56 protein-coding genes and 1 tRNA gene (2 of these 57 only partly in view) are annotated in these 57,671 nt (G+C 36.9%); 23 read left to right on the forward strand and 34 right to left on the reverse strand.

Annotated features, from left to right (window positions below; translation table 11 throughout):
* The 6 genes from FJA49_RS17645 to FJA49_RS17670 all read right to left on the reverse strand — a co-directional run.
* On the reverse strand, positions 1–216 hold the beginning of the coding sequence (locus FJA49_RS17645) for a hypothetical protein (protein ID WP_140002756.1). The gene continues 228 nt to the left of window position 1, outside the view; the window shows 216 of its 444 coding nt (coding positions 1–216); the start codon lies at positions 214–216; its stop codon lies beyond the left edge, outside the window.
* Positions 217–275: 59 nt separating this feature from the next.
* Positions 276–638, reverse strand: a complete 363-nt coding sequence (locus FJA49_RS17650) for a hypothetical protein (RefSeq protein ID WP_140002759.1) — start codon at positions 636–638, stop codon at positions 276–278.
* 93 nt (positions 639–731) lie between these two features.
* A complete protein-coding gene (locus tag FJA49_RS17655; RefSeq protein ID WP_140002762.1) occupies positions 732–1,532 on the reverse strand; it encodes a hypothetical protein in 801 nt (266 codons plus the stop codon).
* 373 nt (positions 1,533–1,905) lie between these two features.
* On the reverse strand, positions 1,906–2,376 hold the full coding sequence (locus FJA49_RS17660) for a hypothetical protein (protein WP_140002765.1): 471 nt from the start codon (positions 2,374–2,376) through the stop codon (positions 1,906–1,908).
* Positions 2,377–2,686: 310 nt separating this feature from the next.
* Positions 2,687–2,929, reverse strand: a complete 243-nt coding sequence (locus FJA49_RS17665; RefSeq protein ID WP_140002768.1) for a molybdenum ABC transporter permease — start codon at positions 2,927–2,929, stop codon at positions 2,687–2,689.
* A gap of 127 nt (positions 2,930–3,056) precedes the next feature.
* Complete coding sequence (locus FJA49_RS17670; RefSeq protein ID WP_140002771.1) at positions 3,057–3,410, reverse strand: XRE family transcriptional regulator; 354 nt, start codon at positions 3,408–3,410, stop codon at positions 3,057–3,059.
* Positions 3,411–4,074: 664 nt separating this feature from the next.
* Between FJA49_RS17670 and FJA49_RS17675 the strand changes: the two genes are divergently transcribed.
* The 3 genes from FJA49_RS17675 (at position 4,075) to FJA49_RS17685 (ending at position 10,967) form a co-directional block, all read left to right on the forward strand.
* A complete protein-coding gene (locus FJA49_RS17675) occupies positions 4,075–7,098 on the forward strand; it encodes a SusC/RagA family TonB-linked outer membrane protein (protein ID WP_140002774.1) in 3,024 nt (1,007 codons plus the stop codon).
* An 88-nt stretch (positions 7,099–7,186) separates the two neighbouring features.
* Positions 7,187–8,476 carry a RagB/SusD family nutrient uptake outer membrane protein gene (locus FJA49_RS17680; protein ID WP_233590228.1) on the forward strand — a complete coding sequence of 430 codons (1,290 nt, stop codon included), beginning with the start codon at positions 7,187–7,189 and terminating at the stop codon, positions 8,474–8,476.
* Positions 8,477–8,552: 76 nt separating this feature from the next.
* A complete protein-coding gene (locus tag FJA49_RS17685) occupies positions 8,553–10,967 on the forward strand; it encodes an alpha/beta hydrolase family protein (RefSeq protein ID WP_158629501.1) in 2,415 nt (804 codons plus the stop codon).
* 19 nt (positions 10,968–10,986) lie between these two features.
* On the opposite strand, the gene FJA49_RS17690 is transcribed toward FJA49_RS17685, so the two are convergent.
* The 5 genes from FJA49_RS17690 to FJA49_RS17710 form a co-directional block, all read right to left on the reverse strand.
* Positions 10,987–11,268 carry a DUF6520 family protein gene (locus FJA49_RS17690; RefSeq protein WP_140002783.1) on the reverse strand — a complete coding sequence of 94 codons (282 nt, stop codon included), beginning with the start codon at positions 11,266–11,268 and terminating at the stop codon, positions 10,987–10,989.
* Between the two features lie 33 nt (positions 11,269–11,301).
* Complete coding sequence (locus FJA49_RS17695; protein ID WP_140002787.1) at positions 11,302–12,813, reverse strand: MauE/DoxX family redox-associated membrane protein; 1,512 nt, start codon at positions 12,811–12,813, stop codon at positions 11,302–11,304.
* Positions 12,814–13,216: 403 nt separating this feature from the next.
* Positions 13,217–13,483 carry a helix-turn-helix domain-containing protein gene (locus FJA49_RS17700; protein ID WP_140002789.1) on the reverse strand — a complete coding sequence of 89 codons (267 nt, stop codon included), beginning with the start codon at positions 13,481–13,483 and terminating at the stop codon, positions 13,217–13,219.
* 211 nt (positions 13,484–13,694) lie between these two features.
* Positions 13,695–14,930 (reverse strand): site-specific integrase, encoded by a 1,236-nt coding sequence (locus FJA49_RS17705; RefSeq protein WP_140002792.1) that lies wholly within the window; start codon positions 14,928–14,930, stop codon positions 13,695–13,697.
* A 298-nt stretch (positions 14,931–15,228) separates the two neighbouring features.
* Positions 15,229–15,303, reverse strand: a tRNA-Pro gene (locus tag FJA49_RS17710).
* A gap of 162 nt (positions 15,304–15,465) precedes the next feature.
* On the opposite strand from FJA49_RS17710, the gene trxB reads away from it, so the two are divergent.
* Entirely contained in the window at positions 15,466–16,413 is a 948-nt protein-coding gene (gene trxB / locus FJA49_RS17715; RefSeq protein WP_140002795.1) for a thioredoxin-disulfide reductase, read from the forward strand.
* A gap of 73 nt (positions 16,414–16,486) precedes the next feature.
* Here the strand turns inward: trxB and FJA49_RS17720 are convergent, their stop codons facing one another.
* From FJA49_RS17720 to FJA49_RS17745, 6 genes are all read right to left on the reverse strand, one after another.
* Positions 16,487–17,320 (reverse strand): GIN domain-containing protein, encoded by an 834-nt coding sequence (locus FJA49_RS17720; RefSeq protein WP_140002798.1) that lies wholly within the window; start codon positions 17,318–17,320, stop codon positions 16,487–16,489.
* A gap of 150 nt (positions 17,321–17,470) precedes the next feature.
* Entirely contained in the window at positions 17,471–18,208 is a 738-nt protein-coding gene (locus FJA49_RS17725; protein ID WP_140002801.1) for a head GIN domain-containing protein, read from the reverse strand.
* Between the two features lie 2 nt (positions 18,209–18,210).
* Positions 18,211–20,022 (reverse strand): PspC domain-containing protein, encoded by a 1,812-nt coding sequence (locus FJA49_RS17730; RefSeq protein ID WP_140002804.1) that lies wholly within the window; start codon positions 20,020–20,022, stop codon positions 18,211–18,213.
* 5 nt (positions 20,023–20,027) lie between these two features.
* Positions 20,028–20,357 carry a PadR family transcriptional regulator gene (locus tag FJA49_RS17735; RefSeq protein ID WP_056069700.1) on the reverse strand — a complete coding sequence of 110 codons (330 nt, stop codon included), beginning with the start codon at positions 20,355–20,357 and terminating at the stop codon, positions 20,028–20,030.
* 42 nt (positions 20,358–20,399) lie between these two features.
* Positions 20,400–21,176 (reverse strand): GIN domain-containing protein, encoded by a 777-nt coding sequence (locus FJA49_RS17740; protein ID WP_140002807.1) that lies wholly within the window; start codon positions 21,174–21,176, stop codon positions 20,400–20,402.
* A gap of 101 nt (positions 21,177–21,277) precedes the next feature.
* Positions 21,278–21,820, reverse strand: a complete 543-nt coding sequence (locus FJA49_RS17745; RefSeq protein ID WP_140002811.1) for a DUF4870 domain-containing protein — start codon at positions 21,818–21,820, stop codon at positions 21,278–21,280.
* A gap of 254 nt (positions 21,821–22,074) precedes the next feature.
* Here FJA49_RS17745 and FJA49_RS17750 point away from each other — a divergent pair, with 254 nt between their 5' ends.
* Positions 22,075–22,527: a DUF4442 domain-containing protein gene (locus tag FJA49_RS17750; RefSeq protein WP_140002814.1), complete on the forward strand. Its 453-nt coding sequence runs from the start codon at positions 22,075–22,077 to the stop codon at positions 22,525–22,527.
* A 93-nt stretch (positions 22,528–22,620) separates the two neighbouring features.
* A complete protein-coding gene (locus FJA49_RS17755; RefSeq protein ID WP_140002817.1) occupies positions 22,621–23,526 on the forward strand; it encodes a TIGR01777 family oxidoreductase in 906 nt (301 codons plus the stop codon).
* Between the two features lie 152 nt (positions 23,527–23,678).
* Here the strand turns inward: FJA49_RS17755 and FJA49_RS17760 are convergent, their stop codons facing one another.
* Entirely contained in the window at positions 23,679–24,353 is a 675-nt protein-coding gene (locus FJA49_RS17760; RefSeq protein ID WP_140002820.1) for a YceI family protein, read from the reverse strand.
* 176 nt (positions 24,354–24,529) lie between these two features.
* Here FJA49_RS17760 and FJA49_RS17765 point away from each other — a divergent pair, with 176 nt between their 5' ends.
* From FJA49_RS17765 to FJA49_RS17800, 8 genes are all read left to right on the forward strand, one after another.
* Positions 24,530–25,108, forward strand: coding sequence for a nucleotide exchange factor GrpE (locus FJA49_RS17765; RefSeq protein WP_140002823.1), 579 nt, complete (start codon positions 24,530–24,532; stop codon positions 25,106–25,108).
* A gap of 55 nt (positions 25,109–25,163) precedes the next feature.
* Positions 25,164–26,282 carry a molecular chaperone DnaJ gene (gene dnaJ, locus FJA49_RS17770; RefSeq protein WP_140002826.1) on the forward strand — a complete coding sequence of 373 codons (1,119 nt, stop codon included), beginning with the start codon at positions 25,164–25,166 and terminating at the stop codon, positions 26,280–26,282.
* 193 nt (positions 26,283–26,475) lie between these two features.
* Entirely contained in the window at positions 26,476–27,399 is a 924-nt protein-coding gene (locus FJA49_RS17775; RefSeq protein ID WP_140002828.1) for an ABC transporter ATP-binding protein, read from the forward strand.
* A gap of 62 nt (positions 27,400–27,461) precedes the next feature.
* Complete coding sequence (locus FJA49_RS17780; protein WP_140003034.1) at positions 27,462–28,766, forward strand: ABC transporter permease; 1,305 nt, start codon at positions 27,462–27,464, stop codon at positions 28,764–28,766.
* A gap of 21 nt (positions 28,767–28,787) precedes the next feature.
* On the forward strand, positions 28,788–29,951 hold the full coding sequence (locus FJA49_RS17785; protein WP_140002830.1) for a sigma-54-dependent transcriptional regulator: 1,164 nt from the start codon (positions 28,788–28,790) through the stop codon (positions 29,949–29,951).
* Positions 29,952–29,993: 42 nt separating this feature from the next.
* Positions 29,994–30,629: a DEAD/DEAH box helicase gene (locus FJA49_RS17790; protein WP_140002832.1), complete on the forward strand. Its 636-nt coding sequence runs from the start codon at positions 29,994–29,996 to the stop codon at positions 30,627–30,629.
* Between the two features lie 20 nt (positions 30,630–30,649).
* Positions 30,650–30,865: a putative signal transducing protein gene (locus FJA49_RS17795; RefSeq protein WP_140002834.1), complete on the forward strand. Its 216-nt coding sequence runs from the start codon at positions 30,650–30,652 to the stop codon at positions 30,863–30,865.
* Positions 30,866–30,876: 11 nt separating this feature from the next.
* Positions 30,877–31,401, forward strand: a complete 525-nt coding sequence (locus FJA49_RS17800; RefSeq protein WP_140002836.1) for a GNAT family N-acetyltransferase — start codon at positions 30,877–30,879, stop codon at positions 31,399–31,401.
* Here FJA49_RS17800 and FJA49_RS17805 read toward each other — a convergent pair whose 3' ends face one another.
* On the reverse strand, positions 31,402–32,514 hold the full coding sequence (locus FJA49_RS17805) for an AI-2E family transporter (protein WP_140002838.1): 1,113 nt from the start codon (positions 32,512–32,514) through the stop codon (positions 31,402–31,404).
* A gap of 156 nt (positions 32,515–32,670) precedes the next feature.
* On the opposite strand from FJA49_RS17805, the gene FJA49_RS17810 reads away from it, so the two are divergent.
* Positions 32,671–34,305 (forward strand): ABC-F family ATP-binding cassette domain-containing protein, encoded by a 1,635-nt coding sequence (locus FJA49_RS17810; RefSeq protein ID WP_140003036.1) that lies wholly within the window; start codon positions 32,671–32,673, stop codon positions 34,303–34,305.
* 51 nt (positions 34,306–34,356) lie between these two features.
* Positions 34,357–35,439 carry a PAS domain-containing sensor histidine kinase gene (locus tag FJA49_RS17815; protein ID WP_140002840.1) on the forward strand — a complete coding sequence of 361 codons (1,083 nt, stop codon included), beginning with the start codon at positions 34,357–34,359 and terminating at the stop codon, positions 35,437–35,439.
* A gap of 43 nt (positions 35,440–35,482) precedes the next feature.
* On the opposite strand, the gene FJA49_RS17820 is transcribed toward FJA49_RS17815, so the two are convergent.
* The 4 genes from FJA49_RS17820 to FJA49_RS17835 form a co-directional block, all read right to left on the reverse strand.
* Positions 35,483–35,842, reverse strand: a complete 360-nt coding sequence (locus FJA49_RS17820) for an FEKKY domain-containing protein (RefSeq protein ID WP_140002842.1) — start codon at positions 35,840–35,842, stop codon at positions 35,483–35,485.
* Between the two features lie 6 nt (positions 35,843–35,848).
* Positions 35,849–38,524: a VWA domain-containing protein gene (locus FJA49_RS17825; protein ID WP_233590229.1), complete on the reverse strand. Its 2,676-nt coding sequence runs from the start codon at positions 38,522–38,524 to the stop codon at positions 35,849–35,851.
* A 2-nt stretch (positions 38,525–38,526) separates the two neighbouring features.
* Entirely contained in the window at positions 38,527–39,027 is a 501-nt protein-coding gene (locus FJA49_RS17830; RefSeq protein ID WP_140003040.1) for an RNA polymerase sigma factor, read from the reverse strand.
* A gap of 188 nt (positions 39,028–39,215) precedes the next feature.
* The gene (locus FJA49_RS17835; RefSeq protein WP_140002844.1) at positions 39,216–40,061 is read right to left on the reverse strand and encodes a DUF6929 family protein; all 846 of its coding nucleotides are present in this window, start codon (positions 40,059–40,061) and stop codon (positions 39,216–39,218) included.
* A gap of 108 nt (positions 40,062–40,169) precedes the next feature.
* Here FJA49_RS17835 and FJA49_RS17840 point away from each other — a divergent pair, with 108 nt between their 5' ends.
* Positions 40,170–41,051, forward strand: a complete 882-nt coding sequence (locus FJA49_RS17840; RefSeq protein ID WP_140002846.1) for a PPK2 family polyphosphate kinase — start codon at positions 40,170–40,172, stop codon at positions 41,049–41,051.
* 40 nt (positions 41,052–41,091) lie between these two features.
* Here FJA49_RS17840 and FJA49_RS17845 read toward each other — a convergent pair whose 3' ends face one another.
* Positions 41,092–41,637: a hypothetical protein gene (locus FJA49_RS17845; protein ID WP_140002848.1), complete on the reverse strand. Its 546-nt coding sequence runs from the start codon at positions 41,635–41,637 to the stop codon at positions 41,092–41,094.
* 224 nt (positions 41,638–41,861) lie between these two features.
* On the opposite strand from FJA49_RS17845, the gene FJA49_RS17850 reads away from it, so the two are divergent.
* Together FJA49_RS17850 and FJA49_RS17855 are read left to right on the forward strand one after the other, a co-directional pair.
* Entirely contained in the window at positions 41,862–43,259 is a 1,398-nt protein-coding gene (locus FJA49_RS17850) for an MATE family efflux transporter (protein WP_140002850.1), read from the forward strand.
* 47 nt (positions 43,260–43,306) lie between these two features.
* On the forward strand, positions 43,307–43,534 hold the full coding sequence (locus tag FJA49_RS17855; protein WP_140002852.1) for a hypothetical protein: 228 nt from the start codon (positions 43,307–43,309) through the stop codon (positions 43,532–43,534).
* Positions 43,535–43,721: 187 nt separating this feature from the next.
* Here the strand turns inward: FJA49_RS17855 and meaB are convergent, their stop codons facing one another.
* The 3 genes from meaB to FJA49_RS17870 all read right to left on the reverse strand — a co-directional run bounded on the left by meaB (position 43,722) and on the right by FJA49_RS17870 (position 46,015).
* A complete protein-coding gene (gene meaB / locus FJA49_RS17860; protein ID WP_199758399.1) occupies positions 43,722–44,807 on the reverse strand; it encodes a methylmalonyl Co-A mutase-associated GTPase MeaB in 1,086 nt (361 codons plus the stop codon).
* A 97-nt stretch (positions 44,808–44,904) separates the two neighbouring features.
* A complete protein-coding gene (locus FJA49_RS17865) occupies positions 44,905–45,552 on the reverse strand; it encodes an NAD(P)-dependent oxidoreductase (RefSeq protein WP_140002854.1) in 648 nt (215 codons plus the stop codon).
* 55 nt (positions 45,553–45,607) lie between these two features.
* On the reverse strand, positions 45,608–46,015 hold the full coding sequence (locus FJA49_RS17870; RefSeq protein WP_140002856.1) for an Rrf2 family transcriptional regulator: 408 nt from the start codon (positions 46,013–46,015) through the stop codon (positions 45,608–45,610).
* Between the two features lie 257 nt (positions 46,016–46,272).
* On the opposite strand from FJA49_RS17870, the gene FJA49_RS17875 reads away from it, so the two are divergent.
* The 4 genes from FJA49_RS17875 (at position 46,273) to FJA49_RS17890 (ending at position 50,418) form a co-directional block, all read left to right on the forward strand.
* Positions 46,273–47,184 carry an AEC family transporter gene (locus FJA49_RS17875; protein ID WP_140002858.1) on the forward strand — a complete coding sequence of 304 codons (912 nt, stop codon included), beginning with the start codon at positions 46,273–46,275 and terminating at the stop codon, positions 47,182–47,184.
* Between the two features lie 6 nt (positions 47,185–47,190).
* Positions 47,191–48,411: an MFS transporter gene (locus FJA49_RS17880; RefSeq protein ID WP_140002860.1), complete on the forward strand. Its 1,221-nt coding sequence runs from the start codon at positions 47,191–47,193 to the stop codon at positions 48,409–48,411.
* A gap of 73 nt (positions 48,412–48,484) precedes the next feature.
* Complete coding sequence (locus FJA49_RS17885; RefSeq protein ID WP_140002863.1) at positions 48,485–48,916, forward strand: DoxX family protein; 432 nt, start codon at positions 48,485–48,487, stop codon at positions 48,914–48,916.
* 89 nt (positions 48,917–49,005) lie between these two features.
* Positions 49,006–50,418, forward strand: coding sequence for an FAD-binding oxidoreductase (locus FJA49_RS17890; protein ID WP_140002865.1), 1,413 nt, complete (start codon positions 49,006–49,008; stop codon positions 50,416–50,418).
* Between the two features lie 30 nt (positions 50,419–50,448).
* Here the strand turns inward: FJA49_RS17890 and FJA49_RS17895 are convergent, their stop codons facing one another.
* From FJA49_RS17895 to FJA49_RS17930, 7 genes are all read right to left on the reverse strand, one after another.
* Positions 50,449–51,708, reverse strand: a complete 1,260-nt coding sequence (locus FJA49_RS17895) for a cation:proton antiporter (protein WP_140002867.1) — start codon at positions 51,706–51,708, stop codon at positions 50,449–50,451.
* Positions 51,709–52,013: 305 nt separating this feature from the next.
* Positions 52,014–52,586, reverse strand: coding sequence for a hypothetical protein (locus FJA49_RS17905; protein ID WP_140002871.1), 573 nt, complete (start codon positions 52,584–52,586; stop codon positions 52,014–52,016).
* 76 nt (positions 52,587–52,662) lie between these two features.
* Positions 52,663–53,262, reverse strand: a complete 600-nt coding sequence (locus FJA49_RS17910) for an N-acetylmuramoyl-L-alanine amidase family protein (RefSeq protein ID WP_140002873.1) — start codon at positions 53,260–53,262, stop codon at positions 52,663–52,665.
* Between the two features lie 87 nt (positions 53,263–53,349).
* Positions 53,350–53,793, reverse strand: a complete 444-nt coding sequence (locus FJA49_RS17915) for a GNAT family N-acetyltransferase (protein WP_140002875.1) — start codon at positions 53,791–53,793, stop codon at positions 53,350–53,352.
* Positions 53,794–53,796: 3 nt separating this feature from the next.
* Complete coding sequence (locus FJA49_RS17920; RefSeq protein ID WP_140002877.1) at positions 53,797–54,246, reverse strand: GNAT family N-acetyltransferase; 450 nt, start codon at positions 54,244–54,246, stop codon at positions 53,797–53,799.
* Positions 54,247–54,262: 16 nt separating this feature from the next.
* Positions 54,263–54,754, reverse strand: coding sequence for a hypothetical protein (locus tag FJA49_RS17925; protein ID WP_140002879.1), 492 nt, complete (start codon positions 54,752–54,754; stop codon positions 54,263–54,265).
* Positions 54,755–54,781: 27 nt separating this feature from the next.
* Positions 54,782–57,671, reverse strand: the 3' portion of a protein-coding gene (locus tag FJA49_RS17930) for an ELWxxDGT repeat protein (RefSeq protein ID WP_140002881.1). Its footprint extends 167 nt past the window's final position; 2,890 of the gene's 3,057 nt are visible here — the last part of the coding sequence; its start codon lies off the right edge, out of view; its stop codon occupies positions 54,782–54,784.

Consider the following 57,671-nt stretch of genomic DNA (forward strand, 5'->3'; position numbering starts at 1 on the left):
GTACTCTCCAATATTTCCGCATCTTTGGAGTGAAATCTTGATCGGTAGGGATTCGTCTACGATTTCAGATAAAAATTCTTCAACTGATAATAGTTCATCGTCAGGTGTAATTATTGTACTTGCTCCAAGAAGAAAAGGTATGGTTAGGCCATTGCTAAAATAGCCTCTGCCATCAAAATGAGAAAGTACTTTTAACCATAAAGATTGATTGTCCATGTTTTAATATTATATGTTGCTTAACGTACACTAAATTTAACTCCTGCTGCTTTTAAGCGCTACAAATTATTTTCATTCATAATTGGAAAAGCCGTTTTTAGGACATCAAATATTTCCTTAGGCTCTGGAGATGCTGCCACTATAGCCCGTGATTCCGATAAACGTGCAATTACGTCAGGATTAACCTTTTTCTTAGTTGCTGTTGTGATAAGTTTGTTGTAAGCCTTATCAAGATAGGATTTGACCTTTTCAAGTTTCTTTTCAAATTCTTTTTGGTTAAATTTGAAATTGCCGACGTTGGCATGTTTAAAATTGTAGTGTTTTATCAGTAAATCTTCCCAAGTATCTGTATCAGCACCATGTTTGAAACGATCACAGTCCCAGCATCTGCGAATAAAGAATTCATAAGTTGTATTGTCCATGCTTTATCCTGTTGTCTTATATAATAAATTGTCAAAAATTAAATCATCAAATTAACAGAAAGTAGTTGATTTTTCAGCGGCGATTCCCATAATTTATTTTTGCAGGTCTTTCATTAAGAAATAATCTTTTCTAGTTTTCAGATCCTCAAATATTTCGGTAAGCTTATTCTCCACATACCTGTTAGTGTAATCATCAGAGAAATATTTTAGATCCGGATAGTTTTTAAGCAAGGAACTTTTGTAAGTGGCTTTAAGTCTTGTTTTATCTGCTGTCAGTCTTTCAATGTCAGCAATTGCGTCAAAACAGTATTCAGCCGTTACGTGAATCAATTTGTCTTTTGGATCACTTATAACAGAATTATATTTTTCGAGTGATTCGACAGCATCTAGTTCAAAGAAAAAATATTTGTAAAACTCCTCAAAGCCATGAATTAAATCTTGGACGTATATATCTTTTTCACTTGATATTAATGCCCGAAAAGGGGCTCTTTCCATTGGGTTAATATATTTTAAAATACCTGCACCGCGACAGATTCCAAGGAGTATAAAAAGATAATTATGAAAACGTATGTTGATTTCCTGAAAATATGGAATCATTTCTCCCCAAGTAACTTCCTCTCCGTTTTTTAGTTCGATTCCGTCATCGAAGCCATGGGCTTCAATATGTAAAATAAAAAAATGGTTCTCATCAACGGCCTTGCGCACCAACTCTTTTAAAAGCCAAAATAATTTTTTTCGGTCATTGATATCGTAAAATTCAGCACTGAGGTCCGGAAATTCAAATGTCTTATATTTTATTATTGTTGAATGTAAATTGAAACCGGTCTTCGTTTCATGATCTGGCAAAGATTCGATAATTACCAGTCCAAACTGTTTGATTTCTTCGCTTGTCATAATTAAATTTCTGTGATCAAAATTGTATTCTTAAATTACACTATATCGGCTAATATGAGTAAATAGAATTAAAAACTGCTTGTTTGACTTTCCAGCATAATATATCGTTGTCCCTAAAATTTTAATTCTTATTTTCTGTAAATTATTTCTTTGATGATCCGGCAGATTTTGATGCACCCGATGACTTCGAAGCACCATTAGATTGTGAAGATCGACTTGAGTTATTACTTCTGCCATCTCCAGATTTATTTCCTGTGGTTGAAGGCCATCCTCCAGCATTGCCCTGTCCTGATTTATTACTCATGATATTGTTTTTAAGTTTATTTGTAGACTTTATAATCGTTGCTATCGAATAAAAATCATTGTATAAAATCTAACGTATAGGTGTTATAGTCGAAATTAACTTTTCAAGATCTTTATGTTCCAAATAGGCGTGGAAATATTTGTTTATACCAGTGTAGTTGAAACCTTTAAAAATTTCAACTTTAAATTCTCGGGGATAATAATATACATCTTGGACTTTCGCCAATTTGTATAGTTCTTCGTTAACTTTTGGATTTATTTGGATCGTAATAATTTCAGAAAGCTCACTTTCATATTTTTCAAGTCTTATTTCAGCCTGATTTTCTAAAAGAATTTCTTCATTTAAAAAATACTCCGCATTTACATTAAAAGACCTTAAACTTTCTAAAATTGCATTATCTAATTGGTCAAATTCTGGAAATGCATATTCTCTATAATAGGCAAGAAAACCTGTAAAGGGATTCCATTCTTTTCCAGACAGTTGTATTACACGAAGGTATTTCCAGTTTTCTACAGGTAACAGTTGAATTATTTTCCTCATCATTAATATTATTGATATTTTATTTTAAATATCGTTCAAAATTTTATTTTCTCCAAGGTTGATTTCTTATACAAAATAACGTCAGCCCGATATATGCAAGCCTTGATTTGTATAGTTCGCGCCAAACTTACAAAACCATCTTTGCGTTATTTTATGGTTTTCCGTAATTGACTATTAAAAGGTGCAAAATAATTCTTTTAATGATGAAAAGACTACCGTATAAATACCTGTTTTTTGATTTCGAGAGGCCATAAAAAAAGATGCATTTGCATCTTAAATATTGTAAATTTCATAAAATAGTATTAGATACTTATAGGATCCACTTGGCAAATGCGAGTGCCAATACTCCAAGGATAATAAGCAGTCCTCCCATAAATGCGAGTATGCTCTCCCAAAATGGGGTCAGCAAAGCGTTACGGTAATTTTTAAAACCCTCTGCTCCCGAAGAATTCCGGCGATAGAATACTCTTCTGCCAATAAATAGCTTAAGGGCGATTCCGATGATTAGTGCTAATACGCCGAAAATAATCAATACAGCATTGTCTCTGTTCATAGCAGGTAGCTTTAAATAAATTAAACTATGTCCAATTTTCTTTGAATAAAACTTTAAAGTTAAATCCTTATACTACTTTATAAAAAAAACGGAGTATTTGACCTTCCTAACTATTTTGAAATTACTATTATATTTTAATATTGGATATAGTATTTTTTAAATTTTCATAGTATGCAATCTTCATTTTGCTGAGTTTTTTATCTAGCTTAATACATTCCTCAACAATTGCTAATATTTCATTTTTGCTTTTGAGTATAAACAAACTACAGAAATCAACCTCTAATTCTTGACTTACAGAATAAATGGTGTCCCAATTAGTTGCGTGTGCATATTTTTCCAGTCTAGCAATTTTGGTCTTATCAGAATCAATTGATAACCCTAGACTTTCTTGAGACATTTCTTTCTTCAGTCTTGCTAACTTTAAAACACAACCTATCTGAATATTTAAAAGTTTTAGTTCTTCTGCTCCATATTTAATCATATAGTAAAATTTCGGAAAAAAGCTTAAATTATTCGATACATATTTGTATTGAATAATTATTTTATTATATTTGACTATTAGAATACATCATTTGATGTAAATTTGCGATTCTTCAATAGAAAATATTTGAAGCATTCGCTTTGAACCCGCATCGGAAAACTGGTAATTTTAGCACGCGGGAAGATAAGTGCAAATGCTCACGCCTAAAAGGGCGTGGGCTCACTTATTCGTGTGCGGGTATACCAGTACCTCCGATGCAATAAGATGAGTACCCGCGCCTCTTTTTTTTGGCTCTCTCTCAACTTCTCAAAGCTACTTCACGATATAAAACATCGCAGCCCTATGTTTAACCATTATCGGTTTGCCTATGTTGTAGTTTCTTTTTTCATTTTTATAATGCCTGGCCCTGTACTGGTATCCTGCTGAGTTAGTCGGGGGAAGGGCCGGGTTATTTTATTATCAAGCTTCGCCATTTACAAAATCTGCAGTATGCAGATCCCAAAAGCATACAACAACATCTATTAACATATAAAATAACCAAAACCAAATTATGCCTATGACGAAATAATTAACAAGAAAAGCCTTCTGTACTAGTGCGTCAACATAGGATACAGAAGGCGAGATAAAACCAAACTTTAGTTCAATTTTAAACCTTTCTAAATTTATGAAAAATCTTTCATTTAACAAAGGCAGGCCTTCCTGTCTTTGTATTATTATTTTTGCAATGCTTCTTTCAAATCATATTTACGCTACTGAACTAACGTTCGGAAGCTACACGAAGCAGTTACAACATCAAATTACAGGCACAGTTACCGATGCCGCGGGACCACTTCCAAGCGTAACGGTCATTGTCAAAGGAACTACAACTTCAGTCATAACAGATGAAAAAGGCAATTTTTCAATTACGGCTAATTCTACAAACGTGCTCGTTTTTTCATTTATTGGCTATGCCACGCAAGAAATTACCGTTGGAAACCAAACTTCAATAAAAGTAATATTGTCCGAAGATAGCACTCAGCTTCAAGAAGTGACTATTAATGCGGGCTATTATTCAGTAAAGGAGAAAGAAAGTACCGGAAGCATTTCACAAGTTACTGCAAAGGATATCCAAAACCAGCCCGTAACTAATGTCCTTTCTGCTGTGCAGGGCCGTATGGCGGGTGTCAATATTACACAAAATACCGGGGTGCCCGGAGGAGGTTACAGTATTCAGATCAGAGGGACTAACAGTCTTCGATCAGAAGGAAACAATCCACTGTATATTATAGATGGAGTACCAGTTGCAGCGCAGGATGCCTCTATGCTTGCGGGGACTATCTTACCCGCCGGATCAGTCAATCCGCTTAATGCCATTAACCCCAACGATATCGAAAATATTGAAATATTAAAGGATGCTGATGCTACTTCCATTTACGGTTCACGTGGTGGTAATGGCGTGGTACTCATCACAACTAAAAAGGGAAAGGCAGGGGAAACATCATTCAGTATCAATTCAAGTTCGGGCTTCAGCAAGGTAGCTTCTGAAATGGCGATGATGGATACGCAGCAGTATTTACAAATGCGCCGCCAGGCATTTTCTAATGACGGAATAAATACGCTCCCTGATTATGCTTATGATGTAAACGGCACATGGGATCAGTCAAAATCTACCAATTGGCAAAAAGAACTCATCGGCAGAACAGCATTTAATACTATGTTACAGCTGTCCATTAGTGGTGGTAATGAAAACACCCGGTTTTTGGTTAGTGGGAGTCATAATGTGCAAAGCACAGTGTTCTCAAATGATTTTATCTACAAGACCAATAATCTTGCTACTAATATCAGTCACCATTCCGTTGACAGGAAATTTAAAATGAACTTATCAGGGTTATTTTCATCACTGAGCAACAATGTCATTAATGAAGACCTGACAAAGCAGGCTTTCTATCTCAGCCCTAATGCTCCCGTACTTTATTCAGCTGATGGTACATTAAACTGGGAAGGAAATACCTTTACTAATCCCGTAGCAGCTTTTGAAAGTACTTATAGCTCTGACACCAAAACATTCAATACCAATATCAATCTAAGTTATGAGTTACTTCCATCGTTTTCATTAAAAATGAATGGAGGCTTAAATTATCTCTCTTTTTCAGAAATGTCACTCAGGCCAAATACAATGTACAATCCGGCTTACGGGATAACGTCTGCGGGTTCCATGTCCTTTAAGGGAAGCCAGAACCGCTTTTCGTATTTATTTGAACCGCAATTGCAGTACACATTGACAACGGGAAGCCATGAATTCGATTTTTTAGCTGGGGCAACATACCAGCAGAATAATTCAACGGCACTAAATGCGGAAGGATATGGTTTCCAAAGTAATGCTTTATTGACCAATTTATCCGCAGCAACAACACAAGTCGTTTCTCAGGATAGCGAAACCCAATACAATTACGGCGCGGTATTCGGTAGGGTAAATTATAAGTTCCGCCAAAGGTACATACTGAATCTTACCGGAAGAAGGGATGGATCAAGCCGTTTCGGACCCAATAACAGGTTTGCAAATTTTGGAGCAATTGGCGGTGCATGGATATTTTCACGCGAAAATTTCATGAGCAGTAGTAGCTGGCTAAACCATGGTAAGTTAAGAGGCAGCTACGGGAATACAGGCAGCGATCAGATTGGAGATTACCAATATCTTGACACCTATTCCGTTACTGGCAATCTATATGGAAACTATACAGGTCTTGCACCCTCAAGGTTATACAACCCTAATTTCAGCTGGGAAAAAACAACAAAACTTGAAGCTGCTCTTGAATTTGGGATGTTTAACAATCGCCTGAATGTAACTGCAGCCTGGTATCGCAACAGGTCAGGCAACCAATTGGTGGGTATCCCGCTACCTGCTACAACGGGATTTGCAAATATACTAGCTAATCTTCCTGCTACCGTAGAAAATAGGGGCTGGGAATTGGAAGCGACAATTGTTCCCTTCCAATCAGGGGCTTTGCGATGGGAAGTCGGCTTTAATATCAGCATTCCTAAAAATGAACTTCTCTCCTTTCCAGGTCTTGAGGGCTCAACCTATGCTAACCGTTACGTCATAGGACACCCCGTGTCTATAGCCAAACTATATAATTTTGAGGGTATCGACCAACAGACAGGCTTGTATAAATTCACCGATTTCAACGGTGATGGAAAAGTTTCAGCTCCTGAAGATAACAAGGTAATTAAAAATATTGGAGTAAGTTATTTTGGAGGTATATCTAGTAACGTGACTTATGGCAATTGGAATTTTGCATTTCTGTTTCAATTTGTAAAACAAAACCAGTGGAATTATAACAGCATGATGCCAACACCAGGTACGATGAACAATCAACCCGTCGAAGTCCTGAATGTCTGGTCCCCTGAAAATACTTCAGGAACTTATATGGCTTATACTTCCGGTGCTGATTCTCAAAAGAACCTCTTGCACGGATATTTAATGAACAGCACAGCTGCTGTAAGTGATGCCTCTTTTATACGATTGAAAAATATCCAGCTCAGTTATCGCCTCCCTGTGAAGCATTTTATTAAAGATGCGCTGATATATGTTCAGGGTCAGAATTTGCTAACCTTCACAAATTATTTTGGTCTTGATCCGGAGTTTACGCAAACTGGCTTTCTGCCCCCTTTAAAAACAGTATCCATTGGTGTACAATTAAATTTTTAATAATACAGATATGAAATTATTACAAAAAATAGCTATAGTATACGTACTGTTTACTGTAGCATCATGTGACGAATTGATAGAAGCTAATTTGCCAAATAATCAAATTGGGGCTGTACAGGTATTTGAAGATCCACAAACAGCGTATGCTGCGCTTTCAGCATTATATGCCAACTTACGACAACAGTCACTTATCGCAGGAAATAACTACGGAATGGGAGCCCTCTTGGGATCATACAGTGACGAGCTTAATAGTTATTACACTGACCTTAATGGTTACAAGGATGTTAGCGGCAATCAGATACAACGTACCAATTCTGTGGTCGCAAGTGTATGGACAAATGCCTATCAGCAGATTTATTCTGCCAACGCCATAATTTTAGGTGCGGAAAAATCTTCTGCACTTATAGTGGTAGATAAACAGCAGATAATAGGAGAGGCATTGCTTATCCGATCCATGCTTTATTTTTACCTGCAAAGCATCTTTGATGAAATTCCATATACAACGGTTCTTGATTATAATTATAATCGTAGTCTGGGCAAAGTAAGTAAAGAGCAAATGCTGGCTTATCTTGAAACAGACTTAACAAATGCAGCAAATTTGCTAAGTGACAACTATCGTGATCCTGAGCGTATTTATCCCAACGGCAAAGTTGCACAAATTCTTCTGATACATATCTATCTTTTACAAGGTAAATATACAGAGGCACAGCAAATGGCTTCCTCAATAATTCAGTCGCCCATGTATCAGTTTCAACCTGACATTTCTGAAGTTTTTCATAATTCAGGTACGCACATATTATGGCAGTTAAAACCTCAGTACAGTGGTGATTCCACACAAGAAGCTTCTTTCTATTATTTTAACGACGCTCCTCCTTCAGCTTACGCCCTTTCCGAAGACCTTATCTCTGCCTTTGCGCCAGAAGATCTTCGCAAGTCACAATGGATAGAAGGAGTTAATGCCCAAGGCAACAATTGGTACAGATCCAGTAAATACAAAAATCTTTCAGGTACTAACACTAATGAATACTCAATTATTTTCAGGCTGGAAGAAGTATACCTTTTACTGGCTGAAGCTCTGGTGATGCAGGACAAATTGCCTGAAGCATTGCCATACCTTAATGCCACAAGGTTAAGGGCGGGTCTGTTACAGATACAGCCTGTAACCAAGGATGCTTTTATGGATGAAATCCTTTTGGAGAAAAGACGTGAGTTCTTTGCCGAGCAGGGCATACGTTTCACGGATTTAAAAAGAACCGGAAAGTTAGGCCTGTTAACTAATGTAAAGCCAAATTGGACCCCTTATAAAAGCGTGTGGCCTTATCCTCAAAATGAATTATTGCTTAATCCTAATCTGGCACCACAGCATGAAGGCTATTAGAATTTATCAGATCCAAAGCATATTGTGTTTAATCCTTTTGATTGTGCTCAGCAAAGCAAATGCCCAGCAAAAACATATGCCCCTTATAACCTTAGCAGAAAAATCCCAAAACCTTGAAGCTGTCAAAATGAGCAGTAACGGTAAGTACATTACTTCCCGTTTGGTTTATGACCTGAACAGGGATACACTTTTAATATTCAAAACTTCTGCAAAGGATAAACTGTTGGGGTTCAGGACAAAAATCGGTGAGCACTATTTCATTGGAGAAAACACATTATTGCTGCCTTTGGGTAATACCGCAGAACTATGGAATTTACAGACTAACAAGCAGATCATTTTTACGGATATTGTCCAGGCAAAAGCCTTGACAGGAAGCACCCAGTTTGTAATTCATTACGGCCATCAAAATAACAGCAAGCTTATACTGTATGATCAAAATGGTATGGCAAAGCAGACCCTTGAGAATGTAAAAAACTTTTTCCTGCTTCCTGAAGCGCGGATTGCAGCGGTCAAATATGATGATAAAAAGGCAGTGTCACAGCTTTTTATTGTGAGCCCAGCAGAGATAAAAAAAGTTTACTCTTCAAGTCTTCTCATCGAGGATATCGAAATGGGACATGGAAGTTCAGAGATATTTATTTCTGAAAGGAACACAACAGATAAGTATCAGAATTTAAAATACCTTGATTTTTACAACGGGGAGCTTCATGTCCTTAAAGATATTCTTCCTGTAAATTTTAATGCAGCCTATCTAGAAAATACTAAGGATGAAAAAGGTTATTTTATTCGTCTTTGGTCTGAGGGCAAAGCTGAAGACGGTATGGTAGATATATGGTATGGAAGTGACAGGGATCTTATTCAGAAGTATTACCCCCGTGGAATTGAGTCGGCATACCTTTGGCAACCCAAAGAAGGAAAAATACAAGACTTAGGTAGACAGGATTTACAAAATATTATTAGCTTAGGAAATGGCCGGTACTTTTTAGGGATTAACCCCAGCATTCTTAATGACTACACTGTTTTTAATCCTGATATAGAAATCAATGTTTTAGATGCTGAAGCAGCAGAATGGAAAACACTGGGCAGGTTTACACCTGAAATTTATGTCTCCGATAATGGGCAGTTCCTGCTCTCGCCAAAAAACAGTCAATGGTTTCTTTATGACTTAAAAGAAAACAATACCATTCCAATTGGAGACACAAAACTTACCAAACCCTTTTTTGCTCAGAATGACAGTACAATATTTTTTGAAGGAGAAGACGGATTATGGCAGTATAACATCACGAGCAGCAAACTGAAGAAAATAATTAATGCGCCCGGATATACTGCTAAAATTATTAACGGGAATGTGAACCTGATGTCTTATTCAGGCATATCTAAAAACACGGTTTCCCTGCAATATCCGCTGCTGGTGCAATTGTCAGATCCTGACAAAATGATAACGAAATTTATGAGTTGGCACAATGGTAAAGAGACGTTGATGGTAAAACCATCAGCGAATTTATACACAGAACCGGCTTATAACAATCAAATCAAGCAGTTATGTTATATAGAGCAGAATTATAATCTGTCACCGCGGCTTACTTATATTCAAAATGGAAAAAAAGAGCAAATCCTTTTTCAAACCAACAGGCATGATAAAAAAGTTTCTGCGTTCAGGCAGGAAACCATTACCTATGCCGATGGAAAGAGCAACCCCTGTCAAGGTTTATTATTTTATCCTGCCGATTACAGCGAATCGGAAACCTACCCGATGGTCGTGCAGATTTATGAGAAGCAGGGAAAAGTAAAAAACCAATACCTTAACCTGTCCCTGCATCAGACAGAAGGATTCAATACCCGCGCTTTGCTGGAGAATGGTTATTTTGTATTTTATCCCGACATTATCTATGGGAATCAGGGCTCGGGAATTGCTGCCCTGCAGTGTGTTACCAATGCCTTAGATGCCTTAAAATTTAAAAAACAGATTGATCCCAAGAAAATCGGACTCACCGGACACTCTTTCGGCGGCTATGAATCTAATTTTATCGCCACCCAATCAGACCGGTTTGCTGCATATCTCAGCGGAACAGGCAACAGTGATATTGTCAGCAGCTACTTCAATTTTAACCTAAATTATCTAATGCCTATATTTTGGAGGTTTGAAACATATCAGTATAGGATGCATAAACCTTTTTCTGAGGATAAGCAGCTTTATTACGATAATAACCCCATTTACAATGCTGAGAAAGTAAGTGCACCGATGCTTTTATGGACAGGCATGCAAGATGAAAATATCAAGTGGGAAGAAACCCGCAGTTTCTATAATGCCTTACGCAGGAATAAAAAACCTGTAATAGCGCTCTTCTACAGAAATGAAGGACACAGCCTTCTGAATATGGATAACAATTTGGATTTAAGCATCCGGACACTTGACTGGTTTAACTATTTTTTAAAGGATGATTATAGCAGCAGCTGGATTGATCAGGAAATAAAAAAGGGAGCTGATTAGCTCCCTTAAGTAATTTAAATTAATTCGGTTTGTACAGGTTAACACCACACATGGCGTCACTTACCTTTCTCTGAAGGTTGTGGCTGACATTGTTGGCATCGGTCCAGGTACATATCGATGTACCCTGAGGATTACACTGAGTCGGTGTTGAAATACATTTGATTGTAGGTGCGGTACTATTAAAATAATACCCTGTCTCCAATACTGTATCTGCTTTTTTTGATGTATCAGTTGCAAACGCAGCACTTATACCCGCAATAACAACGACTGCAGGCAGTAAAAAACTTTTAACATTTTTCATGGTATTTAAAAATTAGATTGATTGCCTACTCTTTTAAGGTTTTTCAGCTTCCACCTTTTTGAAATGTCTTGTAACCGCCTGGCCTAAGCGGTAGCGCAGCATTTCGCGTCCGGATAAAACAAATAAATATTTATCCGTCAAAAGCATCTGGGAAAGTTTGATCTTTCCGCGGTGTTCAATAAAAAAACTTCCCAGATAACTTTGTTCTTTGGTACTGTATATATCAACTACAGAAGCATTATCCCAAATTTTATCAGATTCAAATTTTCCTTTGAGATTAGATTCTACAAACAAGATATTATTATAAACTTCCATGTTTTTGTTAACCATAAGCGGCGGGGCTACGAGTTTATGACGCCCGTCGGCTAAATACGCACTCTTCACCAGAGCTTTTGTAACCGTATCAATAGTATGGAGAGTACGGAGTAATTGGAGCTTGGAATCCATTACCAGAAACTCATTTCGGTAAAAATAGCTGTAAACCAGACCGCGTGTCTCCCTATCATACAGTAGTTTACCATCTGTGTCAAAAACACCGTCATACTGTTTTTTGAGCAATCCATAATTTATGTCCACCTTATCAGTGTCTGGACTGAAAGTCCCAAGTATATTATTTTTAGTCTTCCTGCTTTGGGCCCTGAAAGCAAACAAATCCGTTGCTGTAATTTGTAATTGTGAAAAATAATTATCCTTTCTGTTTATTTTCTCGGCCAGTGAATCGCCAATATTACCGCGGAAAATAACTGGAACACTGCCGTCATATATATAAAAGTGGGGTGCTCTTACCTGAAGCTGTGCGGAACGGAACCGCTGATTTGGAGTATCCAGTATTAATTTTAGACTTTTCTGTATTTTAAAAACCGTATCAATACTTGTTAATATTTCCGGAGCGCTATAGTTGCCAAGATAAATGATACCTTGATTATAACCCGCAAAATAGTAAGAATCAAATTTCAGGTCGTAAACCTTATCTACTTCAACTTGATGCTGTAGATATCTTCTGGTAAAATTATTCTCTTTCTTAATGATATGTTCCGAGGATAAAAAAAGAAAAATAACCAGCAGCATGGCTGCCGTTAAGCATAGCCCACATTTTAATATTATCCTTAATTTGGTAACGTTGTTGTTGTTTTCCAATAATAAAATGGTGGTTAAACTTAACACTATGAAGAAAATATTAAAAACTAAATGCGTAGTCCAACCCATTTTTTCTAAAATTCCTCCGCACGAACAGGGTATAAAATCGCTATAGTTCAGAATAAGATAGATGTACATCGTAAAAGCTATCATTAAGAAGAAAGATGAATACATTCCTAATAATCTGGTACTTTTAAAACATAATATAAAAACAATTAATAGCTCCACTGTTAATACCAAAGGCACGATAAATTGTGCGTATGCACTAAGCAATGGGGATTGGGCTAGCTGTACTCTAAAATTTTCAAAATCCAGTAATTTGCTCATTGCTGCATATACAAATAGTAAAATATAAAGCAGGCAAATTATATTGACAATCAAGTTTTTAAAAGATACCGATACTTTCATGTTTTCCCCTTTTAGCTATGACAATGTTTTTTACAATTACTTGAAGGCTAACCAATCTTATATAGCCTTGTTGGTTTATAACCGACACTGTATAAATGATTTACAAAGCGAAATTAGAGCAATAAAATAGAAGGATTGTTAACAAAAACGATCCAAAATTTGCAAAAAACGATCCATTTTGCATTGTTTGGGAGAATTACAAACAAAAGTTATGGCATAAGCAATTCTAATAGAGTAAAGTATTACTTTTAATTGCTCATCTAGTTTGCTTGCATTACCTACAGGTAGATCCTTTCAGATGTTGCAGCTACAATACACTCTCATCTGTTAGAAAAAATAACGTAGAGGAAGTTGTCTTAATAGTTATCAGTAGATAAATACTTTTAATGCTCCCTTAACATTGTTATTGCCCATCCATCAGTTTTTGAATATCTTCATAGCGATAGTACATGAGTCCACCAATTTTATTATAAGGAAGGGTGCCATTTATCCGAAGATTTTGCAAGGTACCTGCTGAAATATTAAGAAGTTTACGAACCTCATAACTTTTGAGCCAAACACGAGTTTCCTGGCCTTGTTTGCGGGGATACTGCTGGTATCTCCGAATTTCTTCTAACAGTTCTTTTTTAAATCTATCAAGATCATCTCTGGTAATAAGATCCACATTCATAATTCTCACTTTTAGATTGAACAATATCTAACTTAGATTTTGGCAGTTTTTACAACCATTTACAAAATAAACTCATGAGTGAATTGAAAGAGTAAAACTGTCCATGTTTGGCTGATTGTGGCTCTCTTTTACCAGAAAAATGTACTTGTTATCATATACACAAAAGGTGGTCGATATCGACCACCTTTTAAATTTCTATTTTTTTATTGTCTTACACCCTAGCTGACATTCGTTGTTCAAGATTTCGCATATCCTCGCTGAGTTTATGTTCAACAACCTTGGCATAAATTTGAGTAGTGCGAATACTTGTATGGCCAAGCATTTTTGAAACGCTTTCAATCGGTACTCCGTTACTAAGAGTAACGGTTGTTGCAAAGGTATGACGTGCGATATGATAGGTCAGCGTTTTTGTTATCCCGCAGAGATCCGCAATCTCTTTTAGGTATCCGTTCATTCGCTGATTTGAAATTACAGGAAAAACTGTCCCGTTATTTAATGCCCTTGGATCATCTCTATATTTCTCTATTAGATCTGTTGCCTGAGGCAATAATGGCACACGTACGCCCGTATCTGTTTTTGCCCTGCTTGTGGAAATCCAAAGTCCTCCATCTATGCCCGTGATGATTTTGTTTGGCGTGAGTTCAACGAGTTCAATATACGAAAGACCCGTATAGCAGCTGAACATGAACATGTCACGAACATGCCTAAGCCGTTCGATAGTAAATTCTTTATTTGACAATGCCATAAGCTCTTGGCTGTTTAAGGACTTTCGTTCCACTTTGTCAAAATGCTTCTTAAAACTGGAGAATGGATCTTTGGAAAGCCAATCCAACTTGACAGCCATATTTATCATTTTACGCAGCCTTTCAATATGCTTCATGATGCCGTTGTTGTTAAGTGGCTTTTGGTGGTCTTTGGGAACATAATTAAAAAGAAAGCGCTCAAAGTCCAAGATAAACTTGTAAGTAAGCTGTGAAAGCAAGACATCATTCCTATAAAGTTTCGCCATAAGAAATTTTTTTACATAGCGCTGGGTGGTATGGTAGTTCTTCATGGTTCCCGGAGCAAGCTTATGCATTTGTTGTTCATTATGATATTCCATCAGTGATATCAGGGTTGGGGCTGAGTGATCCGTACCCAATACCTTATCACGGATTGCAGGTCCATCAATCGCAGTGTCACTTAGTACCATCTGCTGATATGTATTTATAATCTTTGCCTTGAACTGGTTTAGAAACATATTTAGCTCAACAATTTCTTTACGTCCTCCCTTTGCCATGCCTTTTCTTTCATCCCATTCAGTTGCCTTAACCGAACGCTTTACTGAAATCTCAGTGCGTTTTCCATTTACCGTTACCCTGGCACAGATAGGAGCCGAACCTTGCGTCGTGGTTTTTTGTGTCTTTAGGTAAAAAAGTACCCCGAATGTAATTCCTGTTGTTTTCATATCTCAAAAATTTAATGTTTCAGATCAATTGCACATTAAATGGGTCTCAAGAAAGCTGGATTTTCTTTTGAAAACTGCATAATTCGAGAAGCATAAAATGTTAAAATTTTAGCACAACTGACTGATTTTTAAAATATTAAATTTATTTCTGGGACCTAAAGATAAAAAAAGAAAAGGGGTAGCCGAATAGGTCCCATTTTCTTTGATATAACTTGGATATTTTGGAGTTGAATAAAAAGAAAAACCCCTTAAATCATACGATTTAAGGGGTTTTGACTGCCTTTGGAAGGCTCTTTAGTCGGGGTGGCAGGATTCGAACCTGCGGCCTCCTGCTCCCAAAGCAGGCGCGATAACCGGGCTACGCTACACCCCGAAAAGGTGAGTGCAAATATAAGACTATATTTTTATTCTGCAACAGAAAAAAATGAAATAGGATAATATTATTTTTAGATAGTTAAAACTAATCCGTTTATGCATTTAATCTTTCGATAAAAATGTACTTTTGCGTTGGAAAAAAATAATTCACTATACTATTATGTCTGATACAATTGAAAAAATAAAATGTTTGATTATAGGCTCTGGGCCTGCTGGATATACTGCTGCAATTTATGCCGCCCGTGCGGATATGAAACCTGTTATGTATACCGGTATGGAACCAGGAGGACAATTAACCACCACGACAGAAGTTGATAATTTTCCAGGTTATCCGGAAGGTATTGACGGACCAACGATGATGATACAATTACAACAGCAGGCGGAACGTTTCGGAACAGAAGTTAGAATCGGGATGGCAACTGCTGTCGAATTTTCAAAAGAAAAAGGTGGCTGGCATAAAATTACGGTTGATGGAAACAAGGAAGTTCTTGCTCAAACCGTAATTATTTCTACCGGAGCTACAGCTAAATATCTTGGATTGCCAAGCGAACAAAAATTACGTGGTGGTGGAGTTTCTGCCTGTGCGGTTTGCGACGGGTTTTTCTACAGAAACCAGGATGTGGCCATTGTTGGAGCGGGAGATACTGCAGCGGAAGAAGCAACCTATCTTGCCAATATTTGCAAAAGCGTAACCATGTTGGTTAGAAAAGATGTAATGAGAGCTTCTAAAGCAATGCAACACCGTGTTGAAAATACGCCAAACCTAAAAGTACTTTTTAATACAGAAGTAGAAGAGGTAGTAGGAGATCAGGTAGTAGAAGGTCTAAGGATGATCAACAATGCAACGGGTGAGAAATCTGAAATTGCGATTACAGGATTGTTTATTGCGATAGGGCATAAGCCAAACACAGATATCTTTAAAGGACAGTTGGATATGGATGAAACCGGATATTTGATCACGCCTGGAAAAACAACCAAAACAAACCTTCCAGGAGTTTTTGCTGCGGGCGATGTTCAGGATAAGGATTACCGTCAGGCAATTACAGCTGCCGGTTCAGGCTGTATGGCTGCTTTGGATGCTGAGCGTTACTTGGCAACATTACACTAATCTAAGAAATTATACTATAAAAAAATCCCAGGCATTGCTTGGGATTTTTTGTTTATGATTGTTGTTGATTAAACTATTTGATTGGCTTTTTCATAAGCACTGCACTGTCGGTAAAATTTTTGATTTCAATTTTTTGGTCGCCATACAATTGCAATTCTGATTTACCACCAGCTTCTATTATAGCTTTTACGCTCACCTGAATGCTTCCGTTAGCATAAGCTTCGGTAGTAATTTCTGCATTTTTAGCATTTAGGTTCTTTCCCGTAAAATTAGAATTGTTGTCCAGACGTAATTTTAAATCTACAATATCACCTTCAATAACAGCTGTTGCTTTTTGGTACATATCAAATTTTAAAGATTCTGAAGAAATCAGGGCTTTCATATTGGCGTTCTTGCTCAATTCAACTGCCGCTGTTTCCGATTTTACATTCAGTTCTATTTTGGATTTGTCATTAGCAAAAATTGTAAACCAACGCGACTTGACATTTAAAAATAGTTTTGTATAGTCGAAGGTCTTGAATGTGATATTATCCAGTTCAATATCGGAAAGGGCATTGATAGTTGATTCGTTTTTTGCGGTTACCATTTTAAAATCATCCGTATACGTTACTTTGACACTTAGTTTTTTATAACTGGTTACATTTTTTGTAGTAGTCAAACGTAAAACCCCACCATTAAGGCTGGATTCGATAATTTCATGAAGGTTTTCATCAGCTTCAATTTCCAAGGCATTATTGTCTCCTTTTACAAGGAAAATTTCAATATTGTCTTCTACTTCTAGGTTTTCAAAACTTTGGATTTCTCGAGGCGCTATGGTAACGATTTTGGTGCCTTTTATTTTTTCCTTGCTTTGCGAAAAGGAAACGGCTGTTGTCAAAATGACGGCAAATAGGATAAGTCTTCTCATTATAATGTAGGGATTGTTTTCACAAATATAAATAAAGATTGCTAACGTTTTATGGGAGGATGAATTTTTAGGATTCTGACTTTTCTATCTACGGATAGCTAGACTTGGAAACAAAAAAAATCCCGATAATTTCTATCGGGATTTATAGTGTTAATATTTGCTGATGCTGCCACCAGAGTCGGCATTTTGTTTTAGGAACTTCCTAGGTGTATTGTTGTAGTTTACTTGTCCGCCACTGCTTGCTTCGGCATCCAATGTCAGAATAGGATGAGCGCTAATTGTAGCTGCACTGGAAGCATTGGCCATAACGTCATTTGCTAACAATTCATCGGCGTCAATTTCACTGGCGCTTGAAGATTCCGCTTTAAATCGTAATGCTTTACCTTTTAGATCTACGGAGCTGGCACTGTCGCTATTGCAGATAAGTTCGTCTGCTTCGATATTAATGTCAATTCCAGAGGCGCTGCTTGCTTCGACTAATAGTCTTTCAGTTATTAGTGTGCCTGTACTTGTAATTTTAGCAGCACTAGAGGCTTCAAGGCTTTCAATTACCGGCATTTTTACTCTGATCTTTCTGGCATCAATATTTCTAAAGCTATTGGCATCTGTTTCAATATGGAGTATTCCGTTTTCAACTCTTGTTGTAATATGCGAAAGTAAATTTTCGTCTGCTTCAACAACTACCTGATAGGCATCACCTTGTTCTATTTCAACTTCAAGGGCATTGCTTACGTTGATTCCTTTGAAATCGGTTACATTTCGAGTTTCTACCCTAACATTTCCACTGCCGGTTATTGTTCTTTCATTTGTGTACCGGCAAGAAGAAAAGAACAGGGCAAATAGAAGGGCTATAATTAATTTCATGAAATAAATTATAATTCGAATCATAATTAGTTGTTTTTAATGATTACTCCGTCTTTATCCATTTTTAAACCTTTTGACTTAGCGCCTTGAGGTCCTTGTGTAGCTTCTTTTTTTATTTGTACGCCTTTATCATTAATTGTTACAGTTGTTGAAGAATTTTGGCCATTCTGTATGTTTTGGCGTTGCATTTCTTGCTCTACCTCAAGTCGAGCTTCTTGTTCCGCTTCTCTGGCTATCTGTTCTTCATCAACCCAGGCTTCTCCTTCAGCAAATCCATTTTCATCAGCACAATTTAGGCATTTTACTTGAGAAGATTGCATTTGGTAGATATAAATGTCAGAATCGAACCACAAATCAAAGAAGTTGTTGTCTGTATGATCGTAGTTTTGTACGCTCATATCTGGCTTGAAATACGTTCCTTCCGGAAGGTATAAGAAGATTTCTACTTTTTGATGACGGTATTTGTTTTTGATATCAGTAAGCAGGTAATTATCAAAAATTAACTCGTTTCCTTTGAATTTATAGTTGTAATCGATTTTTTCAGCTCTTTCTCTGGCTATAGCAAACGACTTGCCTTCTGCTTTTTTCTCTATTTGGATGTAAGGTACTTTTTCATCAGTTTTTAAAATACGAAGAGTTACATTGTTGGAATAGATAACCATTGCTTTTGCAGAATCCTGTGTGAATAAGAAATCCTCTCTATCATAGATGTCTTTGGCAAAATAATCATTGTATGCAAATTTGATTTTCAACGTATCCTTCGGATTAAAGTCGATTTTCTGTTTTTGAACAACTTTGGCATCAAATGCTACTTCCGTTGCTTGCTGTAAGCCTAATGCGATTAAGGTTCCGATAGAGATAATCCAAAGTGCCAACAAGGTATATTTTGCAGGATTTCCGATGGATTTCATATTCGTGATCAATAATTTCAATCCTAATATTAAAAGGAAGAAGAAAGGAATTCCAACAGCTATCAGAATTAACATTCCTACAATCCAAAGAGGCACATCTGTAAAATTATCGATATAACTTTGCCAAGGGAAATTCACCATTGAAAAAGAACCTGCTGTAATAAATCCAATAATCAACGACCCAAGAGTTGCGGAAGCAATAACAACAAGTAGTGCTCCAATTACTTTTCCAAAGATGGAGAAGATTTTTAGTAAAACATCGCTTAATCCGCTCCCGATTCTTTCTCCTGCATTTCTGGCCTGATTACCGATTTTATCGTAATCTACATTTTTGAATTTTTCAGAAAAAGTGTCGAACTCTTCACGAACCTTTTTTTCAATATTTGAAATCGTAACAGGCTCACCGGTCATTTCCAGTTTTTCAGTTGTAGTTGTTGCAGCTGGCATTAAAATCCACAAGATTACATAGATTAAAAAGCCGGTACCAAAACCTAAAAGTAAAATTACCATGATGATACGCAACCATAAAGGATCGATTCCGAGGTAATGTCCGAATCCGGCTAATACACCACCAACCATTGAATTGTCTTTGTCTCGGTATAATTTTTTACTTCTTCTGGTTGAAGAGCTATAATTATATGTTTGCTCTGCCGCCGCTTCATCGTCAATTCGGTAGTCTTCAGGTTGTCCCATTACCGTAATAATCTCCTCTACATCTTTAAGACCTACGACTTGTTTTTCGCCACGGTTTTTTTCGGTAAGCAATTCAGCAATTCGCATTTCGATATCTTTCATTATCTCGTCTTTTCCAGTCGAATTTGATAAGGAACGCTTTACGGCTTCGAAATAGCGATTTAATTTTTGATATGCATCTTCATCAATGTGGAAGAACATACCTCCTAAGTTAATATTTACTGTTTTGTTCATGATGATTATTTTTGGCTGGTTATAATGTTTACGGCATCAGACAATTCCGTCCATGTGCCATTTAATTCTTTTAAAAATTGTTTTCCTAATTCGGTCAGACCATAATATTTTCTTGGCGGTCCCGAAGTCGATTCTTCCCAACGGTAGTTAAGAAGTCCATCATTTTTTAATCTGGTTAGTAGCGGATAAACGGTTCCTTCTACAACTAGCAATTTAGCATTTTTTAGAGTATCAAGTATTTCTGAAGTATAAGCATCCTTTTCTTTTAAGACGGATAAGATACAGAACTCTAACACTCCTTTGCGCATCTGGGCTTTAGTGTTTTCAATGTTCATATATGTGCTTTTAAAATTTTAATTAATTGTGTTTTTTGAATTTTATTCAGGGCTATTCCATGTAATAGCTGTGGATTTGCTCATATTGACGATAACAAAAGATTCGCTATCAGTTTTCAAATTTTCTGGTTTTCCAAAAAAAGTAATTGATGAAGCATCCGTGGCTTTTGCAATCTTTTCTTTTGCATTTAGCAAGGCAGATGATTTTGTACCTGCTGTTGCTACCATCTTGTCCACAAAGAAATTTTTAGCATTGCAATAAGCACCCGTGTTTGTAGTGATTGTTGCATTTTTTGCTTTTCCTGTGAGGCTTACTGTTGCTCCGCTTTTAAAATTACCTTTAAAAATGTCGGTTTCAAATTTTCCACTGAAAAGAGAACCTGAACTAACTTTTACTGTAACCTTTGAATTTGGCAGGACAGTTCCTCTGAAATAAGAGCCCGATAAAATTTCGATTTCAATATCGTCTGCGGCCACTGGTCTGTCAAAATATAATTTTGATTTTGATGAAGCTTTAAACGAATTGACATTTTTAGCGGCTACGAAAACTTTTGAAATGCCTTCACTTTGTTTTTTGTTTCTTTTTGCATGATAAATTCTTAATGTTTTTCCATCTGTTTCAGTAATGATAGACTCAAGTCCATCTTTGCTGTCTCCTTCTACTCGTATTGAATTTTCGTCACTTTCCATATACGTTAATTCAATTCCTGATTCTACTTCTATTTTTGAAAAATCATTGACTTTTCTGTTTTCTGATACTTGGGCAAAGCCTGTTAAAGCGACTAGTGCCATTGCTGTTGTGATGATGAATTTTAACATAACTGTTCGTTTTTTGATTGATGATTGATCGATGATTGATTGATGATGACGGTAGGGTGATTAGTCCTGATATTTTATAATTCTTTCATGGCTTTGGATTACTAAACTGTTTCGCTTTCTGATTGATGATTGATTGATGATTCGTTTTCTTCTGAAATTTCAGCTTTGTTTTCTTCTTTTTTCGGTGTCTTAAGAAAGTTGATGGTCAATGGATACTTATAGAGTTCTCCGTTTGCAGCTTTGATTGAAGCGTAAATTATTAAGAAGAATTCGGCAACTTTTAATGTGAAGAAAAGCACAGCTGCTGTTATCCCTATAATTACCATTCCTGTAATATGTTCAAGATGGAAATTCTCGATTATAAAATCATCGTCATGGATAATTGCATTTATAGGCATGTTTTTGAAAATAGTGACGATGAAAATCGGTATAGCAATCAGGCACAGAATTAATGAATACAAAAGAAGGCTAAGTTGAAAATTGATGGCTTGCTTTCCATGATGATCAATATATTCTGAATCTTTTTTACTCGCTCCCCAGATAATTATCGGAAAGATGTAATTCCCGAAAGGGATGAAATATTGTGTCAATGTACTTAAGTGTACAAAGGCGCTGGTCGTTTTTTGATTTGATGATGTTTCCATGATTAAAAGTGTATAATAATATCCTATGCAAATATATGGCTAAAAGACAGTATCTTGTTTTACATAGTACTGATATTTAACAAAAAATTAACAAATTAAAATTTAGTGAGATAATGTTAAATTGCTGATTATTAATGTTTAATGTGTTTTTTGTCTTTTATCTCTCATCTATTCTCTCTTTTCTATTTTTTTCTTTTTCAACCTCTTTTCCTTCAAATCAATTAATATTTACTATATTTCAAAAAAATAAACAGATGGAATTTACGGCCGGAAAACTCAATAAATTTCTTTTTTTTAAGTTGCCTTCCGCTTTTTTTTGTGGTGTGAGGGTAAAGAAAATCGACTTAGAGCATTGTATCGTTACGGTAAAGCATCGCTGGATCAACCAAAATCCTTTTAATTCGATGTATTTTGCAGTTCAGGCTATGGCGGCAGAATTGTCTACCGGAGCCTTGGTTATGTATCATATAAAAAGAAGTAACAGGAAAATATCCATGCTGGTTGCGAATAACAAAGGAAATTTTACAAAAAAGGCAACCGGAAGGATTGTTTTTACCTGTAAAGACGGTCATCTGATTGAAGATGCAGTCAAACGCACCATCGAAACTGGAGAAGGGCAGACTTTCTGGATGAAATCTATCGGAATGAATGAAAAAGGCGAGCAGGTTTCTGAAATGGATTTTGAATGGAGTATAAGGGTAAAATGATCCGGGACAGTACTTTGCCGTTAAACCTACCTTAATTAACATTTTATTACGCCAATGCACTCGTAAATTTGACATATAGAAAATTTATATGCTATGAAAATTTTGATTACAGGAGCGACGGGTCTGATAGGAACAGAGTTAGTTTCCCTGTTATTGCAAAACGGAATCTCAATCCATTATCTGACCACTTCAAAAAAAGAAATTAAAAACGAACCCAATTACCAGGGCTTTTACTGGAATCCGCAACAAGGAATTATCGATGAAAATGCCTTATTGGGTGTAGATACTATTGTTCATTTAGCAGGAGCTTCTATTTCTATGCGATGGACATCAAAAAACAAACAGGAAATAATTGAAAGCAGGACTTTATCCACCAATTTACTTTATAGGATATTGAAATCGCATCCGCATCAGGTCAAACATATCGTATCGGCATCAGCCATTGGGATTTATCCTGACAGTCTTACCGCTTTTTATACAGAAGATAACAAATCCGTTGACAATTCTTTTTTAGGACAAGTAGTCGCAAAATGGGAAGAAACTGTCGATAATTTCAAGAGATTAAATATAAAGGTCTGCAAAATCAGGACTGGTCTTGTTCTTTCCGAAAAAGGAGGCATGCTGAAAGAACTGCTTAAACCAATAAAAGTGGGAATGGGTTCTGCTTATGGCTCCGGAAAGCAATGGCAGTCCTGGATTCATATGTATGATTTGGCACATTTATATCATTTTGCTATCCAAAACCAATGGGAAGGTGTTTATAATGCCACAGCTCCAAATCCTGTTGACAATCACGAATTGGTGAAAAAGATAGCGGCTATCCTGGAAAAGCCTTTTTTTATGCCCAACGTTCCGGAGTTTCTTCTCAAGGCACTTTTGGGTGAAATGTACATATTGCTGGTTTCAAGCCAGAATGTTAGTTCACAAAAAGCGCAGGACAATGGCTTTGTCTTTAAGTTTAGAACATTAGACAAGGCGCTCGATAATCTTTTGAGCTGATATAAATCAATGAATAATCTCTCTATATAAACTTTGCGACTCTGCGTCTTTGCGTGAAATAATTGCTCGCAAAGACGCAGAGCCGCAAAGCTACCTAAAATAAAAAGAGCCCCATTTCAACAAATGGAGCTCTTTTTGGGGTGAATTAACAATTATTTCTTAGCACTAATGCTAACCTTAAGTTCGATGTCGTCATTGATAAATTTGTCTCCCAGATTGTCAAATACAGATTTTGATCCGTAGTTTACATTCCAAAGTGTTCTGTTGATTGTAAACGGATCGCTGACAAGTGTTACTGTATCTCCGTTAACTGTTACAGTAGCAGGGAATTTTACATTTTTTGTAATGCCTTTCATAGTCAAGTTACCTTCTACAGCTGTTTTTCCGTTTTCAGTCACGGCTTTTGTGATTTCAAAAGTAGACTGCGGATATTTTTTTACGTTGAAGAAGTGATCGTAATCAGCTTCAGTACCGCCGGTTCCTTTTAGGTGACCTTCCAAATCTTCTTTCCCATCACCAGCTTTCAAGTCGGTCACAGTAATTGTATTCATATCAATGGTGAATTTACCGCTATCCAATACATTGTCTTTGATAGAAACTGTTCCATCAGTAAGATTGATTGTTCCGGTATGCTTTCCTGTTGGCTTAGAACCAGTCCAGTCAATTTTGGAGTTTGCGTTGTCTACCTTATAAGATGCTGCTTCACCAGATACTTCTTTTACAGCACCGGCTTCAGTAGTTTCAGCTTCTGCAGCCTTGTCATTTTTACATGAAACTGTCAGGGTTAATGCAGATAAAATTAATAGGGATGCGATACGATTCTTCATAAATTTATTTTTTTAGCATAGCAAACATATCAAATCCAAGCTAGAAATCTCTTAAAATTTTATTAAAATGAAAAAGCTTTTTGGGTTTGCAGTCCAAATTTCTATGAAAAAAAGCGTGACAATTTGACATTTTAAAACAATTGGCAGTACTTTTGCAATCCCTTGAAAAGCAGAAAATGAAATTTAAGAATATATTTAAAAGCAAAAATACTATGAATGCTGAAAATCAAGACAAAGAGCAGGAAATCGATGACGCAACTTTAGAAGCCAACGCAAATGGAGAACAGTTAATTGTAGAAGAATTGAGCGTAGAAGAGCAACTGACCCAAGATTTGGCAGCCGAAAAAGATAAGTTTATCCGTCTTTTTGCAGAATTTGAAAACTACAAAAGAAGAACTGCAAAAGAACGCATCGATTTATTCAAAACAGCTAATCAGGAAGTTCTTCTGGCACTATTGCCTGTTTTGGATGATTTTGACAGGGCTATGATTGAAATTTCAAAATCCGGAGACGAAAGTCTTTTAAAAGGTGTTGAATTAATTCATGAAAAGCTAAAAACAACTTTAGCTTCCAAAGGCCTTGAAGGAGTTGAAGTAAAAGCGGGAGATTCTTTTGATGCTGATTTTGCAGAAGCAATTACGCAAATTCCGGCACCTTCAAATGATCTGAAAGGAAAAATTGTAGATGTTGTAGAAAAAGGATATAAATTGGGCGACAAAATTATCCGTTTCCCTAAAGTGGTAATCGGACAGTAATGACTCGTTATACCACAGCTAATCCCTATGGTATTTCAATGCTAAAAATGAAAAAATGAAACAAGATTTTTACGAAATATTAGGAATTTCGAAATCTGCAGACGCTGCTGCAATCAAAAAGGCATACCGAAAAAAAGCAATCGAATTCCATCCTGATAAAAATCCGGGGAATAAAGAAGCGGAAGAAAATTTCAAAAAAGCGGCAGAAGCCTATGAAGTTTTGAGCGACCCTCAAAAGAAAGCAAAATACGATCAGTTTGGTCACCAGGCTTTTGATGGAGCAGGTGGTTTTGGTGGTGGAAGCATGAATATGGATGATATTTTCAGCCAATTCGGAGATATCTTCGGCAGTGCTTTTGGAGCTGGATTTGGTGGATTTGGCGGCGGAAATTCAGGGCCTCGCAGAGTGAAAGGAAGTAATCTGAGAATCAAAGTAAAAATGACTTTGGAAGAGATTGCCAATGGAGTTGAGAAAAAAGTAAAAGTCAAAAGAAAAGTACAGGCTAAAGGCGTACATTATAAGACTTGCCCAACATGTAATGGTCAAGGACAGGTAATGAGAGTTACCAATACGATTTTAGGAAGAATGCAGTCAGCAACAACCTGTCATACTTGCGGCGGTTCTGGGCAAGTGCTTGAAAGTAAGCCGAAAGATGCAGATGCTCAAGGAATGATTATGGTAGACGAAACCGTTTCTATCAAAATTCCAGCGGGCGTTGTAGACGGAATGCAACTAAAAGTTTCAAACAAAGGAAACGACGCTCCGGGAAGCAACAGCATACCGGGAGATTTGATTGTAGCCATTGAAGAAGTGGAACACGAATTTTTAAAGCGTGAAGGCGAAAACCTACATTTGGACTTATACATAAGTTTTCCGGAAGCTGTTTTGGGTGTCACAAGAGACATCGATGCGGTAAACGGAAAAGTAAGAATTAAGCTGGAAGAAGGCATTCAGTCAGGTAAAATCCTTAGATTGAAAGGCAAAGGAATTCCAAGCATCAACGGTTATGGAAATGGAGATTTACTAGTACATGTAAATGTCTGGACGCCTAAAAACCTAAACAAAGAACAAAAACAATTTTTTGAAAAATCAGTTACAGAAGACAATTTCATCCCAAAACCAGAGAAGAGCGAAAAATCTTTTTTTGAAAAAGTTAAGGATATGTTTTCATAGTAATTCAAATTTTTTTATATTTGGAGATTACTAGGCAACTAGTAATTTTCTTTTTCATAGCAATTTTTCCCATCCTTGTGCAAATAGGGGTGGGTTTTTTTTGAAATTCGCATAAATTTTGCCTTCAAATTCCTTATTTTTACACAGTCGGGGCATAGGTGCCTCATTGAAGAAATAAATCCAAAAAAGCATAATGAGCAACATACTTGAAGTTAAAAATGTAGTCAAGCAATATGGCGATTATACAGCCTTAAATAATGTTTCGCTACAGGTTCCTAAAGGAAGCATTTACGGACTTCTTGGTCCTAATGGCGCAGGGAAAACCTCGCTAATCCGAATTATCAATCAAATAACAATGCCAGACAGCGGTTCCGTTCTTTTGGATGGAGAGCAATTAAAACCGGAACACGTTCAGCACATCGGGTATATGCCGGAAGAAAGAGGCTTATACAAAACGATGAAAGTTGGTGAACAGGCACTTTATTTGGCACAGTTAAAAGGGCTTTCAAAAACAGAAGCCAAAAAACAACTGGATTATTGGTTTGACAGACTTGAAATTCAAGGCTGGTGGAATAAAAAAATTCAGGAACTTTCAAAAGGGATGGCGCAAAAGATTCAATTTGTTGTAACCGTGTTGCACAAACCGAAACTTTTGATTTTTGACGAACCTTTCAGCGGATTCGATCCGGTGAATGCCAATCTGATAAAAGATGAAATCCTGGAACTGAAAAAGCAAGGCGCTACAATTATTTTTTCTACCCACAGAATGGAAAGCGTGGAAGAACTTTGTGATGATATTGCTTTGATTCACAAATCCAATAAGCTCATTGAAGGAAAATTGAACGATGTCAAGAAAGAATACAGAACGAATAGCTTTGAGGTAGGAATCATGACCTCAAATGTAGAAGGATTGATGTATCAACTGACTCAGAAATTTACAGTAGGGCAAACCAACTTCAAGACACTTAACGACGATTTGAAACTGGAAGTACAGATTGGAAACTCTTCTCCAAATGAATTGTTGAATATTCTGACCCAAATGGGACAGGTAACACATTTCGTGGAAAAGATTCCAAGCGTTAATGATATTTTTATTAAGACAGTAAGCGGTAAATAATTGCGGATTGAAAGCATGCAAACATGCCAGAAATCATTAAATCACAAATCGAAAATCTAAAAATGAGTATATTATCACTAATCATAAAAAGAGAATTCGTTGCAAAAGTCCGCAACAAATCATTTATCGTCATGACTTTCTTGAGCCCTTTGCTTATGGTGGGTCTTGTAGCATTTGTAGCCTATCTCAGCACGATGAAATCAGACGTCAAGGAAATTGCAATCCATGACGAATCCAATCTCTTTGTCAAAGAATTCAAGAATTCTGACGAATATCATTATCTCGACCGTTCGAAAGTCGATTTAAAAGTGTTGAAAGATAGCATCGTTGCAGAAAAGTACGAAGCCGTGTTATACATTCCTAAAATGGAAGACAATAAAGAACTGGCTAAAAAAATACAATATATTTCAAACGATAGTCCGAGTCTTTCGTATATAGATGATCTGGAAAGCATTATTGCTCAAAAGCTTACAAAATCAAATTTTGAAAAAGCCAATCTGGATACACTAGCTATCAAAAATGCCGAAGCACAAGTAGATATCAGTCTGGCAAAAGCATCGGGTGAAGAAACGGTAAAAGGATTAAACGAAATCAAGATTTTTATAGGAGCTGCTTTTGGTTACCTGATCATGATGTTTATCATCATTTACGGGAATATGGTAATGCGAAGCGTCATTGAAGAAAAAACCAACCGTATTATTGAAATTATTATTTCATCGGTAAAACCGTTTCAGTTAATGATGGGTAAAATCATCGGGACTTCTTTAGCAGGCGTATTGCAGTTTGTTATCTGGGCACTACTTGGTGGAATCCTATTGTTCGTTGCTTCCGCATTTTTAGGAATCAACATCGGAGCCTCATCATCAATGTCACCGGAAATGATGGCATCAGCTAATGAAGGGATGGCTGCTAATATGCAGTTATATGCCAATGAATTTAGAAACCTTCCAATTGCAACATTGCTGGTTTCCTTTATCATTTATTTTGTTGGAGGTTACTTTTTATACAGTTCTATTTATGCGGCAATTGGTGCAGCGGTTGATAATGAAACCGATTCGCAGCAGTTTCTTTTGCCAATTATACTTCCATTAATGCTTGGCGTTTATGTGGGTTTCTTTAGTGTGCTAAACGACCCACACGGAACAGTCGCAACTGTGTTTTCATTTATTCCGCTTACCTCGCCAATCGTAATGCTAATGCGAATTCCTTTTGGTGTGCCGTGGTGGCAAATAGTTGTCTCTTTGGTATTGCTTTTTGGAACTTTCTTTTTAGTAGTATGGTTTGCCTCAAAAATTTACAGAATCGGTATCTTGATGTATGGCAAAAAACCAACCTGGAAAGAATTGTACAAATGGCTTAAGTATTAAACGCAAAGTAAAAGATTAGATATGCCCAAAATATTGATTATAGAAGACGAAGCTGCCATCAGAAGAGTATTGACAAAGATTCTTTCTGAAGAAAATGATTCGTATGTTGTTGAAGAAGCCGAAGATGGCCAGCAAGGCCTTGAAAAGATTAAAAATGACGATTACGATTTAGTGCTTTGCGATATCAAGATGCCTAAAATGGATGGCGTTGAGGTACTTGAAGCTGTGAAAAAAATCAAGCCGGAAATTCCAATGGTTATGATTTCAGGACATGGCGATTTGGAAACGGCTATTAACACGATGCGTCTTGGAGCTTTCGATTATATTTCAAAACCGCCGGATTTAAACAGGCTTTTGAACACTGTTCGCAATGCGCTGGACAGAAAAAAGCTTGTGGTTGAAAATAAGATACTGAAGAAAAAAGTAAGCAAGAATTATGAAATGATAGGCGATAGTGAAGCCATCAATCATATCAAGCAGATTATAGAAAAAGTAGCCCAAACCGATGCAAGAGTTCTAATTACAGGACCTAACGGTACCGGAAAAGAATTAGTAGCGCACCAGCTTCACGAAAGAAGTGAGCGTTCTGCAGCGCCTTTGATAGAAGTGAACTGTGCTGCGATTCCATCAGAACTGATTGAAAGCGAATTATTCGGACATGTCAAAGGAGCGTTTACCTCTGCTGTAAAAGACAGAGCTGGAAAGTTTGAAGCGGCTGATAAAGGAACCATTTTTCTGGATGAAATTGGTGATATGAGTCTTTCTGCTCAAGCCAAAGTATTGCGTGCTTTGCAGGAAAACATGATTACAAGAGTAGGTGCTGATAAAGATATCAAAGTAGATGTTAGGGTTGTTGCGGCTACTAATAAGGATTTGAAAAAAGAAATCGAAGAAGGGCGATTCCGTGAGGATTTATACCACAGATTGGCTGTTATTCTGATTAAAGTCCCGGCATTAAACGACAGGCGTGATGACATACCTTTATTGATACATCACTTTACCGAAAAAATAGCTAACGAGCAAGGAAATGTACCAAAACAGTTTTCTGATGAAGCGATTGCCCTTCTGAAAGAATACGATTGGACAGGGAACATACGAGAATTAAGAAACGTGGTTGAACGCTTAATCATCCTAGGAGGAAATGAAATTTCCGAAACTGATGTAAAGCTTTTTGCCAGCAAATAATAGGCTTCCCTGAAAAATAGCTCAGGGAGTTATACGATTAAAATGAAACTGAAAAAAATAAACGAAAACCTTCAACGGGCTTTGGTCGAAAACGGCCTTGTTGAAGCCAATGAAATGCAGCAGGAGACTTTTTCAACCATAAAAAGCGGTGCCGATTGCGTAATCATTGCCCCTGCAAAATCTGGGAAAACCACAACATTGGTGCTTAACGTGATCCAAAGGCTTGAAAAAGCTTTTGAAGAATCGCCTAGAGCTCTTATTGTTGTAGAGAGCAAAGAGAAAATGATAGAAATGAAGCAGCTTTTTGAAAAGTTGGGTAACTATACAGACCTTCGGGTGTATGGCGTTCATGATAAAGGTGATATTGATTTCGATAAGAACCATATTTCTCTAGGAATCGATGTTTTGATAGGAACTCCAAACCGATTGAGCGATATGTTTTCATCGGCAGGATTTGATGTAAACCGTTTGAAAATGTTTATCATTGAAAATACTGACGATTTGTTGCGATTGCGTTATGATACCAAACTGGCAAGAATTTCGGAATCGATGGGTAAGACACAAAGGATTTTCTTTTCTGAAAATATCACGGAAAGAGTAGAATTCTTTGCAGACAGAATTATGGTTGAGCCTCTGTTTTTTGAGATGGATGACATAGAGGATGAAGAAACAGAATAAATAACTAAAAAAAAAAAGAAATGGGACTAATGAAAGTATTCTCGGGTAGTGAGGTTATGGCAATAGCTTTAAAAACAAAATTAGAAGAAGCAGGGATTGAGACGCTTATGAGAAATAACAACCAGTCCGCAATTGTCTTAGGAACTGGCGGCAGTATTGCTGTTGAAATTTTTATCGATGAATCGAAATATGGAAAAGCCGATCCGATAATTACAGATTTCAAAATGAATCTTTAAAAAATGGGCCTATGAGAACTTCTTTTGAAACCGAAAGACTGCTGTTGCGTGAGCTGCAGCCTTCTGATGATATAGGTATGTTTGAATTGGATTCCAATCCGGCTGTACATAAGTATCTAGGAAAGAATCCGGTTACTGATATTGAGCAAGTTCGTGAGGCTATTACAAATATCCGACAGCAATATCTTGAAAACGGGATAGGTCGCTGGGCGGTAATTTTAAAAGAAACCGGCGAATTTATCGGCTGGTCCGGATTAAAACGACATAAGAATGTGAACGGACATGATGTCTATTATGATTTGGGTTACCGTTTTATAGAAAAACACTGGGGAAAAGGATATGCCTATGAAACGGCAAAAGCTTTTGTTGATTTTGGCTTTAGTGAAATGAAGCTGAAAAAAATCAACGCCTATGCTGATTTTGACAATTATGCCTCCCGAAAAGTTCTTGAAAAGGCAGGAATGCATTTTGTGAATTTCTTTGATGATGAAGGCGTTCAACAAGCCTGGTATGAAATAAAAAACCCGAATAACTAATTATTCGGGTTCTTCCATTTTTTCAATGATGGCTTTTTCGGTTTCCGTAACAGGAACTTTCGGAACGCTGTCATCTTCTCCCAAAACATAGCCCCATGGCTTAAGTCCGTCAATACGGTCAAAAATCACCTTAAATATGGCAATGATTGGAATAGACAAAAACATTCCTTTGATTCCCCAGATTAATTCTCCCAAAACCAAACCAAGAAGCGCAGTAAGCGTATTTATCTTTACTTTAGAACCTACAATTTTAGGCATGACATAATTGCTGTCAATCAAATGAATCACAAACACGCTGAATATAACCAACAGTACTGATGTTGAATTCATCGTTGAGAAAGTCAGCAATACGGTAAGTATTAGCGAAGTCAATATGCCGATGTATGGGATAACATTAAAAATTCCTGTAATCAATCCCAATAAAAGAGCATATTTTATTCCTATGATTTCAAAAGCGGTGCATGCCAGTACCGATACAATTAGCATTTGGAGAAAAAGCCCAACTATATATTTCTTGACAATATATTGTATGTTGAAAACCACATCATACACAACAGGAGAATGCTCTTCCCGGAATAACGAAACCAAAAAAGTAAGCAGTAGCCTGCGGTGAAGCAATATAAAAAAGGTATATAAAAAGATAAACACCAGAAAAAGCATTACTGACGAAACCGACAATAAAGTCTGTCCTAACAAAGAAGTGCCTTTACTTAAAGCTTCAGTTGTAGCAGAATTGATATAGCTGATCTGTTCGTGATTGTCAATGTTAAAAGTGTCTGAAATCCAATCCTGTAAAGTTGTTGAGGTAGCCAATAACTGTTCCTTGAAGGCTGGCAGGTCGTTGGTCAGGTCGCTCAATTGATTCAAAAGCACATAAGCTACAGACGTAATGGCAAGAAATAAAACCAACAATACGGTTGCCGATGATAAAGAACGTGGGAACTTCCAGCGTTTTTCTAAAAAATTAGCAAACGGAAGCAGCAATAATGAAAATAAAAAGGCAAAAATTAGCGGTGCCAGCAGCGTTTCTCCAATAATAGCAAGATAGAACAGGCAGATGATGGAAACGAGAACATGGGCAAGCCGTGTATAAAAGGGAGTAATTTTAGACATTAGTAAAATCTTTACTATAAATATAAGTCAATTAATTTTGAATTCTCTACAAGGATTAGCAGTTTTTTCAGATTGCCTAATTCCTTAATTGCGTTATCTTTGCACCTTCAAAAATCAGGGAAGCCGGATTTTACAATCAATTTCATAGCAAATCAGATGATTACAGTAAACGATATTTCAGTACAGTTTGGAGGAACCACGCTTTTTAGCGATGTCACTTTTTCTATAAATGAAAACGATAAAATAGCCCTTATGGGTAAAAATGGAGCCGGAAAATCGACGCTTCTAAAAATAATAGCAGGCCAAAACAAACCATCTGGAGGAAGTATCTCTGCACCAAAAGAAGCCACAATCGCTTATCTGCCACAGCATTTGTTGACAAAAGATGGATCTACTGTAATGGAGGAAGCTTCAAAAGCATTCAGTGAAATTTTCAAAATGAAAGCTAAGATTGATGAACTGAACGAACAATTGACTGTCCGTACAGATTATGAATCTGACGATTATATGAAATTGATTGAAAGAGTTTCTGACTTGAGCGAGAAGTTTTATGCGATTGAAGAAGTAAATTATGAAGCGGAAGTCGAGAAAATTTTGATAGGATTAGGTTTCGTAAGAGAAGATTTTGCACGCCAAACTTCTGAATTTTCCGGAGGCTGGAGAATGCGTATCGAATTGGCAAAAATCCTTTTGCAGAAACCAGACTTGATTCTTCTGGATGAGCCTACCAACCACATGGATATCGAATCTATTCAATGGTTGGAAGATTTCTTGATCAACTCAGCTAAGGCTGTCGTAGTTATTTCTCACGATAGGGCTTTTGTTGACAACATCACGAACCGTACGATTGAGGTGACGATGGGTAGAATTTACGACTACAAAGCTAAATATTCACACTATCTGGAATTAAGAAAAGACAGAAGAGTACACCAGCAAAAAGCCTATGACGAGCAGCAAAAAATGATTGCCGACAACCAGGCTTTTATAGATCGTTTTAGAGGAACTTTTTCTAAAACGGATGCCGTACAGTCACGTGTAAAAATGCTTGAAAAATTAGTTATTGTTCAGGTGGATGAAGTAGATACTTCTGCATTAAAACTGAAATTTCCACCAGCAGCCCGTTCCGGAAATTATCCAGTGATTGTAAAAGATTTATCCAAATCCTATGGCGATCACGTAGTTTTCAAAGATGCGAATATCGTAATTGAAAGAGGACAGAAGGTAGCTTTCGTTGGAAAAAACGGAGAAGGAAAATCTACGATGATTAAAGCAATCATGAAAGAAATCGGGATTGATAGCGGTTCTGTAGAAGTAGGGCACAATGCACAGATTGGTTATTTTGCCCAAAATCAAGCTTCTCTATTAGATGAAAATGCTACGATTTTTGAGACTATCGATAATATTGCTGTTGGAGAAGTTAGAACACAAATTAAAAATATCCTGGGAGCATTTATGTTTCACGGAGATGATACTACAAAAAAAGTAAAAGTGCTTTCTGGAGGTGAGAAAACACGTTTGGCCATGATTAAGCTATTACTGGAACCGGTAAACTTGCTGATTCTGGATGAGCCGTCCAACCACTTGGATATGAAAACAAAAGACATCATCAAAGATGCACTTCGTGATTTTGACGGAACCTTGATTTTAGTTTCACACGATCGTGATTTCTTGGATGGTTTGGCAACAAAAGTTTTCGAATTTGGAAACAAGCGTGTGAAAGAACACTTTGAAGACATCAAAGGTTTCTTGGAGCACAAAAAAATGGACAGCCTGCGTGAGATCGAGAAATAATTTCTGATAGATATAATTTATTGATTAAATTGCTTACAAAATCAGAAATATATGATTCCTGACGAAATAAGTCGTTTAAGAAATTCAAGGATAGAACTGCAAGGAGTTGCCGACTTCTTGCCTTATCCGTTTATCATTGCAGAGGTTATAGATAACCAACATCTCAACACCTACTTGAACGAAAAATTTCTGGAAGAAATTGGATATACGCTTGATGAAATTCCAACCATTGAAGCTTGGTATTCTAAAGCCTATCCCAATGACGACTATAGAGATAAAGTCATTTCTACGTGGGATCAGGAAGAAATCTTGTCCCAGCAAGAAGGTAAAGTTTTTGTCAAAAGCAAATCACACGTAACTTGTAAAAACGGGTCGATTAGATGGTATGAAGTGAAAGCTTGTGTTATTAATAAAATACACGTGGTTGCCTTTATTGACTTAGATAAGGAAATCCATTTTCAGGAAGAATTAAAAAACATCAACAAGAATAACGACCGTATGCTGTCTATTTTAGGACACGATTTGCGAAGTCCGGTTGCTAACCTGATGTCGATATCGTCGATGGCGGCAAATACTGAAATTTCAAGTGACGAGTTTGCTTCCCTGATTAAAATGATTAATGAGCAGTCCAAACAAGTATTGGAATTGTTAGACAATACGCTCAATTGGGCGAAGCTGAATTTCAATGCCATAAAATTGAATCTCGTTGAAATTGACTTTCGGGTGGTGATAGCAAATATTCTGGAAATCTATAAATCATCTTATGAAAGCAAGAATATCAGCATTAGTGTTGCCGTTGAAAGCCTTAAAATAAGTTCTGATATTGAAATCGTAACCATAATTATTAGAAACTTGATTTCGAATGCGATTAAGTTTACGCCTCAGAATGGAGCGATTGTTATCGAATCTTTTGGTAATGATTTAAGTGTTAAGGACAATGGAATAGGGATGTCTGAGTCGATGATTAATGACATACTGCAAAATAGTAATTCATCACGAAGAGGAACAAACAATGAGCAAGGAACGGGTGTCGGTTTGCAATTGGTGGTAAATTTGGCCGAAAAAATAAATTGCGAATTAGCTATTCTAAGTGAAGAATCAAAAGGCACGGAAATACGCCTGAAATTTCAATAAATAAAAAAACCGATAATCTTAGACTATCGGTTTTTGATTTTTGCTACTTTATGCCATAAGCATTGGTGTTTAATTCTTTCTTCCAATCTTTTCCAAATTTACCAGATAAATAGGCAAATACATGATGATTGTACATTCTGTAATAATCAAAATCTTTTGTTGCCACACAACCAGAATCATGATAATTGATACCATACTTTTTTTGAAATACTAGATCTTCTTTTTTGATTACGGAAACAATTCCTCCCCGAAGATAAATAGTAATGGTATTGTTTTTAAGATCGTTTTCAAAGTTTGTTTTCGCAGACATGGCAAGGTATTTTGTGCATCCAACTTCATTTTGATTTTGGCCAAATGCAAGTGATGAAATCAATAGTACAATTATATAAATATACTTTTTCATGTTTTTTTATTTTGCGCTTTCTACTAATCGGATAAACTCGGCCTTATAACCTTCTTCATCATTAGACAAACCTTCTTTTGCTAATTTCTTGATGTCTTTTGAAGATTTGTTCGGGATTAGCTTTGAATCTCTCAGTTTTAATCCAAACCATGCAACTGCGGCAGAAAATTTAAAATCATCAGAAGCAGTATTCAATGGAATTGATATGTTCTCAACAACATTTACCAGTTCGATACTTTTATCACCATCCGGTTTTTTGTATCTGAATTTTATAGTGGCCAATTCATTAGTATAAGCAGTTCCGTTTTCTTCTGTTTTTGTATACTTCAAATCAGGCATGTTATTGGAAAATTCACTTTCGACTCCGGCAGGAATAACTTCATATAAGGCTGTAACCGTGTGTCCGCTTCCTAATTCACCGGCATCAACCGCATCATTAGTAAAGTCTTCAGTCTTTAGCTTTCTGCTTTCATAACCAATCAGGCGATAGGATTGAACATGTTTTGGATTGAATTCAATCTGGATTTTCACATCTTTAGCAATTGCGAACAGTGTACCTTTGAATTCTTTTCCTAAAAAGCGGTTAGCTTCCTGTATATTGTCGATATAAGCATAGTTGCCATTTCCTTTATTGGCTAGAATCTGCATTTTGCTATCCTTATAATTCCCCATTCCATAACCCAGACAGGTTAGAAAAACGCCTGATTTTCTTTTTTCTTCTATAAGAGTTTCCATGTCTGCATTAGACGATTTCCCTACATTAAAGTCACCATCAGTAGCCAAAAGAACCCGGTTATTTCCATTTTTGATGAAATTTTCCTGAGCTATTTTATAGGCTAATTCGATTCCTTCGCCACCAGCGGTACTTCCTCCCGCACTTAATTTTTCTATGGCATCAAGAATGGCTTTTTTATCGTTTCCAGAAGTAGGAGGTAAAACCATACCGGCTGCCCCGGCATACACTACTATAGAAACCTTATCTTCTTTTCTGAGTTCTTCAATCAGAATTTTCATAGACTGTTTTAGCAATGGCAATTTGTTGTCCTCGTTCATGGAGCCTGAAACATCAATCAAAAAGACCAGATTGGAAGCCGGCAGTTTTTCTGTCGGGATAATTTTTCCCTGCAATCCGATTTTCAATAATTTATGTTTTGGATTCCAAGGTGCATCGCTGTATTCTGTTTGGATAGAAAAAGGCTCGTCTCCTTTTGGCTGCGGATAGTTGTATTTGAAAAAGTTCACCATTTCTTCTACACGCACTGCATTCTTTGGTACTTCCTGACCGTTATTTATAAATCGGCGTATGTTGGTATAAGAAGCATTATTCACATCAATCGAAAAAGTAGAAAGCGGATTATTTTTAGGACTTTCAAACGGATTTTCTACAAACGGATTATAGTCTTCTGTATGTTCATCCATTTTATAAACTTCGGTATTTTTCTTTCGCTTTAATTCCTTAAGCTTTTTTCTCCATTCTCTTTTAGAAAGTTTAGTTTTAACTACGATTATTCCATTAACACCTCTATGTCCATAAAAACCCGTTGCCGAAGCATCTTTTAAAACAGTAATTTCTTTGATTTCGTTTGGATTGATGCTTTTGAAAGTTTCTTCATCTGCAGGCATACCATCAACAATATACAAAGGTTCATCATTGCCGTTGACTGACCCAACGCCTCTAAGAATTATAGATGTATCTCCGTTTCTATAAGTCCTGTTACCTGAAGTGTTTGCTATATAACCATCATTAGAAGAATTTGGTGAAGCCAATGCCGCTTCTTTTTTAGATCTACGTGTTGATTTATGAGCCTTTTCATCAACTATAGATACAGCGGCTGAGGATTTTGATCTTTTTGTAGCTGTATATCCTGTTACTATTACTTCGCTGAGCATTCCGGATTCTTCTGATAAGGCAATATCCAGTTTGGAATTGTCTTTAACGGGTGCAATTTTTGATTTATAGCCAACATAGGAGAAAGCCAACTGTTCATTAGGATTAACCGCAATGCTATATTTTCCGTCAAAATCAGTCTGTGTTCCGCGGGTTGTTCCTTTGACAACAACATTCACGCCTGGCAATGGCAATTGTTGGGCATCAACAACAGTTCCGGTAATAATTTTTTCTTTTGTAACCGGATCGATTTTAGTTTCGGTAACAACAATTCTTGTTTCTTCGAGCAGTTCCGTTTTTGGTTCGGCTTGAGCTATTTCGGCAGTTTTTGTTGTAGTCTTACTTAGAACTTCTTCATCAGGGTCGAACTCGTCAGTGTCTTCTTTAATCGCCACGGCATCATTTGTTTTGATATTGACAGCCTTACTTTTGATAATTCCAGATGTTTTAGTTTCTGTCTTTTCAGGTTTTGCAGTAACATTAGAATTATCAACAACAGCTTCTTTTTCAGAATTAGAAATTGTGTTTTCCTTTTCTTGGGTTACTACTGGGTGTTTTGGCGTGTCGATTGTATTTTCGTCTGTTTTTAGAAATTGGTATCCTAAAGAAAAGAATAAAAGAAATGAAGCAGCAATCCCAATTTTTTTCCAGAGTACTATTGTTCTTTTATCTTCTTTTTTATCCAGCTTTTCTTCAACACGAGCCCAGACTTTTTCCATAGCAGGAAAGTCTTTCGTTTCAGCCTTTTTGGAGGCGTCTTTGAATTGTTCGAATATTTTATCTTGATTTTCCATCACTATTTTGCTTTTTGATAATAAAGGTTATTGACCAGTTCTTTTAGTTTGGTCTTCGAGACATTCAGTTGTGATTTAGACGTTCCTTCTGAAATATCAAGCATCTTGGCAATCTCTTTATGAGAATAGCCCTCAATGGCAAAAAGGTTAAAAATGGTTCGGCATCCTTCGGGAATAAAATTCAGCAGGTTGAGCAGATCTTCTTCCTCTAGATCGGTCGTGTGATTTGTAATCGGCTGTGAAATGATTTTCACATCGTCAAGATACATGTTAAAGTTGATGTTTTTCTTGAGCGACAGTAAGCATTGATTGACCGCAATCTTTCTGGCCCAGGCTTCAAAAGCCCGAACTTCCTTCAATTGATCGATTTTCGTAAAAATAGTGTAGAAAGCATCGGCCAACGCTTCTTCTATTTCTTCCTCTTTCTTTAGGTACCGCTTGCAAGTCCGGTACAGCTTCGGAGCCAAAAGCTCATACACCTGACGCTGTGCGTCCCGTTGCATTTTTCTGCAGGCTGTAATTAGTTTTTCGTCTATCACAATAAATGTCTTTCCTGTATAGAGAGAGAAAAAGATAAAAAGGTTGGGATGGGTGGGGGAAAAATTTAAGATTTTTTGATTTATGATTTAGGTTGGACATAAATCTAAAATCATAAATCCCAAATCTCAAATCAAAAATCAAAAATCTCAAATCATTTATCCAACGTAAGCTTATATATATCCGACTTCAAGTCATCGTTGTCTTTGTCTTCGCAAAGTAAAAATTCGATTGTCTTGTCATTTTCTTTGTAAATCGTAAGTCCTTCAAATTTATGGGTGTCGGTTATCTTTTGGGTAAAATCGATTTTCATCTTCTCGATGTCCAGTCTGCCGATAAACGTTCCGAGAACCGCTCCGTCATCATAGGTTGACTTGGTGTTCTCGACAGTTGCTAGAAAATAAATTTTTCCATCAACACGAACGGCATCTGTAAAAGAACTCTGTATTCCTTTTATTTTGGGTAGTTTATAGGAATTATACAAAACAGAAAAATCGTCGGTCAGGTTATTTCCGCCAATGGTGAAAATTCCGTTTTTACCAGAAGCGCCATTGCCTCGGTTAAAAAGAAACCAGTTTTCGCCATTATAAACAACACCTTCAATGTTGAAATCTTCCGGTTTTGTATTCCCAAAACTTTGCATGACCAGATAAAGGTCGGTCACATCTGTTTCTTTGATTTTTTCTTTTTTATCCGCATCAAAATGAATCATCTTGTTTCGGTTTTCAGTAGAGCCGGAACCAAAAATATAGCAATCTTCTCCAAATCCGGCAATGGATTCGAAATCGGGTTTTTGAGCTTTTGGGATGTTTTCTGTTGGTACGCCAGCTGCTGTTTCTATTATTTTATGTGATTCAAGGTTTTTGCTATCGATATGGTATTCATAAAGTACGCTGCTATTGTCGGAAATTATAAAGAGAGAATTGTCTCTGAAAACCAATCCGGAAGCAGAACCGATTCCGATAATCTGAAATAATAATTCAAGCTGAAATTTTTGCATGGTATGTGTTTCTTTGAAGAAGTATTGAAAATGTAGTTTGGAAATAAATTTAAAGTTAGAACGCAAATTCTTAGGATAAATATATACATTTATGTAAAATAATATCCTATGAAAACGATAAATACGGACGATTTCAAAATTACCGGTCCAATAAAACTATCCGACCTGCCTACATTGATAGACCTAAAAGCTAAAAATGACGAAGTAAAGGACGCCTTGAATGAAACTCGTGAAGCGTTAAGCGATTTGCAGGATAAGATGTATGCGCACAACCGCTATAGTGTCTTGATTTGCCTTCAGGGAATGGATACTTCTGGCAAAGACAGCCTTATTCGTGAAGTTTTTAGAGAATTTAATCCAAGAGGAGTAGTGGTGCATAGTTTTAAAACTCCCAATTCAACCGAACTGGAGCATGATTATTTGTGGAGGCATTATCTGGCCTTGCCTGAAAAAGGAAAATTTGCCGTGTTTAACAGGACACATTATGAAAATGTTTTGGTCACGCGAGTTCATCCGGAATACATCTTAAATGAAAACCTGCCGGGAATTGAGAAGGTTGAAGATATTCCAAAGGATTTTTGGAAAAAAAGAATGAAGCAAATTGCCAATTTTGAAAGTCATATCGCTGAAAACGGAACTATTGTGTTGAAGTTTTTCCTGTATTTGAGCAAAGAAGAACAGAGACAGCGCCTTTTAAGACGACTCGAAAAAGAAAAGCACAATTGGAAATTTTCGCCTGGTGACTTAAAAGAAAGAGGTTTCTGGCACGATTACCACCATTATTATGAAGAAGCTATTAATGCAACTTCTCAGGAAAAAGCACCCTGGTATGTGATACCTGCAGATGATAAAGATGCTTGTCGTTTACTTCTGGCAAAAGCAATTTGGGATGTGCTGTCAAAATACAAAGACATAAAATATCCTGAACTGGATGATAAAATCAAAGACAATATGTCGTTTTATAAAAACGAGTTGAATAATGAGAAATAAAAAAAGCCTTGGATTTTCCAAGGCTTTTTTAGTATAAGAATTAAAGTCTAAATCCGTACGCCAGACGTAAGGCCAGCTGTCCGACTCCTTCGCCATTTTCCCTTGGGAAATCATTGTAATATTCGTAGCGAATACTGGCGTCAAAATATTTGTTAGCATACCCAATTCCTGGTGCTAACAACAAACTGGTTGTGTTATAATCGTTAGTTACTGGGATGGCAGCTCCTAGCTCACCAAGCACATAAAAACGATTTTCCCATACAAAAGCTTTGAAACCGGCTTTGGCAGGAATGAATCCTAAATCGGGAATGTCATCTCCGATAAATAAATTGGTAAATCCGGTAGTAAACGTAATTGAATACCGTTGATTCAGGTCATACTGAATTCTGGCATCGGCACCTAATGAGAAATCATAAGGATCATCAAAAATAAAACCTCCATTAATTCCAAATCCTAAACGAAACCCTTGGTCATAATTTTCGGTAGCGCCAATTGCAGAAGTGGTTTCCTGGGCTGACATAGTCGCTGTCGTTAGAACCGTAAAGCAAAGTACAAATAAGCCGGTGATTGATTTCAAATTTTTCATAGATCAGGTTTTTAAAAGTTATTACTATAAATTTAACAATAATAACGCCAACCTCCTATATGTTAATTTTTAAAGTATTGTTAAAAGGTCAATAAGCTGATAAGGCTTTGATAGCAAGTGAATTGTTGTATTTATGGTGTTTTGCTTAAAAAATTTAAATATTTTTAAAAGTGTGGAATTCATGGATATGGTGCTATCTTTGCCACACAATTTTCTACACAATCGTGAACTTACATCAATACACCAAAGAGTTTTCATATAACCTGAAATTAGCCTACCCGATTATTCTGGGTATGCTTGGACATACATTAATCGGAATTGTCGACAATATCATGGTCGGCAAGCTGGGCGCTACAGAATTGGCAGCAGTTTCATTAGGGAATAGCTTTATTTATGTGGCTATATCGCTAGGTATTGGCTTTTCTACGGCCATAACTCCAATTATTGCACAGGCTGATGCCGAAAAAGACACTTTAAAAATCAGGTCTGCTTTTCATCATGGATTGTTTTTATGTGCCATACTGGGCTTTACGCTGTTCGGGGTAATTGTGCTTGCCAAACCGTTGATGTATTATATGGGACAGCCGGAAGAGGTTATCGTTTTGGCAAAGCCTTATATTGATTGGGTTGCTTTTTCATTGATACCATTAGTTGTATATCAAGGATATAAACAGTTTGCAGATGGACTTTCCATGACGAAATATTCCATGTATGCAATTATTATGGCCAATGTAGTACACGTCATATTAAACTATTTTCTGATATATGGAATCTGGATTTTCCCAAAAATGGGCATTATTGGTGCTGCTTTGGGAACAGTAATATCAAGGCTTATGATGCTTGCTTTTATGCACCTGATTTTGTCTAAGAATAAAAAACTGACAGCCTATTTCCAGAACTTCAGTTTCCAGGAAATCAAAAAGACAATGCTAAAGAAGATTGTGAGCCTGGGACTTCCTTCTGCTTTACAGATGTTTTTTGAAGTTGCACTTTTTACATCAGCAATATGGCTTTCAGGTTCGTTGGGCAAAAACAGCCAGGCGGCTAATCAAATTGCGTTAAGTTTGGCGTCGGCTACGTTTATGTTTGCCATGGGATTGAGTGTTACGGCAATGATTCGTGTGAGTAACCAGAAAGGACTAAAAGATTATAAAAAGCTAATTATTGTAGCCCGATCTATCTTCCTTCTGGCAATCATTATTGAAATCATTTTTGCGATCTGTTTTGTGCTTTTCCACCAATACCTGCCACATCTGTTCCTTAATATGGAGAAGAATGCTTTGGTCATAGATAATGAAGAAGTAATAACTATAGCTTCGCAGCTGCTTATTGTTGCTGCTGTGTTCCAGATTTCAGATGGACTTCAAGTAGTTGTGTTAGGAGCTTTAAGAGGACTTCAGGATGTCAAAATCCCGATGTATATTACATTTGCGGCCTATTGGGTTGTAGGATTTCCAATTTCGTACTATTTAGGGAAACATACCGACCTCAAGGCAACCGGAATTTGGATAGGTCTTTTGGCAGGTTTGACAGTTGCAGCGGTATTTTTGTATATTCGCTTTAATTATCTCACAAAAAAATCGATAAAAGACGCAGATACAGCTGTCGAAACAGCAATCTAAAATCATAAATCATAAATCAGCAATCAAAAACCATAAATCCAAATAATATGGAATTACCAAAATTTTTATTAGGCGACAATACCGACTTTCCAGAGGATATTTTTATTATCCACATGGATTACCCAAGATTTATTATCAACCTGAAAGATGATGAGGTTGAATTTCTGGAAGAAGCTGAAGACCTTGACGAAGGCGAACTAAATCAGGTAATGGAAGCTTTGATTACAGAAGCAAATGAATTTTACGATAGGGAAGTGGGGAGATACGAAGAATAGTTGATAGTTTATAGTGGATAGTTGGTAGTGGATAGTTTATAGTTTTGGGAGCTTGGTATAAAATATGTTAGGTTAAAAAATATAGTATAATAGCATCCAAAATCATAAATCACAAATCAAAAATCACAAATCAAAAATCACAAATCTAAAATCAGAGATCTAAAATCTAAAATCAAAAATCTGCCATCTACCTAAAGTATTTTTCCAATAAAATAGAGGCGGCTGCAAACGGTGAAATTTCATTGTCATGCACCGCTTTTTTATTTTCCTCTAATAGATTTTTTATTTCCGGATGCTCAAAAAAGTGATTTTTTAGCTGTTCGTTGATGGTTTCCAAAAGCCAATGCTGGTTTTGGTCTTTTCTTCTTTCCGAAAAGTAACCGTTGTCTTTTGTTAGTATAAGATATTCTGAAATCATTTCCCAGATTTCTGCAATACCGTCATGAGTGATGGCGCTGCAGGTTGTGACTTTGGGCTGCCATCCTGAGCTTTTTGGAGGAAAAAGGTGCAATGCCCTATTAAATTCGGTTTTAGCCATCCTGGCTTTCTTGATGTTGTCACCATCGGCTTTGTTGATGACTATAGCATCGGCCATTTCCATAATGCCTCGCTTGATTCCTTGAAGTTCATCTCCGGCTCCCGATATTTTCAAGAGTAGGAAGAAATCAACCATACTATGAACAGCTGTTTCACTTTGTCCAACACCTACAGTTTCAATAATGATGGTGTCAAATCCGCAGGCTTCACATAAGATGATGGTTTCCCTTGTTTTTCGGGCAACGCCACCAAGTGTTTCTCCGGATGCAGAAGGCCTGATATAGGCATTTTCATCTTTAACCAATTCTTCCATACGGGTTTTATCGCCTAAAATGCTTCCGTGTGAAATGGTACTGCTAGGATCAACAGCCAATACAGCTACTTTTTTACCGAATGCAGTTAGAAAGCGGCCAAAAGCTTCGATAAACGTACTTTTTCCAACGCCTGGAACTCCTGTAATTCCGATTCGCACAGAATTATTGGAATAGGGAAGGCAGGCCTGGATGATTTCATTGGCTTTTTCAAGATGTTTGGGCTGGGTGCTTTCAACCAAAGTTATGGCACGACTCAGGGAAATTTTATCTCCTTTTAAGATTCCATCGATTAATTCTTGCGCAGAAGGCTGTTGCTTTCGGAATTGTATGATTTGGGCAACTGAATTTTTACCAATACTTTCGGGTTGGCTGATTCCTTCTTTTTCTTTTAGCGCAGATTTATGTGGACTGGATTTAGACACGATAGCGGTTTTGAGAAGTAAAAGTAATGAAAACAAAAACAGTTTCAAAAAGCCGTTGCTTAAAGAAACTGTTTTTAGTTATTGGATGGCCCTTTTATTAATAAGCAGCTGTAAATCGGACTTGGTGGTGTCTTGGTGTTTCAACCTCATCAGCGATGACTACAGCCAGGTCTTCTGCAGATAAGATACTTCTTTGATTTTCATCAAAAACAGGATTGTCTAAACCAAGACGGTAGTTTCCGGTTCTTCCGGTCGTAATTCCCTGGTGCATTTCAAAAGCCGGGCTGAAAAAAGCCCAATCCAGTTCTTTTTCTTCTTTTAGTAGGTTCAGATAATCTCTGGCTGCACTTGCTCCAGCGTAATATTCTTTTGGAAAGTCAGGCGTATCTACAGCTTGTAGTCCCGGAGCAACAAACAAGCTTCCCGCACCTCCAATAGTTATATACCTTTTTACACCAGAAAGTTTCACAGCTTCCTGAATTGCTTTTGAGCCAGCAATAAAATCCTCATAGATGTTTGGGTTTGTCCATCCGGGATTATAGGCACTCACAACTGCATCATGTCCTTTTAGGGTTTGAGCCAGTTCTTGTGTATTGAATATGTCAGTAGCAACATATTTCACATTCTGGAGGTCAGTATTTTTCTCACTTCTTGAAATTGCTGTTATTTCATGATGGCGGTTTGCCAGTTCAGCGGTAATTTTTGAGCCCACAAATCCTGTGGCTCCAATAATTGCGATTTTCATAGTTATATCTATTTAATGGTAATAAAAAATGTTACAGTTTAGGGTAAAAAAATAGCTAGAACTTACCTGAGAATTCAGTAAGCGATATGGTACTTAATTCTGTGCTAATCTTTTTATTGATTTCGTCATACAGTTCGTCTAGCTTATTATTGATGTTTTTTCCAACAGGACAATCCGGATTAGGATCGTTTTTAGAATAACCTAAAGTTACTTTTTCAAAAGTCATCTTGAAAATATCATCAAGGTTGATTTTCTCAGCAGGTCTCAACAATCTAGTTCCGCCGTTTTTTCCTTCTTTGCTTTCTACAATATTGTGTTTCTTCAGGTTGGCAATTTCTTTACGAATCAAGACAGGGTGCAGGTTCATGCTTCCGGCTAAGAATTCAGACGAAAGATATTCATCCGGAAACTTAGACAGGAGTGTCAGGATATGGAGCGTAATTGCAAACTTGCCAGAAATCATACTGTAATAAAATATGTTACAAATGTATGGCGATTTTATTTCTTAACAAATATTTTGGCTTTTTTTTATGATTCTCAGGTAGCTGATAAATTGTAAGTAATGCCGTAAATTTGCACTTTCAAAATATGCCTCTGAGTATCGACTCTAATATTGTTATTTATGTCGGTAGGTATTTGCCTCTTTTCTCATCACTCAAAAAAACAAAAGACGGAAAACAAATCTGCTAAAAGAGCTTTCCGTAGTTTGAAGTTATAAAAATGGATAGTATTATCTTATTGTTTTTGTGTCTGCTGATTGGATTTGCATTGCAAAGAACAAAGATTTTTCCGGCGAATTCGCATCAGGTATTGAACCAGTTTGTGATTTATATCTCACTGCCGGCTCTGGCCTTATTTTATATCCCTAAGATTGAAATCAGCTCCAAACTTTTGTTTCCTTTGGGTATTGCCTGGCTTGGATTCTTACTTTCATTCTTGTTTTTTTCAGTATTGGGAAGCTATTTCAAATGGTCGAGAAAGTTAGTTGGCTGTCTGGTTTTGATGGGCGGCTTAGGCAATACCGCTTTTGTCGGTTTTCCTGTAATTGAGGCCTTATATGGCAAAGAAGGTATGGAAACCGCCATTATTGTCGACCAACCCGGTACGTTTGTAGTGATGGCAACTTTGGGTATTATCGTAGCATCACTTTATTCAAGAGGCACTCCTAATCCTAAAGAGATTGTTTCAAAAATTGTGCTTTTTCCTCCATTCCTGGCTTTTTTTGCAGCCATGTTGATGAATGCTTTTAGTACTGATTTTACTGAAAGCCTACAATTGGTTTTTCAACGATTGGGAAGTACTGTAACACCGATAGCACTTGTAGCTGTCGGGTTGCAAATCAAAGTGCAGGAAAAAAGCAGGCATTGGAATTTCTTGGCTTTGGGATTGTTTTTCAAACTGATGATTACCCCGGCGTTTTTTTATGTCTTATATAAAATAATTTTTAACGGAAAAGGAATCGAAATCGATGTTGCCATACTTGAGTCGGCTATGGCACCTATGATTACAGCCTCAATCATTGCTTCAAACTATGGGCTAAAGCCTAAACTGAGCAGTATGATGATTGGTATCGGTATTCCACTTTCCTTTCTCACATTAGCCTTTTGGTATTGGATTTTAATTACCTTTTAAAAAAATATGAAAACAACAGATTTAGATTTTCAAGCTCCAGATACAGATAATAAGGAATTGGCACAAAAAACGGTCTATTCTATTCTCTTTTCTATTGCCTTTGCGCATTTACTGAATGATTTGCTGCAGGCAGTTATTCCGTCAGTTTATCCAATATTAAAAGAAAGTTACGATCTATCCTTTACACAAATCGGACTGATTACGTTTGCTTATCAGATGGCGGCTTCTATCTTGCAGCCGTTTGTAGGGTTTTATACGGATAAGAAACCGCAGCCTTACTCGCAGATCTACGGGATGTTTTTCACCTTGTCAGGAATTATCCTGCTTTCGTATGCTTCGAATTTCTATGTTATCATACTTTCGGTAATCCTGGTAGGAATCGGGTCGTCTATATTTCATCCGGAAGCTTCCAGAATCTCATTCCTGGCTTCGGGCGGAAAGCGTGGGTTAGCACAGTCGGTTTTCCAATTAGGAGGAAATGCAGGGACGGCTATCGGGCCTTTATTAGTAGCATTGTTGGTAGTGCCTAATTCACAGCGTTACATTTTATTTTTTGTCATAATTGCTGCCTTGGCATTGCTTGTTTTAGGAAGAATAGCCCGTTGGTATGACAATCATCTTTCGTTAAGAGCTAAGAAAAAAGTAGAAGTTGTGTTGCCGGATTTGTCAAAAAACAGAATTATCTTATCCGTAATCATTTTGCTGGTATTAATTTTCTCTAAATTTTTCTACATGGCGAGCATGTCCAGCTATTTTACATTCTATCTTATTGAAAAGTTTAATCTTTCTGTCCAAGATGCTCAATTCCACTTGTTCCTGTTTTTGGCTTCCTGTGCTTTAGGTACCTTACTGGGCGGGCCTTTGGGTGATAAGTTTGGACGAAAATATGTGATCTGGTTTTCGGTTCTTGGAGCTGCACCGTTTGCTTTGTTCCTGCCTTATGCCGATTTGTTTTGGACAGGTATTTTGTCTGTAGTTATCGGAATTATCATCTCGTCAGCTTTTCCGGCAATTCTGGTATATGCACAAGAATTATTGCCAAAAAAACTGGGTATGGTATCCGGTCTTTTCTACGGTTTTGCTTTCGGAATGGGTGGACTTGGATCAGCATTGCTGGGTTATACGGCAGATCATATAGGTATTGAAGCCGTGTATAAGATTTGTGCTTATTTGCCGCTAATTGGGATTATTGCTTTATTCCTTCCAAACCTTAAGAAGAAAAAGTAAGCCTGTTTGTCATTTTTATCATGTTAATTTTTGTAAATTTATAGGGCGTGAAACCCATTAAATTACAGCAATTATGATGAAAATTTTTAGTACAGCACAGAACAAGAACCTTTCCCATATTATGCTTTTTATAGTGAGAGCTACTGTGAGTAGCTTTATGCTGGTACATGGCGTGGAAAAGTTCGATACGCTTTATGCAGGCGGGCCATTTGACTTTCCCGATCCTTTAGGAGTAGGAACGTCAGCATCCTTATCACTGGCGGTATTTGCAGAAGTTTTATGTTCAGGTCTGCTATTTGTCGGATTTGCAACACGACTCGTTACGATTCCTCTGATTATCACGATGTTTTTTGCCGTTTTTGTTATCCATGGCGCACATGGTTTTGAAAAACAGGAATTGGGCGGATTGTATCTCCTGATTTATGTCCTTTTGCTGGTAACAGGAAGTGGCAAATATTCTGTCGATCATTTTATCTACAAAAATACAAGACCTGAAAAACCTTAATTTTATTCGCAACAAAACCTTTGTGGTATTATTACGCAATCAAATAAATAGTATTTTTGGAGTTCTTTAATGATTTTGAAATCGCTATCATGAAAACCGAAATACTGTCCAAAGAAGCAATCAGCCGACTGGAAGAAATTGTTGGCCCATCTTTTCTTTTCTTAGATGAAGAAACCCGAAACTACTATGGACATGACGAAACGGAAGATTATGTTTTTCCGCCAAGTGTAGTACTGAAACCAGCTTCTGCCGAAGAAATTTCAGCCATACTAAAACTTGCTAACGAATATAAGATTCCCGTAACGCCAATTGGAGGAAAAACGGGACTGAGCGGTGGTGCTTTAAGCATTCACCAGGGAATCGGGCTTTCTATGGAACGTTTTAATAAAATCCTTCACATTGACGAACAGAACCTTCAGGTTATGGTTGAGCCGGGCGTAGTAACACAAACGCTTCAGGAAGCCGTTTTGGAAAAAGGATTGTTTTATCCGCCAGATCCAAGTAGTCGTGGCAGTTGTTTTATAGGTGGAAATGTAGCGGAAAATGCAGGTGGAGCCAGAGCGGTGAAATATGGTGTGACCAAAGATTATGTGCTGAATCTTGAAGTAGTATTGCCAACAGGCGAAATTATATGGACAGGAGCCAATACACTGAAAAACTCTACAGGATATAATCTGACACAATTGATGGTTGGCAGTGAAGGCACATTAGGAATCATTACCAAAATCGTGATGAAGCTGCTGCCGAAAAATACTCATAATGTATTGATGCTCGTTCCTTTCTTTAATTCTAGCCAGGCTTGCGAGGCAGTAGCCAAAATCTTTAAGGCCGGAATAACGCCAAGTGCTTTAGAATTTATGGAACGTGATGCCATTGACTGGACGCTGCGTTTTATTGATGGCGTGAGCCTAAATATAAAAGACGAAGTTCAGGCGCATTTGCTCATCGAAGTGGATGGGAATTATCCTGATGTGCTGTTTTCTGAAGCTGAAAAGATTACTGAAGTTTTAGAACAGTTTGCTATTGATGAAATTCTTTTTGCGGATTCCGAAGATCAGAAAAATGCGCTTTGGAAATTAAGAAGGGCAGTGGCCGAAGCCGTAAAATCAAATTCGGTTTACAAAGAAGAAGACACGGTCGTGCCACGTTACGAACTGCCTAAGCTTTTGGAAGGAATCAAGGCTATAGGAAACAAATATGGCTTTAAATCGGTTTGTTATGGCCATGCCGGCGATGGAAATCTCCATGTGAATATTGTCAAAGGTAATATGTCTGATCAGGACTGGAAGACTGAGATTCCGAAAGGTATCCGTGAAATTTTTGAATTGACGGTTTCGCTCAAAGGAACATTATCTGGCGAGCACGGTATTGGTTATGTGCAGAAGAACTATATGGATATTGCCTTTTCACAAACACAATTACTGCTGATGAAGAATATCAAACAATGTTTTGACCCAAATTCTATACTAAACCCCGGCAAAGTACTGCCAGATTCTTTATAACAAAAAGGAGCTTCAATTGAAGCTCCTTTTTTATTCTATACTAGCGGATTTTGCTTTTGGTAATAATCTATTCGCCAATTTGCCAATAGTAAGTCCTTGTACGATTATAGAAAACACGACTACAAAATAGGTAATCGCTACTATGATTTTTTTATGAGGGCCTTCTGCAATCGATAATGCTAAGGCAATAGAAACACCTCCGCGCAGTCCTCCCCAAACCATTATTTTTATGGTTGAAGATTCAAATTTCTTTTTAAAAGGAATGATTTTGGTTGGAATCCAAATTGATATGAATCGGCAGAGAAGCACGATGAAGATACAAATCAATCCAATAGACCAGAAACTTAAGATGTTCGGAATTAGCAATAATTCAAAACCGATAAAAAGGAAAAGAATAGCATTCAGAATTTCGTCAATCAATTCCCAAAACTTATTTAGGTAATCTTTTGTAGTGGCAGACATCGCTGTCTTTTTTCCATAATTTCCGATAATGATTCCTGCAGCGACCATCGTCAATGGTCCGGAAATATGCATAGCCTGTGCAATCAAATAACCGCCCATTACAACAGACAGGGTAATCAATACAGATACTTTATAATCGTCAACTTTGCGCATGGCTTTGCTTGATTGTATACCTAGGAAAGTTCCAAGAAGGAAACCACCCAAAGCTTCCCTAATCAGTAACCACGAAACGTGTGGTAGTGAAAAGTCGCTTGCAGGATCTTGCGCCAGTTTTAGGATTACGGCAAAAACTACGACAGCTACACCATCGTTAAACAAGGATTCTCCCGCAATTTTTGTCTCCAATGATTTCGGAACTTTGGCGTTTTTCAATATACTGAGTACGGCAATCGGATCAGTAGGTGAAATCAGAGCTCCAAAAAGCAAACAGTAAATAAAGGGCAGGTCAATATGAAGGAGATCGGTAACAAAGTCAAGAATAAGTCCAATAGCCAATGCTGAGATTAATACGCTAATAGTTGAAAAAACCATAACAGGACCTCGCTGTTCACGCAAGTCTTTAAGGTTGACATGAATTGCGCCCGCAAACAAAAGAAAGTTTAGCATGGCACCCATCAGTACCTCTGTAAAGTCAAATTCTGAAAATAGTTTTGAAAAATTGGTGAATGTTTCAGGGAAGATGTTTCCGGTAATTACCAGCAGGATGGAACTGATCATGGCAATAATCATGATTCCGATGGTAGCAGGCAGCTTTAGGAAACGGATATTAAGATAAGCAAAAAAAGATGCAAGTACGATTAGGACTGAAAAGGAGTAGTATAATTCCATATGTTGATTTTGGCATTTTTACAAATATAAAAAACGAGAACAAAAACAGTAGGCGATTGGAGTTTTTTGACAAAATTTTGGCAAAAAAAATCCCCAATAAGCTTGGGGATTTTGCATTAATCTCTTTTCGGATTGTTTTTCTTGTCTCTCTTCTCCGCTTTTTTTTCTTTAGCGGTCTTTGTAGGCTCTTTCTTTGCAGTTTTCTTAGCGTCGTGACTCTTTGCCATGGTTATACAGTTTTTAGAGGTTAATTATTTAATAGTAATAACCGGGTAAATAAAGCAGGAAATACATCCCGTTTTTAGCTACAATCCCAGTTCAGCTTTTATCTTTTCATCAAATATCTTAGAAAAAACCTGTTCATTATAGGTAAGGTATTTCCATTGTTTTTTAGTAAGATTGTCTGATATGGCAATCATTTTGGCTCGTGTCTTAATGTTCATGGTCTTATTTGCCGGATCATAAGATACGTTTTCTGTCTTCATTGCTGTTTTGAACATTTCGGTATAATCCTTAATTTCTAGATTAGGAATCGGTTCGTCCCAAATAACCTGCATCGTATTGTCATGGCTAATTACACAAAATGTTTGTTCGCCTATCTTTTTGGTATTTCCAAAAACAAAATTAGGTGGAGCAGCTACCATTTTAATCTTAAAGCCATCATTGCCTTCAAAGCTTTTCTTTAAGGTTTCAAGTATAGCTTCTTTTGGAGCAATATCGTATAGTTTTGGATAGGCCATATCCATAATCTGTTCGTATTGTTGGGCGACAGTATAATCATACAATTTTTGAGCATTGGCTTTTAGTGAAGCCATATCCTGAGAAAAACCTTGGATAGAAACCAGCATAAATAAAGCCAAACATACTATTTTTTTCATCTTTTTTATTTCAAATATAAATTAAAAATCCTCTGACTGTAAGGAGTGAGAGGATTTTAGGTTTTATTTATCATTTTTATAGAGCCAGATAGTCCAATATCTTTCGGGCGATTTCTTTTTGTCCTGTGTCGCTGCTAAGATAGCTTCTGTCATTTGCATTCGACAGAAAGCCTAACTCCAATAAAACAGCCGGGCTTTTAGCATTTTTAAGCAGATACATTGGTGCGGTTTTTACGCCTCTGCTTCTTAGTTTGTTGTCAGAGAGTACAGAAATCAGTTCTTCTGCGTGGGTTTTGGAAGCTTCAAATTTTTCGTTTTGCTCGCATACATAAGCTTCTATCCCATTAGCTTCTTCTTTGGTATTTTTATTTACGTGTAACGAAATTACCAGATCCGGTTGCAGTTTGTTGATTTTTTCAGTCCTTTCTTGTAATGAACTAAACTCGTCGTCATCTCGGGTTAGGATAATCTCAATTTCAGTATTTCTGTTTTGAGAGGCTATCTGTTTGGCAATGTTGGAAACAATCTGCTTTTCGGAATAAAATCCATGAGTAGCACCTATGTCTTGTCCTCCGTGTCCGGCATCAATAACGATTCGTTTTTTGCTGTCGGGAGTTGTAAACGACAAAATAGAAACAAGTACAGCAGCTCCTAAAAATCTAAAAGTGTTTTTCATACGGTTAAGGTTTAAGCATAACGTTAGAACGATGAATGTATGAAAATATTTGCTAAAAAGCTGATGAATTTTGAAAAAAGAGGTTGGTTATTGTTCTTTTCTCCATTTTTCGGCAGTCATTTCAAATTTGATTTCACCTTTTCGATAGAAACCAGTTTCTTTCCATCCACATTTTCTGTAAAAAGCTTCAGCACGAGTATTAGGTGAAGTACTAAGCCAAACTGTTTGACTTGTTTTAGAGAAATACCAATCCAGCATGTGATGATGAAGCTTCTTTCCAATTCCCTGTTTTTCATAATCAGGATGGAGGAACAAAGCCCAGATATTATTGTCTTTTAAATCGGCAATGGCAAATCCTACAATCTTGCCGTCAATTTCACAAACCCAACCTTTTCCTCTTGAAAAAAGGAAGTCTTCGCAATCTTGGTCGGTCACAAGATTTGGGTCTGACAAGGTGTTTTCCTTGACAGAATTCCGAACTTTCTGAATCTGCGGGATATCCTCTAGTTTTGCCTCCCTAAATTGTTTCATCGCTTATTTTTTTAGCATCATATGCAAAATAGGATAAGGTTTACCACAGCCGTCTACTTCGGAAGAAGCTACAGTGCGGAATCCAAACTTTTCATAAAAGCCTACTGCCTGTGCATTGTCTCGGTTGACATCTACCTTGGTAATACTAAGATTTTCTAAAGCATGTGCGAGCAATATTTTGCCAACACCTTGACCACGTGCATCCGCATGAACGAAAAGCATTTCCAGATTGCCATCTGCAGTACCCATAAAGCCAAGAATCTGGCCATTCTCATCTTTAAGGCCTATTAGTGTGACAGCACTGAAATACTGAGGAACAAGGTTTTTATAAAATTCAAAATCTTCTTCTTTGAGAAAGTCGTGTGTAGCTTTTACAGACGATTCCCAAACGGAGAGAATTTTACCATATTCCGGTTCGGTTACGTTTTCCAGCGTATAGTTTTGAAGTGACATTTTTTGTTTTGTAAAATTATAATTTCAGAATCTCGTCTGCCTTGTTGCATCGAATGTTCAAATCGTTGCACAGTTCTTTTATGCGTGGCACATCTTCTCCGTATACAAGCATTAGCTGTATGGTATCGGCGTAGCTGTCACCAATTTCAATAAGTTCCAGTTCCGGAAATTCTGATTTAAGCTCAGCGGAAACCCATTCGATATAATCGGCGGCATTTAACTTCTTTTCGTACGGATAAGGTGGAAGGGCACCATCAAGCTCGTCAACAATCAATTCGTGGATTTCGTCAATCTTGTCGCCTACAATCATAAATTCGCCTATTTCATTGGAAACGGCAAACTGTATGACACCATCAGGATCGGCTTCTAATAGCCATTCGGCTCCGTTTTCCGCCAGATATTGCTCTGGATTATCGACAGCCAACTGTAATGTATCCCAAATTTCATTTTCGTTTTCTATTTCAAAATCAGCTAACAGTAGATTGATGAGTTCTTTTATTTTTTCCATTTAATTTAGTTTCATCTTTTGTAAAGATTACTTTAGTATTATTTTTTTGGTTTCAATATAATTTTCTGTTTTTACTTTTATTAAGTAAACACCACTACTTAAGTTACTTAAATCAAGGGAGTCTGAAATAAGATTATCCTTTGAATAGTGCATTTTATTGCCTAGCAAATTATAGATTTCAATGTCTTTTATCTTTGAATTGTCATATGTCCATATAGACACTAGACCGTTTGAAGGGTTTGGATAGATTTTTATTTTGTTTGATAGGTTATTCTCATTATCAAAATCTTTTAAGTTTAAGATATTTTGTATATCTGCAAAATAAAGCTCATTTCCTGATTCTTTTGTGATTCCTTCGAAGCCAAGACGATTATTCAAGCCAATTAATTGATTAATACGCACCCCTGAACTTTGGATTAAATTATCTGCATCTGTTACGTTAATTTGTAAAACATTTGACTGTTGCATATTATTGTTTATGTGCCAAATCTTATTGTCATAAGGAGAGGCGCCAAGATTTTTTGTAAAGAAAAAATTGTTTTGTAGACATGTGCAGCTTCCTCCTCCTTCCTGTGCTTCAATAAAAGAAGTTCCTGTAGGTGTCCCATCAGTTCTCCATAGTTGATGATTATTTATTTGATTTTGAACGAAAAAAGAAAAATAAATATAATTTCCACAGGACATAAAAGAAGTAAATTCTTGATTTCTCAATGGTAAATTGTCTATTACAGAAATTGTTCCATTGACCGTTCCATCTGATTTCATTATTGAATATCCATTAATCCCATCTGAAGAAAAATACAATTGATCATTAACTACAGCTGTCCAGCTAAATCTATAAGAAGAAGTATTTGTCCATCTTGAAAGTAATACTGTACCTGCTTGAGTTCCATCAGTCGACCATAAGGTATCATTTCCAGATGTTGGGTTATTAACCACTACTGTGAAGAAGATTTTTCCATTTGCAACATCAATTATTTCGGGCATATTGCTTGAAGGTAGGGGCATAGTAATTGCTTTTGTTGTTCCAGCTGTTGTTCCGTCTGTCTTCCATATGCTATACTCAACTCCATCATGAGCTACGAAATATAAATAGCCGTTTAAGATACCGTAATTTCTATGACTGGAATATCTGGAAAAAAGTAAATTGCTATTGTTTAGGTTGTTATAATGTAAATTGTTGCCAACAACACCATTAGCAGTTCCTGGATTTATATCTTTTAATAAATAAGTTCCGTTTTCTGTTCCGTCACTTCGCCATAATTCTTCCCCATGGATTTGATCGTTTGCTTGAAAAAAAACAGTATTATTTAAAGTCATAAAAAGGGTTTCTTTTCTTATGCTACTTGCAGTTCCGGCGGCTATATCTTTAAGCATTATTGTGCCTGCTTCTGTACCATCTGTCTTGAAAATTTCATAACCATTTGTACCATTTGTTGCTCTAAAAAATAGGTTATTTCCGGCTTTAGCAAAAAATGTTTTCGAATCATTACTCATAGGAATTGAAAAAGAAGTAGGATTAATATTCTTGATCATCTTAGTTCCGTTTGTTGTTCCGTCACTAATGAATGGTTCAGAGCCATTAAATCCATCTGAACCTACAAATACTATTTTATCATTAAAGACTTGATAAGATCTTTCATAGGATCCGAGAACATGGTTGACGTCATGAACTACTTGTGTACCGCTATCGGTTCCGTCTGTTTTCATTAGTTCAGATCCATTTAAGCTACCAAACCCACCTTGGAAATAAACATAATTATTAAAAGGAACGAAATTTAAATCGGGATTGTAGGATAGGTCAATTCTTTTTATTTCAAAAGTGCCATTGCTAGTTCCATCACTTCTCCAGAGCGAATAAGGATTTGCTATATTATCTCTGGCGGTGAATATTAAATAATTATTGGCTAAGGTTAATTTAGAGAGAGAACTGCCATAGCTTCCCGGATAAATGTCTTTTACTAGTTGTGTACCATTTGTTGTTCCATCGGTACTCCATAATTCTTCATCGTATATGCTGTTTTGAGCAGTAAAAAAGACTTTGTTGTTAAATGTCACAAATTCAGTGTCTTCATTACTAAGTCCACTATACGCTAAGGGATTAATATCTTTAAGCATTATAGTACCAGCCGAAGTCCCGTCGCTTTTCCATAATTCCTCTCCGGTTGTATTCGTAAATCCAACAAAAACAAAATAGGAGCTGGTAACACTTCCGTTCATTTCGCTGGCTGAACTTAGCCCGTTAGGATTTAAATTTTTTACAAACTGTGTACCCGCTGTTGTACCATCGCTTTTCCAAAGTCCGGGTTTATTTCCACCGTCAGTTCCAAAGAAGTAAAAGTTGTTATTGAAAATAATAAATTTATGCCCACCGTGATATCCTATTCCGCTTCCTGGATTTATATCTTTTAATAACTGTGTGCCGGCAGCAGTTCCATCGGTTTTCCATAATTCTCTTCCGTGTACTTCATCATTACATGCAAAGTATACGTAATTATTAAACACGAAGGATGCAAATGGAGCACTTGATTCTGGTCCAACAAAAATATCTTTTAATAAATTTGTGCCTTCTGGTGTACCATCGGTAATCCAAAGTTCCTGTCCATTAACTTTATCATCAGCACTGAATAAAATTGAGCCATTATAATAGATTAAATTGGCTACCATGCCGCCTATGATTTCATCTTCCCAACGATCTCCTGTAGTATTGATGTCCTTAAGCATATAAGTGCCTGATTCGGTTCCATCACTTTTCCATAATTCTTTTCCATGCACGCCATCATTAGCAGTAAAATATAAAATATCGCCTACTATATAAAAAAGAGGGTTATTTATTCCTGATCCATAAGGATTAATGTCCTTAACAATATGGGTTTTATTTGTGAGAGTATTATGTACCCATAACTCTCTGCCTCTG

The sequence above is a fragment of the Flavobacterium microcysteis genome (assembly GCF_006385255.1).
Lineage (GTDB): Bacteria > Bacteroidota > Bacteroidia > Flavobacteriales > Flavobacteriaceae > Flavobacterium > Flavobacterium microcysteis.

Coding starts and splice junctions, on each gene's coding strand:
- FJA49_RS17750 (WP_140002814.1), top strand. CDS start 22,075: ATGGAATTTACGGCCGGAAAACTCAATAAATTTCTTTTTTTTAAGTTG.
- FJA49_RS17840 (WP_140002846.1), top strand. CDS start 40,170: ATGAAAACGATAAATACGGACGATTTCAAAATTACCGGTCCAATAAAA.
- FJA49_RS17665 (WP_140002768.1), bottom strand. CDS start 2,929: ATGAACAGAGACAATGCTGTATTGATTATTTTCGGCGTATTAGCACTA.
- FJA49_RS17670 (WP_140002771.1), bottom strand. CDS start 3,410: ATGATTAAATATGGAGCAGAAGAACTAAAACTTTTAAATATTCAGATA.
- FJA49_RS17745 (WP_140002811.1), bottom strand. CDS start 21,820: ATGGAAACATCATCAAATCAAAAAACGACCAGCGCCTTTGTACACTTA.
- FJA49_RS17695 (WP_140002787.1), bottom strand. CDS start 12,813: ATGAAAGTATCGGTATCTTTTAAAAACTTGATTGTCAATATAATTTGC.
- FJA49_RS17760 (WP_140002820.1), bottom strand. CDS start 24,353: ATGAAGAATCGTATCGCATCCCTATTAATTTTATCTGCATTAACCCTG.
- FJA49_RS17805 (WP_140002838.1), bottom strand. CDS start 32,514: ATGTCTAAAATTACTCCCTTTTATACACGGCTTGCCCATGTTCTCGTT.
- FJA49_RS17730 (WP_140002804.1), bottom strand. CDS start 20,022: ATGAACAAAACAGTAAATATTAACTTAGGAGGTATGTTCTTCCACATT.
- FJA49_RS17810 (WP_140003036.1), top strand. CDS start 32,671: ATGATTACAGTAAACGATATTTCAGTACAGTTTGGAGGAACCACGCTT.
- FJA49_RS17655 (WP_140002762.1), bottom strand. CDS start 1,532: ATGACAAGCGAAGAAATCAAACAGTTTGGACTGGTAATTATCGAATCT.
- FJA49_RS17820 (WP_140002842.1), bottom strand. CDS start 35,842: ATGAAAAAGTATATTTATATAATTGTACTATTGATTTCATCACTTGCA.
- FJA49_RS17660 (WP_140002765.1), bottom strand. CDS start 2,376: ATGAGGAAAATAATTCAACTGTTACCTGTAGAAAACTGGAAATACCTT.
- FJA49_RS17735 (WP_056069700.1), bottom strand. CDS start 20,357: ATGAACATTGAAAACACTAAAGCCCAGATGCGCAAAGGAGTGTTAGAG.
- FJA49_RS17905 (WP_140002871.1), bottom strand. CDS start 52,586: ATGAAAAAAATAGTATGTTTGGCTTTATTTATGCTGGTTTCTATCCAA.
- FJA49_RS17845 (WP_140002848.1), bottom strand. CDS start 41,637: ATGAAAAATTTGAAATCAATCACCGGCTTATTTGTACTTTGCTTTACG.
- FJA49_RS17800 (WP_140002836.1), top strand. CDS start 30,877: ATGAGAACTTCTTTTGAAACCGAAAGACTGCTGTTGCGTGAGCTGCAG.
- FJA49_RS17790 (WP_140002832.1), top strand. CDS start 29,994: ATGAAACTGAAAAAAATAAACGAAAACCTTCAACGGGCTTTGGTCGAA.
- FJA49_RS17880 (WP_140002860.1), top strand. CDS start 47,191: ATGAAAACAACAGATTTAGATTTTCAAGCTCCAGATACAGATAATAAG.
- FJA49_RS17705 (WP_140002792.1), bottom strand. CDS start 14,930: ATGAAAACAACAGGAATTACATTCGGGGTACTTTTTTACCTAAAGACA.
- FJA49_RS17910 (WP_140002873.1), bottom strand. CDS start 53,262: ATGAAAAACACTTTTAGATTTTTAGGAGCTGCTGTACTTGTTTCTATT.
- FJA49_RS17815 (WP_140002840.1), top strand. CDS start 34,357: ATGATTCCTGACGAAATAAGTCGTTTAAGAAATTCAAGGATAGAACTG.
- FJA49_RS17795 (WP_140002834.1), top strand. CDS start 30,650: ATGGGACTAATGAAAGTATTCTCGGGTAGTGAGGTTATGGCAATAGCT.
- FJA49_RS17920 (WP_140002877.1), bottom strand. CDS start 54,246: ATGTCACTTCAAAACTATACGCTGGAAAACGTAACCGAACCGGAATAT.
- FJA49_RS17885 (WP_140002863.1), top strand. CDS start 48,485: ATGATGAAAATTTTTAGTACAGCACAGAACAAGAACCTTTCCCATATT.
- FJA49_RS17675 (WP_140002774.1), top strand. CDS start 4,075: ATGAAAAATCTTTCATTTAACAAAGGCAGGCCTTCCTGTCTTTGTATT.
- trxB (WP_140002795.1), top strand. CDS start 15,466: ATGTCTGATACAATTGAAAAAATAAAATGTTTGATTATAGGCTCTGGG.
- FJA49_RS17785 (WP_140002830.1), top strand. CDS start 28,788: ATGCCCAAAATATTGATTATAGAAGACGAAGCTGCCATCAGAAGAGTA.
- FJA49_RS17890 (WP_140002865.1), top strand. CDS start 49,006: ATGAAAACCGAAATACTGTCCAAAGAAGCAATCAGCCGACTGGAAGAA.
- FJA49_RS17755 (WP_140002817.1), top strand. CDS start 22,621: ATGAAAATTTTGATTACAGGAGCGACGGGTCTGATAGGAACAGAGTTA.
- FJA49_RS17740 (WP_140002807.1), bottom strand. CDS start 21,176: ATGTTAAAATTCATCATCACAACAGCAATGGCACTAGTCGCTTTAACA.
- FJA49_RS17925 (WP_140002879.1), bottom strand. CDS start 54,754: ATGGAAAAAATAAAAGAACTCATCAATCTACTGTTAGCTGATTTTGAA.
- FJA49_RS17775 (WP_140002828.1), top strand. CDS start 26,476: ATGAGCAACATACTTGAAGTTAAAAATGTAGTCAAGCAATATGGCGAT.
- FJA49_RS17865 (WP_140002854.1), bottom strand. CDS start 45,552: ATGAAAATCGCAATTATTGGAGCCACAGGATTTGTGGGCTCAAAAATT.
- FJA49_RS17765 (WP_140002823.1), top strand. CDS start 24,530: ATGAAATTTAAGAATATATTTAAAAGCAAAAATACTATGAATGCTGAA.
- FJA49_RS17825 (WP_233590229.1), bottom strand. CDS start 38,524: ATGGAAAATCAAGATAAAATATTCGAACAATTCAAAGACGCCTCCAAA.
- FJA49_RS17830 (WP_140003040.1), bottom strand. CDS start 39,027: ATGCAACGGGACGCACAGCGTCAGGTGTATGAGCTTTTGGCTCCGAAG.
- FJA49_RS17700 (WP_140002789.1), bottom strand. CDS start 13,483: ATGAATGTGGATCTTATTACCAGAGATGATCTTGATAGATTTAAAAAA.
- FJA49_RS17875 (WP_140002858.1), top strand. CDS start 46,273: ATGGATAGTATTATCTTATTGTTTTTGTGTCTGCTGATTGGATTTGCA.
- FJA49_RS17725 (WP_140002801.1), bottom strand. CDS start 18,208: ATGATTCGAATTATAATTTATTTCATGAAATTAATTATAGCCCTTCTA.
- FJA49_RS17690 (WP_140002783.1), bottom strand. CDS start 11,268: ATGAAAAATGTTAAAAGTTTTTTACTGCCTGCAGTCGTTGTTATTGCG.
- FJA49_RS17720 (WP_140002798.1), bottom strand. CDS start 17,320: ATGAGAAGACTTATCCTATTTGCCGTCATTTTGACAACAGCCGTTTCC.
- FJA49_RS17650 (WP_140002759.1), bottom strand. CDS start 638: ATGGACAATACAACTTATGAATTCTTTATTCGCAGATGCTGGGACTGT.
- FJA49_RS17915 (WP_140002875.1), bottom strand. CDS start 53,793: ATGAAACAATTTAGGGAGGCAAAACTAGAGGATATCCCGCAGATTCAG.
- FJA49_RS17835 (WP_140002844.1), bottom strand. CDS start 40,061: ATGCAAAAATTTCAGCTTGAATTATTATTTCAGATTATCGGAATCGGT.
- FJA49_RS17895 (WP_140002867.1), bottom strand. CDS start 51,708: ATGGAATTATACTACTCCTTTTCAGTCCTAATCGTACTTGCATCTTTT.
- FJA49_RS17855 (WP_140002852.1), top strand. CDS start 43,307: ATGGAATTACCAAAATTTTTATTAGGCGACAATACCGACTTTCCAGAG.
- FJA49_RS17780 (WP_140003034.1), top strand. CDS start 27,462: ATGAGTATATTATCACTAATCATAAAAAGAGAATTCGTTGCAAAAGTC.
- dnaJ (WP_140002826.1), top strand. CDS start 25,164: ATGAAACAAGATTTTTACGAAATATTAGGAATTTCGAAATCTGCAGAC.
- FJA49_RS17870 (WP_140002856.1), bottom strand. CDS start 46,015: ATGATTTCTGGCAAGTTTGCAATTACGCTCCATATCCTGACACTCCTG.
- FJA49_RS17685 (WP_158629501.1), top strand. CDS start 8,553: ATGCCCCTTATAACCTTAGCAGAAAAATCCCAAAACCTTGAAGCTGTC.